The following is a 57,307-nucleotide window of genomic DNA, read 5'->3' on the forward strand; positions in this document are numbered from 1 at the left end:
TCGTGTGATGCGCGTCTCTAGGTGGTCATTGGGCTCAACGGACTCATCGGCGTAGCGTCATACGAGACGTCCGACCGGATCTCCGGCGAGACGCTCGCAACCGCCTGCTCACGCGCGTACTGCGTCGGCGGCTGGCCGACGTGGCGGGTGAACGCGACGCTGAAGGTGCTGGCGGAGCTATAGCCGACCCGCTGCGCAATCTCGGCGACTCGCCCTTCGTTACGGCGCAGCAGATCCTTCGCGAGCGCCATTCGCCAGGTCAGCAGATATTCCATCGGCGCGACGCCGACCGCGCGGCTGAAGCGCTCGAAAAACGTCGAGCGCGACAGCGCCGCCTCCTTCGCGAGCTCCGCGACCGTCCACGCGTGTGTCGGCCGTTCGTGCATCACACGGATCGCGGCCGCGAGGCGGCCATCGGCGAGTCCGCGCGCGAGACCCGGCGACGCGTTCGTTCCCGCCGCGGACCTCAGCGCCTCGATCAGCAGCACTTCCAGCAGTCGTGACAGCACGACCTCGCGCGCGGGCCGCTGTTCGCGCGATTCTTCCCGTACGAGGTCCACGAGCGTGGCCAGCTGCGGTTCACCGCGGACATGCACGAACTGCGGCAGCAGCGACACCAGCAGCGCAGCATCCGGCGAACCGAAGCTGCAGTGGCCCGCCATCATCCGCGAGTCGATCGGATTCTCCGGTGCACCGATCCTGAATTCGCCGTGGCCCAGCGCGACGGGCGTCGACGTCTCGTCATCCGGCGGCGGCACGAGGCTCGATATCGAAACGCCGTACGCGGTGGGAACCAGCACGAAGTCGCCCGACAGCAACTCGATGGGCTCGTGTCCATCGATCGTGACGCGGCATCCGCCGTCGAGAACCACGCAATAGAGCGGCTGGCCGGTATCCGAGCGGCGGATCCGCCACGGGCTCGCGCCGTGAACCAGTTTGGAATACCGCGCGCCCGGCTGCAGCAGCGTTACCACTTCGGCCAATGGATCGATCATTGCCGGACTCCTGCAAATGAAATTCGGATGATTGATTGTAGCAAGTACGGTCGCGGCGATCTATCGTAGGGGCATACACAACCCCCAGGAGTTTCGATGCAAACCGTATTGATCACCGGCTGTTCTTCCGGCTTCGGCCTCGAGATCGCCCGCTATTTTCTTGCCCGCGACTGGAATGTCGTCGCGACGATGCGCACGCCGCGTGCCGACGTGCTGCCGCCTTCGGACCGCCTGCGTGTGCTGGCGCTCGACGTCACGGATCCCGAAAGCATCCGCCACGCGGTCGAGGCTGCGGGCCCGATCGACGTCCTCGTCAACAACGCGGGCTTCGGCGTCGCCGCCCCATCCGAGTTGACCCCGCTCGCGACAGTGCGCGAGGTCTTCGAGACCAACACGTTCGGCACGATCGCGCTGACGCAGGCGGTGCTGCCGCAGTTCCGGCAGCGCAGGGCCGGCGTCGTCGTGAACGTCACGTCGAGCGTGACGCTGAAAGCGCTGCCGCTGATTGCCGCGTATAGCGCGAGCAAGGCGGCCGTGAATGCGTACACCGAATCGACGGCGGTGGAGCTTGCACCGTTCGGCGTGCGGGTGTGCCTCGTGCTGCCGGGCCGTTCGTCGGAAAGCCGCTTCCGCGACAACGCACAGAGACACGGCCTCGAGCACGAGGCCTATGCCGATCTCGTCAAAGAGGTTCTCGCGAGGTTCGCGGATACGTCTTCTCCGGCCACCCACGCGCAGGACGTCGCCGAAGCCGTGTGGCGCGCGGCAACCGACCCGTCGTCGCCGATGCGCATCCCGGCCGGTGCTGATGCCGAAGCATGGATGGCCGAGGCTCACTGACCGGTCGGCACTGCCACCACGTTACAGCCACAGCCATACAACAAGGAGCTTGCCATGCAGGACAAACCCATCGCTCTCGTTACCGGGGCCAATCAGGGAATCGGTCTTCAGATCGCGAAGGATCTCGTTTCACACGGCTTCATCGTGCTGGTCGGGTCGCGCAATCTCGAGCGCGGCGAGGCCGCGGCCAAAGAGGTTGGGCCGGACGCGCACGCGCTTCAGCTCGACGTGACGGATCGGGCTTCGATCGACGCTGCGGCGGAACACATCAGAAAGCAGTTCGGCCGTCTCGATGTGCTCATCAACAACGCGGCGATCTCGAACACGAAGAAGCAGCCCGGTCAGTCCGTCGAGGAGTACGCGAAGACGACCCGCCCGAGCAACGTGTCTTTCGACGAAATGCGCGCGGTGTGGGACACCAACGTGTTCGGCGTCCTCGCCGTCTATCAGGCGATGCTGCCGCTGCTGCGCAAAGCGTCGGGAGCCCGCATCGTCAACGTGTCGAGCGGCGTCGGGTCGCTGACGACGAACTCGGACCCGGACTTCGTTTACCGCGCGATCTTCGGCCCCGTGTACCCGGCATCCAAGACGGCGCTCAATGCGTTGACGGTCGCGATGGCGCTCGAGCTCGAACCGGAAGGGATCAAGGTCAACGCCATCTCGCCGGGCTTCACCAGTACGAACCTCAACGGCTATGCGGGCACGGACACCGTCGAGCAGGGCGCCCGCGAGGCGGTACGCGTCGCGCTGCTAGGCCCGGACAGCCCGACCGGGACGTTCACGCGCTGGGAAAACAGCACGATTCCGTGGTGATGCGGGTTCGATAAATACAGACACGCGGTGCCGCAGGGGTTTCATCTTCTGCGGCACCCATGCAACGGCATGCACCATCGCTCCAGCATCCCGACACCGGGTAGTAAATTGTAAGTTGTACCCGCCCGTCCGGGCGAATTCCTCCGACCATATAGAAGCTTCAAGTTCCTCCAGAGCTGGCCGTAAACGCGCGTAGAGCGTCCCAATAAGTCGCCGCGCAACTATCCGCAAGTCACTCTGACAGGGAAGAACATGAACAAGGGCATATCCATCAAGGCTCGCATCGGGCTGACGATGGGGTTTCTCTCCGCGCTGCTGATCGCGCTCGGTGTACTGGGCCTCGCCGGTTTGAGCAATTCGAACGACGCCTACCGCGACACCTACACCAACCAGATGCCAAGTGCGGTCGACATCGGCAACGCGGAGATGTACGCGGCGCGCGAACGTCTCGTGCTCGACCGCGCCGCGTTCATGATGGGCACGCCCGAGGCCGCGTCGACGCTTGAACGCGCGAAGCTGATGCGCACGACTTCCGACGGCTGGTGGAAAAAATATCTCGCGCTGCCCCGCGCTGCCGACGAAGACCGTCTCGCGCAGGACGTCGCGGCGAAACGCGACGCGCTGCACCAGCTCATGGACAGCTTCGCCGCGACGGTTCTTGCGAACGATCCGGCGAAGCTGGTCGACGGGGCGAAGCGCCTGCAGGTGGGTTATAACGATCTCGCGATCGCCGACGATGCACTGCGCACGATCCAGTTCACCCAGGCGGAGAAGGGCTACGTGGACGCGCAATCCGCTTTCAGCGTGTTCCGCGCGGTGAGCATCGGCGCGCTCGTCGCGGGTCTGCTCGCCGCGTTCTTCTCGTACTGGGCGCTGAGCCGCGCGATCGGCCGGCCGCTTGCCGACGCGCTCGCGCATTTCGATGCGATCGCCGCCGGCGATCTGCGCCGGCCGGTCGTCATCCGGACGCGCGACGAAATGGGCCAGCTGCTCGCGGGCGTCGAGAAGATGCAGCGCAGCCTGATCGCCACCGTGCGCACGGTGCGCGCGGGCAGCGAATCGATCGCGACCGCGACGCGGCAGATTGCCGCAGGCAACATCGACCTGTCGTCGCGCACGGAGGAACAGGCGTCGGCGCTGCAGCAGACCGCGTCGAGCATGGAAGAGCTCACCAGCACCGTGAAGCAGAACGCGGACAACGCGCGCCAGGCGAGCACGCTCGCCGCGAGTGCATCGGAAATCGCGAACCGCGGCAATGCGGTGGTGGGTCAGGTGGTCGGCACGATGGGCGACATCAACCAGAGCTCGGCGAAGATCGCGGACATCATCTCGATCATCGAGGGCATTGCGTTCCAGACCAACATCCTTGCACTGAATGCGGCGGTCGAGGCCGCGCGGGCAGGCGAAGAAGGGCGCGGCTTCGCGGTCGTCGCGGGCGAGGTGCGCAGCCTGGCGCAGCGCTCGTCGGCGGCGGCGAAGGAAATCAAGGAGCTGATCGACACGTCGGTCGAGCGCGTGCAGTCCGGCTCGGCGCTCGTCGACGACGCGGGCCGCACGATGACGGAGATCATCGGAGCCGTGCAGCGCGTGACCGACATCATGGGCGAAATCGCAGCCGCGTCCGGCGAGCAGAGCGGTGGCATCGACCAGGTGGCGCGCGCGGTCACGCAGATGGACGAGGTGACGCAGCAGAACGCCGCGCTCGTCGAAGAGGCCGCGGCGGCCGCGCAGTCCCTCGAAGATCAGGCGGGGAAGCTGCGTCAGGCTGTCGCAGTATTCCAGCTGGATGACACCGGGCAGGCGCACGACCCGCAGCGAGCGGTCGTCCGGACGGCGCCGAAAAAGCCAGTGCGGACCGCGGTCGCGGCACGGCCGGCGGCGCGCAAGCCCGCGGCGTTCGTCGCAGCCGCGAGCGCTCCGGCGTTGGCCACGGCTGGAGCCGGAGCCGACCGCGAATGGGAGACCTTCTAAGTCTGTGTTGACAGCATGCGGCGGCGTCTCGTTCGACGCCGTCGCGTCCGCGCGCACCGACATCGCGCATGGACGGACGTCGCAGCGGAATAATCGGAATGAATCGGCGCCGATCGATCGGCGTGCCGGGACAATAGAGACCGGGCTTGCGAATGGAACGCCAGTCGCAAGCCCGGTCTTTTTTTCGCGGTCTGCCCAGGATGCGGACCCTGGAGCGATCCGGGTTCCGGTACATTGACGGGCGCGGTTGCCGTCGTGCAGCGCCGCATTCCGACCGTCGCCCGCCGCGCGGCAGTCTTTCGCTCCCGCCGCCCGCTCGCTGAAAAGGATCGACATGACGCATCAAGATCTCGCGCTTCGCCTCGTGGAGGCTCGCCGCCAGCACCGGTTGATCGACGGATTGCGTGCGGACGACCTGCCGCCCGACGCGGCCACCGTGTATGCGATCCAGCAGGCGGTGATCGCCGGACTGGACACGTCGACGGGCGCGTGGAAAATCGGCGCGCGATCGCCGGGCGGTGCGGCCGCGGGCGCGCCGATCCCGGCTCCCCTGGTGCTCGCGTCGCCGGCCCGGAGCGCCTATAGCGGCTTCTTTCGGGTGCTGGTCGAACTCGAGATCGCATTCCGCTTCGCCGAACCGATCGCGCCCCGCAGCGAAGCCTATGCGCGCGACGAAGTGCTTGCGCGGGTGGGCACCGTGCTGCCGGCAATCGAGATCGTCGACAGCCGCTTCGCCGAATGGCCGAACGTCGCACCGCTCGCGCAACTGGCCGACGCGCAGAACAACGGCGCGCTCGTCACCGGGCATGCGCTGCCGTATGCCGGCTTCGCGCGGCAGTTCGACTTCGTGTCGCCGGCACTCGAACTGACATTCGACGGCGTCCCGCTCGCCGCTGACACCGTAGGCAACCCGGCCGGCGACCCGCGCGAACTGCTGGTGTGGTTCGTTAACCATTGCGCGGCCATGGGCATCGCCATCGAGCCCGACTGGACGATTACAACCGGCTCTTACGTCGGCGCGCATCCGCTCGACCGGCCCGGCATCGTACATGGCCATATCGACGGTCTTGGCGAAGTCGAAATCGAACTCACCTGAATCGGCGGTTATTGCGGTTATTGCGGTTATTTTTGCGGGCTGCGCACATGCTGTGCATCCGCGCAGCGTCATCGCCGTACACATCCGCCGTACACTCTGTTTACACCTATACCGTTCTCCGAAGCGCCGGCCGATAAGGCAGGCGGATGCACGCGCTCGACCCTGTCCGTCGCGCGGGTATCGACATGTGGGATGCACACGCGCGCGAGGCATTGAACGAAATGCACGACGCACGGACGAACCTCCAGAGTGCGCGGTGCGATGGATGAATCCGCTCGTCTGATTCGTTTTAACGTTGTATGTCGTGTCGACAGGCGAAAGTTGTAACGGCATGCAGCGGTGTCCACGAAAGTGGAGTGTCGTGCGTTCAGGGAGAATGCAGCGAGAGAGCGACGAAGGATGCGACGAAGCGTTGTGAACGTTCGAGCGGAGCAGTGACGAGAAGAGCCCGCGATGCAAAGTGTTACAACGGGCATCGGCAACTCGCCCTCAGGCGTGACGCAGCGCGTTTTACATGCGGCAGCAGTGAATGCCGTCGCTATCGGTGCGCTTTTCAGGCAGCGTGGAGAGAAGATTGTATGTGACCGAATCTTTGTTTCCAAGAGAGGATTGTCACGGGGCCTCGCGAGGTCAGATTTTTCGTAACGTAGTTCGTGAAAAAAAATTTAAAAGGGTTTAGGATGAATTCGAGCGATGTCGTTTCCGAATAGCGCGCCGCGCACGACATCGATCCAGACTTCGGCGAGGAGGTAGCATGGATATCTACAGCAGTTTCGCGACCCGCTTCGAGAAAACGCGAGAAGATGAACTCTCGCTCGAGGAGTATCTCGCGCTCTGCAAAGACAATCCCGCCGCGTACGCCACATCGGGCGAACGCATGTTGACGGCAATCGGGGAACCGGAACAGATCGACACTCGCAACGATCCGCGCACGTCGCGCATCTTCGCGAACAAGGTGATCAAGGTGTATCCCGCGTTCCGTGAGTTCTACGGAATGGAAGAAGTGATCGAGCAGGTCGTGTCGTACTTCCGGCATGCGGCCCAGGGGCTCGAGGAAAAGAAGCAGATTCTCTATCTGCTCGGACCAGTCGGCGGCGGCAAGTCGTCGATCGCCGAGCGTTTGAAGCAGTTGATGGAACGCGTGCCGTTCTATTCAATCAAGGGCTCGCCGGTGAACGAGTCGCCGCTCGGGCTGTTCGATTACGACGAAGACGGTCCCATTCTCGAAGAGCAGTACGGCATACCGCGCCGCTACCTTAAAAGCATCCTGAGCCCGTGGGCGGTGAAGCGTCTGCACGAGTACAACGGCGACATCCGCAAGTTCCGTGTGGTGCGCCGCTTTCCGTCGATCCTCCGGCAGATCGGTATCGCGAAGACCGAACCGGGCGACGAAAACAATCAGGATATTTCCTCGCTGGTCGGCAAGGTCGACATCCGCAAGCTCGAACAGTACGCGCAGGACGATGCGGACGCATACAGCTACTCGGGTGGCCTGTGTCTCGCGAACCAGGGCCTGCTCGAATTCGTCGAAATGTTCAAGGCGCCGATCAAGGTGCTGCATCCGCTGCTCACTGCAACGCAGGAAGGTAACTTCAAGGGCACGGAAGGATTCGGCGCGATCCCGTTCGACGGTGTGATTCTCGCGCACTCGAACGAGTCCGAATGGAAGGCGTTCCGCAACAACCGCAACAACGAAGCGTTGCTCGACCGGATCTTCGTCGTGAAGGTGCCGTACTGCCTGCGCTACTCGGAAGAGATCAAGATTTACGAGAAGCTGATCCGCAACTCGTCGCTCGCGAACGCGGTGTGCGCGCCGGGCACGCTGAAGATGATGGCGCAGATGTCGGTGCTGACGCGCCTGCAGGAGCCGGAGAATTCCAGCCTGTTCTCGAAGATGCAGGTGTACGACGGCGAGAACCTGAAGGACACCGACCCGAAAGCGAAGTCGTATCAGGAGTACCGCGACTTCGCGGGCGTCGACGAAGGGATGACCGGCGTGTCGACGCGCTTCGCGTTCAAGATCATGTCGCGCGTGTTCAACTTCGATTCGACCGAAGTCGCGGCGAATCCGGTGCACCTGATGTACGTGCTCGAACAGCAGATCGAACGCGAGCAGTTCCCGCCGGAAACCGAGCAGAAGTATCTGTCGTTCATCAAGGACGTGCTGGCTTCGCGCTACGCGGAGTTCATCGGCAAGGAAATTCAGACTGCTTATCTGGAGTCGTATTCCGAGTATGGGCAGAACATCTTCGATCGCTATGTCACGTATGCGGACTTCTGGATTCAGGATCAGGAGTTCCGCGACCACGACACCGGCGAGAGCTTCGACCGCGCGGCGCTGAACGCGGAACTGGAGAAGATCGAAAAGCCTGCGGGCATCAGCAACCCGAAGGACTTCCGCAACGAGATCGTCAACTTCGTGCTGCGCGCGCGTGCTGCGAACGCAGGCAAGAACCCGGCGTGGATCAGCTACGAGAAGCTGCGCGTCGTGATCGAAAAGAAGATGTTCTCGAACACGGAAGAACTTTTGCCGGTCATCTCGTTCAATGCGAAAGGCTCGGCGGAAGAGCAGCGCAAGCACGAAGACTTCGTCAACCGGATGGTGGCGAAGGGCTACACGCCGAAGCAGGTGCGGTTGCTGTGCGACTGGTATCTGCGCGTGCGCAAGTCGTCATGACGCACTCATGAGACATGTGGCGCACAGCCCGCGCGGCCTCGCTGCGCGGGCGCCTTGCGAGGCGCAGGCAGGTTGGACATGCGGCTGCATGGGATCGGAGTAAGCGCTATGGGACCTGAGTAAGCGCTGAAGCGCTAGCTCAGGTCGACACGCTAACTGCGATCGACAAGGGAGACTGGATGTGCTTCATCAAATCATCGACCGCAGGCTGGCAGGCAAGAACAAGAGCATTGCAAACCGCGAACGCTTTTTGCGCCGCGTAAAGAATTACATTCGTCGGGCGGTGTCCGAAGCAGTACGCGACCGCAGCATCAAGGACATACAGAACACCCAGAGCATCACGATTCCGCGCAAGGACATCGCGGAGCCGTCGTTCCGCCACGGTCCCGGCGGCAAGCGCGAAATGGTGCACCCGGGCAACTCGGACTACATCCGCGGCGACAAGATTCCGCGTCCGCCGGGCGGCGGGGGCGGAGGAGGCGGGGGCAGCGCGAGCAACGAAGGCGACGGCCAGGACGACTTCGTGTTTGAGCTGAGCCGCGAAGAATTCATGCAGTACTTCTTCGACGACCTCGAACTGCCGCGCCTCGTGAAGACGCATCTGCTCGCGGTGCCGACGTGGAAGAGCATCCGCGCGGGCTGGGCCGCGGAAGGCACGCCGAACAACATCGACGTCGTGCGTTCGCTGCGCAGCGCGCTCGGCCGGCGCATCGCACTCGGCGCGCCGCTCGTCAACGACCTGCACGAACTCGAACAGAAACTCGAAGAGATGAAGGCCGATCCGGCTGATCGTCGCGAGGAAATCAAGCTGCTCGAGGAAGAGATCCATCATCTGCGCGGCCGCATCTGGCGCATCCCGTTCATCGATCCGTTCGATCTGCGCTACGTGAATCGCGTGAAGCAGCCGCAGCCGTCGAGCCAGGCGGTGATGTTCTGCCTGATGGACGTATCGGGTTCGATGGACGAGCAGCGCAAGGATCTCGCGAAGCGCTTTTTCATCCTGCTGTACCTGTTCCTGAAGCGCAACTACGAGCGCATCGAGGTCGTTTTCATTCGCCACCATACGCGCGCCGAAGAGGTCGACGAGGACACGTTCTTCCATTCGACCGAAAGCGGCGGCACGGTGGTGTCGAGCGCGCTCGAGCTGATGCAGAAGGTAATGGATGAGCGCTACTCGCCCAGCGAGTGGAACATTTACGGCGCGCAGGCGTCGGACGGCGACAACTGGACTGACGATTCGCCGAAGTGCCGCAAGATCCTCGCAGATGACATCCTGACGAAGGTGCGCTATTTTGCGTATATTCAGGTGACGCCCGAAGAGCAGAACCTGTGGCTCGAATATGCGCAGCTGGCCGCCACGGCTCCGCAGATGGCGATGAAGAAAGTGGAAACGGCGGCAGATATCTATCCGGTGTTCCGGGAGCTGTTCGAGAAGCAGGTGGCGTCCGCATGACCACAAGGCATTTGCACAACGAGGCACGCGGCTATCAGCCGGAGCGCGGGAAGAAGGGCAAGCTGGAGCGTAAAGCGGAAGCGCCGCACGCCGAGGCGGCCGCCACAGGGCCCACCGGGACGCCCAGCGAAGGGCAAAGGGAAGTCCGTATGAACGTAGCCGACCGACGGCCGTTGCCGTGCCCGTCCGACTGGACCTTCGAACTGATCGAGGAGTACGACACGCATATTGCTCATGTTGCAGAGCAGTATGAACTGGATGTCTACCCGATCCAGCTGGAACTGATCAGCGCCGAGCAGATGATGGACGCGTACGCGTCGGTCGGTATGCCGGTCAACTACCGGCACTGGTCGTTCGGCAAGCATTTCCTTTCCACCGAGAAAAGTTACCGGCGCGGCCAGATGGGGCTCGCGTACGAGATCGTCATCAATTCGAATCCCTGCATCGCGTACCTGATGGAAGAGAACACGATGACGATGCAGGCGCTCGTCATCGCGCATGCGGCCTACGGCCACAACTCGTTCTTCAAGGGCAACTACCTGTTCAAGTTGTGGACCGATGCGCACGCGATCATCGACTACCTGGTCTACGCGAAGAACTACATCGCCGAATGCGAGGAGCGCTTCGGTCTCGACCGCGTCGAGGAGCTGCTCGATTCGTGTCACGCGTTGATGAACTACGGCGTCGATCGCTACAAGCGGCCGCAGAAGCTGTCGCTCGCGAAGGAATCCGCGGCGCGCCGCGAGCGCGAGGCGTATCTGCAGTCGCAGGTGAACGAACTATGGCGCACGCTGCCGGCCACGCACACGCCGCTGCCCGAAGAGATGGAAGAGCGCTATCCGCCCGAGCCGCAGGAAAACCTGCTGTATTTCGCGGAGAAGAATGCGCCGCTGCTCGAGCCGTGGGAACGCGAGGTGATCCGCATCGTTCGCAAGGTCGGACAGTATTTCTATCCGCAGCGGCAGACCCAGGTGATGAACGAAGGCTGGGCAACCTTTTGGCATTACACGTTGCTCAACACGCTGTATAACCAGGGCAAGCTCGAAGACGGCTTCATGATGGAGTTCCTCCATTCGCACAGCAACGTCGTCTACCAGCCGCCGGTCACGAAGCCGTACTACAGCGGGATCAATCCGTATGCGCTCGGTTTTTCGATGATGAGCGACATCCGCCGCATCTGCGAGAACCCGACCGACGAAGACCGCAAGTGGTTTCCCGAACTCGCGGGCAGCCCGTGGCTCCCGGCGATGCATTACGCGATGCGCAACTTCAAGGACGAGAGCTTCGTCGCGCAGTACCTGTCGCCGAACCTGATCCGCGGGATGCGGCTCTTCTCGGTGCTCGACGACGACATGCGCGATGCGCTCGAAGTGTCCGCGATCCACGACGACAGCGGCTACCAGTACGTACGGCAGGCGCTGTCGAGGCAATACGACATGCACCATCGCGAGCCGAACATCCAGGTCTGGTCGGTCAACACGCGCGGCGACCGCAGCCTCACGCTGCGGCACTTCATGAGTGACAACCGGCATCTGTCCGGCGACAGCGAAGAGGTACTGAAGCACATGGCGCGGCTGTGGCAGTTCGACGTGTTTCTCGAAAGCGTCGATGAGAACGGCACGGTCAGAAAGCGTTATGACTGTAAGTACGTGCCGCCGGCCATACGGGCTTGAGCGACGACGCGGTTCGCCCTCATCGACAAGAAAGCCAGCCTTCGGGCTGGCTTTTTTCATGGCCGTCTTCATGGCCGTCCCTCGCCGTAGCTAACCGCCCGGCACCACATCCGGTTATTCCCGCCTATCCGGCAAGATACTGACCCCGCCGAACCTTGCAATTCTGTAAAATTCCGCGCACGCAATGAGATGCACGCCGGAACGGAAGCCGGCGCGTCCGCTAAAACAGCAAAGCGGCATCAGACCGCTGCCTTTCGCCCAGTTCAAGGAACCACGCAAGCATGAACACCCAGACCGACCAGACAGAACTCGATGCACCCAATGCGCCCGACCCCCACGACACCCGCCGACGCATCTTCGCGATCGTCGGCGCCTCCTCGGGCAATCTCGTCGAGTGGTTCGATTTCTACGTGTACTCGTTCTGCGCGCTGTATTTCGCGCCCGCGTTCTTCCCGAGCGGCAATTCGACCACCCAGCTGCTGAACACGGCCGGCGTGTTCGCCGCGGGCTTTCTGATGCGTCCGATCGGCGGCTGGTTCTTCGGCCGGCTCGCCGACAAGCGCGGTCGCCGCACCGCGATGATGGTGTCGGTGTTCATGATGTGCGGCGGCTCGCTCGTGATCGCGGTGCTGCCCACCTACGCGCAGATCGGCGCACTCGCACCGGCGCTGCTGCTCGTCGCGCGGCTGTTCCAGGGGCTGTCGGTTGGCGGCGAGTACGGCACGAGCGCGACCTACATGAGCGAGGTCGCGCTGAAGGGCCGGCGCGGCTTCTTCGCGTCGTTCCAGTACGTGACGCTGATCGGCGGCCAGCTGTGCGCGCTGCTCGTGCTGGTGATCCTGCAGCAGACGTTGAGCACCGAGGAGTTGAGGGCGTGGGGCTGGCGCATACCGTTCGTCGTCGGCGCGGTCGCGGCACTGGTCGCGCTGTACCTGCGCAAGTCGCTCGACGAAACCACCACCGCTGCGACCCGCGCACGCAAGGAAGCGGGCACGCTGCGGGGTCTGTGGCAGCACCGGAAGGCGTTCCTCACCGTGGTCGGCTTCACGGCCGGCGGTTCGCTGATCTTCTACACGTTCACGACCTACATGCAGAAGTACCTGGTCAACACGGCGGGCATGCACGCGAAGACGGCCAGCAACGTGATGACCGGCGCATTGCTCGTCTACATGCTGATGCAGCCGCTGTTCGGCGCGCTGTCGGACCGCATCGGCCGGCGTCGCTCGATGCTGCTGTTCGGTTTCTTTGCGACGATCGGCACGGTCCCGCTGCTGCACACACTGAAGGACGTGACGAACCCGTTCGTCGCGTTCGCGCTGGTGACCGTCGCGCTGGCGATCGTCAGCTTCTATACGTCGATCAGCGGACTCATCAAGGCCGAGATGTTCCCGCCAGAAGTGCGCGCGCTCGGCGTGGGGTTGTCGTACGCGGTCGCGAACGCAGTGTTCGGCGGGTCGGCCGAGTACGTCGCGCTGTGGCTGAAGCAGGCCGGCAGCGAATCGACGTTCTACTGGTACGTTACGGCGCTGTGCGCGATCTCGGGCCTCGTGTCGCTGCGGATGCGTGATCCGTCGAAGGAAGGTTATCTGCGTCACGAGCCGTAAGCGCAACCGGACGTAACCCTCCGCAAACCGGCGGCCGGAATACGTTCCGGCCGCCGTTTGTCTTTTACGGTCTCCGGTTCAGCAGCCGGTTTATCACTACAGCAGATAAACGTATCGGATTTGCTTGGTTGCTCGCAAAGGCGCGCGGAGTTAGATTGACTGTCTGACCGCCGCCGTACGTATGGTGCGCCGCATCGAACCAACCATCGCCTAGAGCACAGCGTGACAACGACCGCTCCCGTTTCTACCCAGTCCACCCAAGCACCGTCCGCGGCTTCAGCTTCAGCTACCGCTGGCGGTGCATCGCGGATCGAGATCCGCGCGTTCGACGGCCCCGTCGGCGCCGAGGTGCTCGGCCTCGACCTGAACCAGCCGCTCGCCGACGACGATTTCGCGCGTATTCACCGCGCGCATCTCGATCACCACGTGCTGGTGTTTCGCGATCAACGCATCACGCCCGAGCAGCAGATCGTGTTTAGCCGCCGCTTCGGTCCGCTGCAGATCCACGTGCTGCATCAATTCCTGCTGCCGGACCATCCGGAAGTGCTGGTCGTGTCGAACATCATGGAGAACGGCAAGCCGATCGGGCTCGGCGATGCCGGTCACTTCTGGCACTCGGATCTGTCGTACAAGGAAAAGCCGAGCCTGGGCTCGCTGCTGCACGCGCAGGAGTTGCCCGCGGAAGGCGGCGACACGCTGTTCGCGAACATGCATCTCGCGTGGGACACGTTGCCGGACCATCTGCGTCGCGCAGTGGCGGGGCTGCATGCCGAGCACACGTATCTCGCGAAATACGCGGAGCTGCAGGAGCGTAGCCCGTGGCGTCCGAACCTGTCGGCCGAACAGATCGCGCAGGTCAAACCGGTCGTGCATCCGGTCGTGCGCACGCATCCGGAAACCGGTCGCAAGGCGCTGTTCGTCAGCGAGCATTTCACGACGCGCATCGTCGATCTGCCGGAAGACGAAAGCGCGGCGCTGCTCGCCGAGCTGTTCGCGCACAGCGTACGCGCCGAACACCTGTACCGCCACGTATGGCGCGAGCACGACATGGTGTTCTGGGACAACCGCTCGCTGATGCACCTGGCCGCCGGTACACCCGACCATCTGCGGCGCCGGTTGAACCGCACGACGATCGAAGGCGACGCGCCGTTCTAGCCTGCTGATTCATTCATCTACGTTTCCGGAGTATCGATGCAGTTCTTGCGCCGTCCGACCGCGCCGCGGTCTTCGTTCGTCCGTCGTTTTGCGGCCTCGCTGGTCGCGTTGTCGATTAGTGCGCTTGCTCTCGTGGCCGTGCTCGGGGTTATCGCACCCACACCCGCAAGGGCCGAAGGCCAGATCCGGGTCGCCGAGCAGTTCGGCGTCGTGTATCTGCTGCTCAACGTCGCGCGTGACCAGCAGCTGATCGAGAAGGAAGGGCGCAAGCAGGGCCTCGACATCAAGGTCGACTGGCTGAAGCTGTCCGGCGGCTCCGCGGTGAACGACGCGCTGCTGTCGGGTTCGGTCGACATCGCGGGTGCGGGCGTCGGTCCGCTGATGACGATCTGGGATCGCACGCATGGCCACCAGAACGTGAAGGGCGTCGCATCGCTCGGCAATCTGCCGTACTACCTCGTGTCGAATAATCCGCGCGTGAAGACGATCGCCGATTTCACCGGCAAGGATCGCATCGCGCTGCCGGCGGTTGGCGTATCGGTGCAGTCGCGTGTGCTGCAGTTCGCGTCGGCGAAACTGTGGGGCGACAAGTCGTTCGACCGGCTCGACCGGCTCTCGCAGGCCATGCCGCATCCAGACGCGGCCGCGGCGATCATCGCGGGCGGCACGGAGATTACCGGTCACTTCGGCAATCCGCCGTTTCAGGAGCAGGAACTCGCGGGCAATCCGAACGCGCACATCGTGCTGAATTCATACGACGTGCTCGGTGGCCCCAGTTCCGCGACCGTGCTCTACGCGACCGAAAAATTCCGCACCGACAACCCGAAGACTTACCGCGCGTTCATCGATGCACTCGCCGACGCGTCGCGTTTCGTCGCGGCGAATCCGGACGCGGCTGCGGACATCTACATCCGCGTGAATCACGCGAAGATCGACCGTGGCTTGCTGCTGAAAATCATCCGCAACCCGGACGTGCAGTTCAAGATCGCGCCGCAGAACACGCTGCCGCTCGCGCAGTTCATGTACCGCGTCGGCGCGATCCGCAACGAGCCGCACAGCTGGAAGGACTATTTTTTCGACGATCCGGCGCTCGCGGGTGGCAGCTAACACCTGACTGTGCGCTTTGCACGGCCCGCTGCCGCAGCGACGAAATCGCATATACCGCAGAGCGCATTGAATATGCAGAATCATTGTTTGTCACGGGTGGCGCGGCGATCGTATGTTGATGCTTTGCATCAACGGAGCCAGCGCCGTCATGGTGGCTAACCCCTCGCACCTCTTTCCGGTCACGCCGGATCCTCACGATTCTCACGACGCGGTCGCCGTGCATAGCGACAAACTGCTGACGGTCGATCGCGTCGACCTCACGTACCGAACAAAAGAACGCATCGTCCGCGCGACGCATCAGGTGAGCTTCGACGTCTACGGCGGCGACCGCTTCGTGCTGCTCGGACCGTCGGGCTGCGGCAAGTCGACCTTGCTCAAGGCGATCGCCGGTTTCGTCGAACCGGGCGCCGGCACGATCTCACTCGATGGTCAGCCCGTGCGCGGCCCCGGTCCCGATCGCATCGTCGTATTCCAGGAGTTCGATCAGTTGCCGCCGTGGAAGACGGTGCTGCAGAACGTCGCGTTTCCGCTGCGTGTTGCGCGCAAGCTGAGCCGCGCCGAGGCACGCGACGAAGCGCTGCATTACCTCGACCGCGTCGGGCTCGCGGCATTCGCGGATGCGTACCCGCACACGCTGTCGGGCGGCATGAAACAGCGCGTCGCGATTGCCCGCGCGCTCGCGATGCAGCCGCGTGTGCTGCTGATGGACGAACCGTTCGCCGCGCTCGATGCGCTGACGCGCCGCAAGATGCAGGAGGAACTGCTCGGCCTGTGGGAAGAGTCGCGTTTCACGCTGTTGTTCGTCACGCATTCGATCGAAGAGGCGCTCGTGGTCGGCAATCGCATCCTGCTGCTGTCACCGCATCCGGGACGCGTGCGCGCCGAAATCAACAGCCATCAGTACACGCATGACAGCTTCGGTCGCGTCGATTTTCAACGCAGCGTCGAGCGGATTCACCATCTGCTGTTCGACGAAATCGAAGCAATCGACGAAACGGAGCCGCAGACATGAGCACGACATTCACGTCCGCGGCCGCTGTGCCGCCGGTGCGCGACGAATACGAGCGGCCGCTCGAGCCGCTCGGCGATCTTGCCGTCGAAGCGCCGCTGCCGCTCGCGCGGCGCATCGCGGGCTACGCGTGGGTACGCAAGACGCTGATCGCGCTCGTGATCGTCGCGGGCTGGGAAATCGCCGCGCGCGCGGTCGGGAACGATCTGCTGCTGCCGACCTTTGGCGCGACGCTGAGCGCGTTCGTGCAGGGCGTGCTGTCCGGCGAACTGCTGCAGAAAACTGCGATCTCGCTGTCGGTGCTGCTGCGCGGCTATCTGCTGGGTGTCGCATGCGCGTTCGTGCTGACGTCGCTCGCGGTGTCGACGCGCATCGGCCGCGATCTGCTGTCGATGCTGACCGCGATGTTCAATCCGCTGCCGTCGATCGCGCTGCTGCCGCTCGCGCTGCTGTGGTTCGGCCTCGGCACCGGCAGCCTGCTGTTCGTGCTCGTGCATTCGGTGCTGTGGCCGCTCGCGTTGAACACGTACTCGGGTTTCCAGTCGGTGCCCGCGACGCTGCGAATGACCGGTCGCAACTATGGCCTGACCGGGCTGCGTCACGTGCTGCTGATTCTCGTGCCGGCCGCGTTGCCGGCGATTCTCGCGGGGCTGAGGGTCGGCTGGGCGTTTGCGTGGCGCACGCTGATCGCGGCCGAACTCGTGTTCGGCGCAAGTTCGGGCAACGGTGGCCTCGGCTGGTACATCTTCCAGAACCGCAACGAACTCTATACGGATCGCGTGTTCGCGGGGCTCGCTGCGGTGATCGTGATCGGGCTGCTGGTCGAGCATCTGGTGTTCGATACGCTCGAACGCGTGACCGTGCGCCGCTGGGGTGTCCAGCACTAGCACCGTGACGTAAGCCGTTACGTGAACCGTCACGCGACGACGAGATCGGTTGCGAGTTCGTGCAGCAGGTCGCGCAACGCTTCGGCCTGCGTCATCCGTGCGCCGCTGCGCAGATGAATGCGCAGTGCGCGGCCGGCCACGCCGTCGACGGGACGCGCGAACCACAATTCGACCGCGAGCCCGAGACCATCGGGACCGCTGTCGGTCACCGGTTCGACGACGCGCGGTGTGAAACAGGCACTCTCGGACATCGCGAATCTCCTTTCATCCATGATGGCATGTGCTGATCGTAGACGCGCACGCACGCGTGTCCAAACGAGAAATCCACGTATGTAAATGAGCGCGGTACGGTGTGCTGCACGAGCAGCCCGCTTAGCAGAAAAGGCGCTTTTTACAGGACCATTTGTTGGTTCGGCGTTCAGGCGGCGGCTGGTATGGTGGCGGCCCGTGCATCGCCACGAGCGGTGTCGACCGGAGTTGGCGCTTTAGCTGTCGACCTGAGTCAGCGCTTTAGCGCTTACTCAGGTCCCATGCAAAGCACTTACTCTGGTCCCACGCAGAGCGCTTACTAGTTGTCGTTGCCACTCGACGCAGATCAGCAACCGGTTGATGGTCTATCCCGCGCAGATTTTTCTGTTCGTCGGCGTCATCTACCTGCTGATGTGCACGGCGCTTGATCGGCTCGCGACTTATGGTTTGACGCGTAGCCGCAGACGCGTTGAGCGGGGCGCGGCGCTATGCGCTGTCGTGCGACCGGAGTGAGTGAAATACGGCGCTATTGAACGTAAAGTGTTTTTTACCATGAGTGGCAGGCGTAGGGAGGCGGCTGCGGTGTAATGCGAGAAATCCCGCCGCTCATGTCGAAGACAATGAAAATTCTCAACGGCGTGCTGTTTGGGCGCCTTCGGCCATGTGCGGTCGCTGGCTAGTGCGACAGCTCAGCCGCTCCAACGTCCTATCGCCTTCGTCAACAGCCGCTCAAAACTCCCGACACGATTAGCTGCATTCGTCACCCTTGCCAAGACTCTTGTGCATAGGGTTGCCGGCGCCGGTCATAGCGGACGCCATCCGACGCAATGCAGACAACAATTCGCTGCACTCTGCTACGTCGCCTTCCTGACATCGTTGCTCGACCGATTTGTCAGGATGGCGCTCGTAATAACGTGAAAGAGATGATCCCCCCGTGGCGCGAATCCGGGCTGGTCGGCGAGCCAGCCGAGCGCCGACATCAGGGCGAACAGGTCGACCCCATCCATATCGGCGCGCGCCGTTCCCTCGGCCTGAGCACGGAGCAGTAGTCGCGCGCCCGCTGAACGCAGCGCTGTGCTCGAAGCGTGAAGCGCTGAGTCCGGGTCCGCGTGCGCGGTCGCAAACAACGCGCAAATGCCGTTGTAGCTACGAACGAATGCCATCCCTTCGCGAAACCAGGACACCAGCGCTTCGTCAGGTGGATTCGACGTTTCGAGTTCGGCTGCCTGCTGTATCAGTTCGTCCACGCTCATACGCAGCAATGCTTCGAACAAGGCTTCTCGCGTCGGGAAATGGCGAAACAGTGTGGCCAACCCGACGTCGGCCCGGCGGGCGATATCTCGCATGGACGCATCGGCGCCATGCTCGGTGACGACGTCACGCGCGACTTCAAGCAGGTGGCTGTAATTCTTTCTGGCGTCGGCTCGCATAAATCGCCTTGACAAACGGATCGGTGATCCGAATATAATGAACCTGTATCTGGATCAGTGATCCACAAGATACCGCACATTCGTGCAAATGGGAACAGCGGCGCAGTACGACACCACGAAAGGAAAAGTCATGGGAAAGCTAGACGGTAAGGTTGCAGTCATCACGGGTGGATCGAGTGGCATGGCGCTGGCGAGCGCCATGCGGTTCGTTGAAGAAGGCGCCTATGTTTTCATCACGGGCCGGAGGCAGGAGGCGATCGACGAGGCTGTCAAGCTGATTGGCCGGAACGTGACCGGCGTGCGCGGCGACGCGGCCAGTCTGGACGACCTCGACCGCCTGTTCGATACAGTCAGGCGGGAAAAGGGCAAGATCGACATCCTGTTCGCGAGCGCAGGCACGGGCGAAGCTGTCCCTCTGGGCGAGATTACCGAGCAGCACTTCGATGCGACCTTCGGTCTGAATACGCGCGGAACGCTGTTTGCGGTTCAGAAGGCGTTGCCGCTGTTCAACAATGGCGGATCGATCTTCATGACCGGGTCAGTTGCTTCGGTGAAGGGTTTTCCTGGTTACGGCGTGTATGCGGCGAGCAAGGCGGCGTTGCGTTCATTCGCACGCACCTGGCTTAACGAACTGAAGGGCAGGAATATCCGGGTGAACGTGCTGAGCCCAGGGCCGATCGCGACACCGATGCAGGACCAGGTTCTCACCGAGGAGGCGAAGCGGATGTTCGAATCCCTGATCCCGCGGGGAAAGATGGGTCGTCCTGAGGAAATTGCGACCGTCGCGCTGTTTCTTGCTTCAGACGATTCGAGCTTCGTGAATGGGGTGGAGTTGTCTGTCGACGGCGGCTTCTCGGCCATCTGAAATCGCGCCGAAAAGCGTGTAGAAGGGCCTGTCAACTTGACGAAGATGGTTCGGGTTGTGTCGATAAATATGGATCCCTGATCAATGCTGAATGGAGAGTTCGCATGAGCTATTCGATTATTGGCTTTGGCGCGGTGGGCCAGGCACTCGCCCGAGCGTTTGCAAGAAAGAACATCGATGTGATCGTCGCCAGCCGGCGCCCTCCCGAGATGTTGATGCAGCAGGCGCGAGCGATCGGCCCCACCGTTTTCCCCAGGACGCTGCAGGATGCAATCGCGTCCGACACGATCTTCCTGGCGGTTCCGTTTTGGGAACATCGCGAAGTCGCGAAGCAGATCACAACCTGGCACGGCAAGACGATCATCGATGCGACAAATGCTTTCGGTGTTCCCGTTGAAGACCTGGAGGGTCAGCCATCGTCCGCAGTTGTCGCCAGGGCGTTTACCGGCGCCCTGTTCGTAAAGGGCTTTAACCATCTGCCCGCTGCCGTTCTGGCCGCTGATCCGGGCGTGAATGGCGGCAGCCGCGTCGTGTTTCTGTCGAGCGATGACGAAAATGCGATGGCACCGGTCGCGGTTCTGGCCGAACAACTCGGTTTCGCGCCGATTGCGCTAGGACCGCTCAAGGATGGCGGCTCGCTCGTCCAGGCCAGGGGCAATACCTGGGGTAAGTTGATCTTCAAGGATCTCGTCAAGTTCAAATAGCAGCGCGTCACGACAAAGTCGCAGCGGCCACGTGCATCGCTAGACGCGTGCTCGTGGCTAGACCGGGATTCTGTTGGTGCTTCTGGGCGAATGCATGATGGCCGCTCGCGGCCAGTTAGTCGCGAGCGGCCGTACTGCAGACGCGATGCGGACGGATGTCCGTTCGGAATAAGGCACCCGTCACGCACGATGACGTCGTCGCGTAGCGGCGGCGACCCTGACCGCAGACCGCAGCACGAGCTTCTTTACGGCCCGCGCAGAGGCCGCAGCATCGCCGCCTACAGCGGCTTGTCGAGTCGCCGCCTCGGCAGGTTGTTCGAAGGCGCGGCCGGTTTGATATCGCTCGCAGGGGGCTTCGATTTCGGTTTCGCCGAGACGGTCGCGCGCGCGAGCATCGCGACGTGATAAGCGAAGCGCGCACTGAAGCCATAGTTGTACGCATACAGATGCGCGAGCGCGATCCGTAGACCAGCCCACGCGCGACCATTCTTCGCATACACCGACACGACGATCGGCACGATCCGCCGCAGCGCGATCCGGCGCGCGGGTTCGAGTTCCAGCGGCAGCTTTAGCTGCGCGACGAACGCATACGCGCTGACCGACGCGGCCGTGGTCGAGCCGCGCGTGTTCGCCGAAATCGACACCTCCGTTTTCCGGTAGTACGACACGTACTCGTGCACGTAACAGACCTGACGCGCGGCGACGCACAGCTCGACGCCGAACGCGTAGTCGCAGCACATTCCGTACTCTTCGTGATACCCGACGCGCTTCACGAGATCCGCGTTCGCGAGCCAGCCGTTGTTCGGGAACATCTGGATCAGCCCGGTGCGGCCCGCGAGCGGCTGGATGCCGGCTGCTTCCTTCACGCGATGGAAGTCGGCGTTGAGCCGGTCGCTGACGGCGATGTCTATGGTGCCGTCGAGTGCGACTTCATACTGGTTGCCGAACGCGACGTCGAGATCCGGATGCGTTTGCCACGGCGCGAGCAACCGTTCGACACCTTCCACCGCGAGGTAGTCGTCGTCGTGAATCAGCAGGATCTTGTCGCCCGTTGCGCGCGCGAAGAGGCTCGCAACGTTACGTGCCTGGCCGAGCGACGGCTCGTTGCGTTGATAGCGGACGCGCGCATCGTGTGCGTAGCGGGTGGCGATCAGGTCCCGCGTGCGATTGTCTTTCGAATCGTCGCCGATCACGACTTCGATGTTCGCGTGCGTCTGCGCCAGACACGAATCGATGCACTGCGCGATCAATTCCGGCCGGTTGTACGTCGGCACGCAGATGGACACCTTGGGCTGGTTCGTCATGGTCTTCATCTCGATCCTGTAGGACGCGACGGATCCACCGGGTGCACCGGGGACTGTCGCAAGGAGAAGGTAGACGAAAAAAAGACAAAAATAATAGGAAAGGAATTCGTAGGACTCGACGAGGCGATGCGGGGTGGGCACGACAGGTCCGGTACGCGGCCACCAGAGCCCGGCAAAAGATTCCGCGGATCGCCGAGCAGCAGAAAAAACTTCGCGATCAAAGGGATCAGCGGCGACGGAGCAGGTAAGTTGCCGTTGCGTCGTAAGCCTGGTGAAGGGCTGCGGAAGGTAAAAAATTCGCGTGGCGAGGGTACTGCATCAGCCGACCGGCGTTCACGGTATAAATGCCCGAATAAAACGGGAATAAACCCGGAATAAACGCGGCGCCGCCGTGTTCGCCCTGTCATGGCAGTTTCCACTACCCATGCGTCATGCGAACCGTTCCACCATTCGATTCCACGATGTTGTCGGAGGTCGATGTGCAGGCCTTCGTCGACGGCAGTCTTGCGCCCGAGCGCGCCGCGCAGGTGCGGCTCTATCTGAGCGCGCGTCCCGACGAGGCGCGTCGCGTCGCGTTCTACGGACAGCTGAACCGGCGGATGCGCGCGTCGTTCGAAGACGGCGCGTCGCCCGGGCCGTCGATGCTCACGGCACATGCCGCATTCGCACAACGCGCGCTGCGCGCCGCCGCCGTGCTCGGCTGGCTGCGCGCGCACGTTCGCGCGATCATCGCGCTCGTGTTGCTGCTGGCTACGATCGCAGGCGCTGCGCTGTGGGCGCTGCGGGTGCCCGCGCCGGTACTCGACGCCGCCGCGCTGATGGTGCTGGAGCACACGATGTCGTCCGATGCTTCCGCGGCCAACGCTGCGGGCCTGTCTCGAGCCGCCCCCAATCTGTCGGACCTCGGCTGGCAGCCGGTCGCGCGGACGTCGGCGCCGGTCGGACCGTGGACGCGCGCAACCGGCTTCGTCTATCGCAACCGCGCAGGGGATCGCGCGGTGCTGTTGACGGTGCGCGACTGGACAGCCGCGTCACAGCCGCAATGGCAGGCGCGGCGGGTCGGTGGGATGCGGTTGCTGGGCTGGACGACCACGCATACGCGCTACCTGCTCGCGGGGCGCGCACAGATGGCGGGCCTGATGCGCGCCGCGGACGAAATGGCACCGCATTGAGCGACGCATTTGCCGATCGCAGTACGAGGCAAGTTCACCGCAAAATATTTTCAGCGCAGCGGGAATAAGCGCGACGGCGTAGTGTTCATACGCTATCGACAGGCGCCAGGCAGGTCCCGGCGGCGTGCGAACTGGAACGGAAGACAGGAAAGGAAAGGACGATGAACGTCCGTGACGGACTGATGGATCACGTGCCGCGTCTGAGACGCTATGCGCGCGCGCTGATCAACAATCGCGAGCTGGCTGACGATCTCGTCCAGGACACGCTCGAGCGCGCGCTGCGCAACGCGGGCCAGTTCCGGCCCGACACCGACCTGCGCGCGTGGCTCTTCACGATCATGCACAACGTGTTCGTCAACCAGGTCCGCAAGGCGAGCACGCGTGCGGTCCATCTATCGGTCGACGACGACGTGCACGAAAGCGAGTTCGCGGTGCCCGGCAACCAGGCGCAGTCGCTCGAGGTCCGCGATCTCGACTACGCGCTGCAGCGCCTGCCCGACGATCAGCGCGAGGTCGTGCTGCTGGTGGGTCTCGAGGAAATGAGCTATGCGGACGTCGCGCTCGCGCTCGGCGTGCCGATCGGCACGGTGATGTCGCGTCTGTCGCGCGGCCGCGAGCGGCTGCGGACCTTGATGGCGGGCGCGCAGCCCGGCGTGAAACTGAAGGTGGTGCGATGAACGAACAACCGGGCGCAGTGAGCGACGAAGAACTGCACGCGTACGTCGACGGATCGCTAGGCGCACACCGCCGCGAGGAAATCGACCGGCTGCTCGAGACCAACGACGAGCTGGCCGCGCGCATCAGCGACTACTTCGCGCTGAACAACATGTTCCATGAACGCTACGACCGCGTGCTCGCCGAACCGGTGCCCGCGCGGCTGCAGATGTCCGCGAAGAAGCGCTGGCGCGACGCGGCGAACTGGCCGCAGTTCGCAGGGATGGCGGCCGCGCTCGTGCTGGGTATCGGCATCGGGGTCGGCACGACGATGGGGACCAGGATGGGTGCGGGTATGGGCGGTCAGTTGCAGACTGCGTATGCGCCCAACGGCGCGCAGAGTCGCGCGGTCAGCGCAGTGGGTACGGAGGGCGAATCGTTCGCGAAGCAGTCGGCGATTGCGCACGTGATGTACGCGCCCGAAGTGTGGCGGCCGGTCGAGCTCGGCGCGGATCGCGAACAGGAACTCGTCACGTGGGTGTCGAGCCGGCTTGGGACCAACGTGCGGCCGCCGATACTTACGCGCACCGGCTTCGATCTGATGGGCGGGCGGATGCTGCCGGGCAACGACGGCCCGGTCGCGCAGTTCATGTATCACGACGCGCGCGGCGAACGGATCACGCTGTGCATCTCGCACCGCAAGACCAGCACCGACATGACCGCGTTCAAGCTGTATCAGGACGGCCCGGTCAACGTGTTCTACTGGATCGATGGTGACTTTGGCTACGCGGTGTCGGGCGGCATCGACCGCAAGGAATTGCTCGAACTCGCGCACGACGTGTACGAGCAGTTGACTGCGAACGGTAGCGGGGCGACGAAGCAGGAATAAGACGACTGTCGCATTTCCAGGGACGCCTGTCTGTGCGATTTCAGTCGCGCAGGCAGGCGTTTTTCGTTGCATCCCATCGACGCGGATGCAGTCGCGATAGATCGATGCATCGAACGAAGTCGCGATGGAATAACTCGCGCATCGTTGCGTTCACCTCGATGACATCGTCGATGTTCTTTCGAGGAGACACAGATCATGCGTTATTTCCCTGCGCAGCTCCGGAGCGCGTGGCGCACGCGCTGCACGGTGCTTGCCGTCGCGTTGAGCGCAATGTTCGCCACGCCAGTGTTTGCCGCCGGCGCGACCCCAACGGCTTCAACCACCGCATCGCCCGAAGCCCCGTTCCTCGCGGAGAACGATGCTGCGATGACGAAGATGATGAACGACATGACCGTGTCGCCGAGCGGCGACGTGGACCGCGATTTCGTCGCGATGATGGTGCCGCACCATCAAGGCGCGATCGATATGGCGCAGGCCGAGCTGCGCTACGGTCACAACGAACAGTTGCGGCGCATCGCGCAGGAGATCGTCGTCGAGCAGCAGCAGGAGATCGTCGCGATGCACGTCGCGCTCGGTCAGCCGTTGCCGCCGTCGGCCCCGGCACCCGATCAGCAGCAGGCCGCGCCATCTTCATCATCCAGCCACGCGATGCACGGCATGTCGATGAGCGCACCGACAACCCCCACCAAGGAATCGCCATGAAACCGTCCTCTCTTTTCGCCGCGACGCTGACGTCGGTCGCGCTCGCCGTGTCGTTTGTCGTCGCTCAATCGGCGTGGGCCGGCCAGGCACCCGCCGCGGCGTCCGCGCCCGACGTGCCCATCAGCCATCGCGACCGCGTGTATGCGGCCGAGCAGTTCTCGAACACGGTGTCGGTCACCGATCCCGCGGACAACACGCTGGTCGGCGTGATCCGCCTGGGCGATCCGTCGCCGGGCAACTTCAGTCCGCTGTACCGCGGCCAGGTGCTGGTGCACGGCATGGGGTTCTCGCCGGACCATCGCACGCTGGCGGTCGTATCGATTGGCTCGAATTCGGTGACCTTCATCGATACCGCGACGAACGCCGTGAAGCACACAACCTACGTCGGCCGCTCGCCGCACGAAGCGTTCTTTACGCCTGACGGCAGCGAAGTGTGGGTCACCGTGCGCGGCGAGAACTACGTCGCGGTGCTCGACGGCAAGACCTTCGAGGAAAAGACGCGCATCACCGTGCCCGCCGGTCCCGGCATGCAGATTTTCTCGCCGGACGGCAAGTACGGCTACGTCTGTTCGTCGTTCAATCCGGAGACCGATGTGATCTCGGTCGCGGATCACCGGATCGTCGGCAAGGTCGTGCAGGCGAGCCCGTTCTGCCCGAATATCGCGGCGACGCCGGATGGTCGTCAGGTGTGGTTCACGCTGAAGGACGTCGGCAAGACCCAGGTGTTCGACGCGCGTCCGCCGTTTGCGCTGCTGAAGACCTTCGACACCGGCCCGATCACGAATCACGTGAACATCGTGCATAACGCGAAGGGCACGTTCGCGTATGTGACGGTCGGCGGGCTGAACGTCGTGAAAGTATTCCGCACCGACGATTTCTCCGAGGTCGCGACGATCCCGGTCGGCAGTCTGCCGCACGGCATCTGGCCGTCGGGCGACGGCACGCGGGTCTACGTCGGGCTCGAAAACGCCGATGGGCTGACCGCGATCGATACGCTGACGAACACCGTGATCGCGACGGTGCCGATTGGCCAGGCGCCGCAGGCCGTAGTCTATGTGCCCGACGCGGTGCCAGAGGGCGACGGCCGGCAGAATACGCAGCCGCTGGGCGTCGCGGGGCAGGCTGCGCATCTGTCGCTCGTACGTGCGGGTGAGCAGGGCGCGACTGCGCCGACCAGCGTCGCATTGTTCGATCAAGGTCTGCTGCAGGTCTTGCAGGCGTCAGCGACCGGACTGCAACCGAAGTCGCCCTACGTGCTCGGTCTCGCCGATACACCGGACGGTTCGGGCTCGATCGAAGCGCTCGCGACATTCATGACGAACCCGGCAGGCTCGGCGATCGTTAATGCGATCGGGCAGATCCGCCAGGTCGTCGCGCCCGGCGATACGACGACGACCGACCACCGGCGTTATCTGGTGATCGCGCCTTCAATGAGCGGCAAGCCGGGTACGCCGGTCCAGGTGCAGAAGCTGTAGAAGAGTGTGTTAGTTGTGCGTGCCGCGCGTTATTCAAACCGCGGCCCCTCGCACCACCACGTCAAGCGAATACAACGAAGCGTTGGCGGTGATGAACAGGCGATTGCGCTGCACGCCGCCAAAGGTCAGATTCGCGACCACTTCGGGAATCAGGATTTTGCCGAGCAGCGTGCCGTCCGGCGCATAGCAATGCACGCCGTCGAGCGCACTGGTCCACACGTTGCCGTGCTCGTCTACGCGCATGCCGTCCGGCACGCCTTGCGCGATCTCGACAAAGACACGGCCATTGCGCAATGTGCCGTCGACTACATCGAAGACACGGATGTGGTGCGGCGCGCCTTTGATATGCGAGGCGGCCGAATCGGCGATATACAGACGGCTCTCGTCGGGTGAAAACGCGAGGCCGTTGGGCTTGACGAAGTCGTCGGCGATCAGCGCGACCTCGCCGGTGCGGGGCGAAACGCAATAGACGTTGCAGCGGCCGATCTCACTGTCGGCGAGACCGCCTTCGTGGTCGCTGATGATGCCGTAGTCGGGGTCGGTGAACCAGACCGAACCATCCGATTTGATCACGACGTCGTTCGGCGAATTGAGCCGCTTGCCCTGCCAGGCCGACGCCAGCACCGTGATGCTGCCATCGTGTTCGGTTCGCGTGACGCGGCGCGTGCCGTGTTCGCACGTTACCAGGCGGCCGTCCCGGTCGCGGGTATTGCCGTTAGAAAAATTCGAATTCGCGCGAAACGTGCTGACGCCCATGCCGGGCACCCAGCGCAGCATGCGGCTGTTCGGAATGTCGCTCCAGACGAGGTAGTCGCCGGCTGGAAAGTAGACCGGGCCTTCCGCCCATAGACAGTCGCCATAGAGTTTGTCGAGCGGTGCGTCCGGTTGCAGCATTGCACGGAAGCGCGCGTCGTGAATTTCGAAATCGGGTGGGTTCATCGTGGGTCTCGTTGGTTGAAGAGGCCGCCGGGATGGATCAGCGCGCGGTCCGGCCGCCGGCTGCGACGACCACGGCGATGATCAGCACGCCGTAGGCGATCGAGCGTATGCCGGCTCCCGCGCCAAGCGCGTTGAGCACGGCATTGGTGAGATACAGGAACATCGACGCGCCCCAGATGCCGGTCACGGTCGCCCGGCCTCCGGTTACCAGCGTGCCGCCGATCACGACCACCGCGATCGAAATCAGCATGTATTCGACGCCCATGTCGAGCGTCGCGCCGCCGGACACAGCCGACAGCAATACACCTGTGAGTGCGGCGATCGCGCCGGACATCAGGTAGACCGCACAGCGCGTTTTTTCGACACCGACACCGGCGAGCCACGCGGCACGCGGATTCTGGCCCACGGCGGAAAGGCCGCGCCCGAATACGCTCAGATGCAGCAGGATCGCGATCGCCACCGACAGCAGCAGCGCGATCAGCGCAAGGTGCGGCACGCCGAGCAGGCGTCCATTGGCGAACGCCTCCAGCGCGGCCGGCGGCGCATTCATGCCGTGGCTTTGCGTAATCGCAACCGACTGCACGATGAAGCTCGACGACAGCGTGGCGATGATCGGCGGAATGCGCAGCGCCCGGATCAACAGATAGTTCGCGAAGCCCACGGCCACACCGGCTGCTATTGCGACAGCGAAGCCCGCGATCACGCCGGCCGCCGCCATCACGTGCATGCCGGTCATGCCGGCGAGGGCGATCACCGACGGCACGGACAGATCGATATTGCCCGGCCCCGACGTGATGACGAGCATCTGTCCGAGACCGACCAGCACCATGAAGACGCCGAACACCAGCGCGGTCAGTACGACATTGCCCGCGATCGACAGCCCGAACACGCTCGCGATCACGACGCCGACGACGATTGCGCCGGCAAACGACCACGCCCACGGCGCGCGCAGGTTGCCCAGGCGTTTGCGGGACGCGGCACTCGACGCGGGGCCCGGTGGCACGCCGGATTGCAGCGGAGAGGACGGATTCATCGGCGGTCTCCCCGGCGTTGCAGCAATACCCGCAGCGACAGGACGACGATCAGGATCGCGCCTTGCATGCCGACCTGCCAGTCGGGTGCGATGTCGAGAAAGGCGAGGAACGATGCGGCGACGGTCAGCGTGATCGCGCCGAGCACGGCACCCCATACCGAGACACGTCCGCCGACGAACTCGCCGCCACCGAGGATCACCGCCGCGATCGACAGCAGCGTGTAGCGGAGCGCGAGATTGGAATCGGCGGAGGTCGTGAGGCCGAGCAGCGAGAGCCCGGCCAGCGTACCGAAGATGCCGGCGATGCCATACAGGATCGCGCGGCTCCTGATCATCGACCAGCCGAAGCGGCTCATCGCGCGCGGGTTACCGCCCGCGGCGCGCACACGCACGCCCGCCGACGAGCGCATCAGCAACAGATGCCCGACCAGCGCGATCGCAACCGACCACACGATGGGCGCGGCAACGAACGGCGTCTGGAACGTCATGAGGCCAGTGAGCCACGCGGGACTCGTGCCGCCGGGCGAGGGCAGCAGCAAGACCGCTAACCCGGTCCAGACGAACGACAGGCCCAGCGTGACGACGATCGACGGTATCTGGCGGAACTCGATCAATGCACCGATTGCCGCGTACAGCAGCACGCAGCCCGCCAGTGCCGCGATGCCGAGCCACGGGTCGCGCACCAGCAGCGTGGCGCCGATGCAGGCGGTGAGACTCACGAACGAACCGATCGACAGATCGAGGTCGTTGACGGTGATCACGGCCAGTTGCGCGAGCGTCGCGAATACGATCGGCACCGCGAGATTGAGCAGCAGCCCCAGACCGAAGTAGCTGAACGTGGCCGGTTGCAGAATGAAGATCGGTACCAGAATCACGATCAGCGAAAACATCGGCAACAGCGAACGCAGGGGGACCTGTCGCAGCATTCCGGATGTCGGCGTCATGCGGCATGCTCCTCGAAACTGGCGGCGAGCAGCGTTTCCTCGTCGCATTCTTCTGCGGCGAGGACGCGGGTGACGCGGCCGGAACGGAATACGTAGGCACGGTCGCAATGCGCGAGTTCGTCGTTTTCCGTGGTGTACCAGATGAAGGTGCGGCCGCGCGCCGCCTCGCCGCGCACGAGCTGATAGATGTCGCGTTTGGTACCGATGTCGACGCCGCGGGTGGGATCGTCCATCAGGATCAGGTCGGCGTCGGACGCAAGCGCGCGGGCAAATAGCACCTTCTGCTGGTTGCCGCCGCTGAGCGACAGAATGCCTGCGTTCATCGCCGTGCCGCGAATGCCGATCTTCGTTTGCCAGTCTGCGGTCAGCTTGCGTGCACCGGTTGCATCGATAAAGAGGCGCTTGCGACGTCCAGGCTGCGCAGTGTTCGTCGTGCCATTCAGCCAGCGCAATACCAGGTTCTCGCTGATCGACCACAACGGGAACACACCGTCGCTCGCACGATCGCCCGCGACGAACGCAACGCGCTCCGCTGCACCACGTCGCGTGGCACTCCGATAGATGTCGAGCAGCGCTTCTGTCTGCCCCTGTCCCGCGAGACCGGCGAAACCGATGATCTCGCCGCGCGCGCTTTCGATCAGCGAGCGTTGTGCGGGAGGGCCGACGTGCCATGTGAAATGCACGGCGTCGCGCGGAGCGCGGCCGGATGTCGATGCCTGGGCGTCGGCCTCGACGTGCTGGCCCATCGCACGAACGATGGCGTCCTGAGTGAGCCCCTCACGTGGCAGCAACGCAGCCGTCATGCCGTCGCGCATCACGAGCACGCGGTCGGCCACGCGTTCGATCTCGCGCAGCATGTGACTGATCAGTATGCAGGTGATACCTTGCTGTGCCGCTGCACGCACGAACGTCAGCAGTTGATCCGCCGTATGGCCGTCAAGGCTCGAGGTCGGTTCATCGAGGATGACGAGTTTGACCGGCGCGCGCACGACCGTGAACGCACGGGCGATCTCGACCATCTGGCGCTGCGTGAGCGTCAGATCCGCGACCAGCTCGGAGCCGTTGAGCCCATGACCGGGAAAGATCGCATCGAGTTGTTCGAGCATCAGTGCCGTCGCTTTTCTGCGCCAGCCGTATCCCTTGAGTTCGGGATGCGGAATGCACATGTTCTCGATCACCGAGAGATTCGCGCAGAGCGACAGCTCCTGAAATACACAGCGGATACCCGCCTCGCGTGCGACGTTGGCGTCGTAGTGCGTGACGGGTCGATCGTCGATCGACAGCGTGCCTTGATCGGACGCGTACACACCGGCTAGCACGGCCATCAGCGTGGACTTGCCCGCGCCGTTGTGCCCGGCAATGCCGACGCATTCACCGCTGCGGAATACGAAGTCGATACCGCTCAGCGCCTTGACCTGTCCGAAGGTCTTGCCGATTCCAGCGAGGCCGATCAGCGCCGTACCCGGACTACTGCCAGAAGATCCTGCTGCATCGACCACGATGTGTCTTCTCCCTCGTCAGGCCAGAACCGGATCACGCCGGTGTAGGTTTCTGTGTCGACGGTGTGCTATTGCGTGTCGACGATCTTCACGACTTCGTCGCGCGTGTATTCCTTGTTGGCGAGCGTGCCGGGCGGCGTTTTCGCGAGCACGGCATCGAGTTCGTCGGCCTTGACTTCGAGCAGCGGCATGCGGATATCGTGCGGCAGTTTCTTGCCCGCGAGCAGTTGCTGCGTGACCCAGAAAGCGAACGTCGACGCACCCGGCGGGATCGTCACGGACATCGTCTGATAGCCGCTCTTGCGTTGCTCGGCCCACCACGCGAGTTCTTCCTGACGGTTGCCCAGAATGATGATCGGCGTGGGACGTCCGGCTTCCGCGAAGGCCTTCGCCGCGCCGAAGCCGTCGCCGCCCTGGGTGACGACCGCATCGATTTTCGGCAGCGTCGGCAGAATGCCTGCCACCTGTTTTTGAGCCACGGTCTGCGTCCAGTCGCCATGCACCGAGCCGACCAGCTTGAAGCCCGGATATTTTTTCAGCTCGTCGACGATGCCCGTATGGATCTGATCGTCGACCGAGACACCTGCGAGGCCGCGGATTTCGAGTAGATTGCCCTTGCCGTTCAGGCGTTTCGCGAGATAGTCGACCTGCATCGAGCCGAGCTTCTGGAAGTCGACGGCGATCCGGTACGCGCAGGGTTCGGTGGCGATGCCGTCGAACGACACCACGGTGACGCCCACGCCACATGCCTGCTTGATGACGCCGTTGAGCGCGGTGGGCGAGGCGGCATCGACGACGATGGCCTTGAAGCCCTGAAGGATCAGGTTCTGCATCTGCTGAACCTGTTCAGTGGCCTGGCTCTCTGCGGTGGTGAAGGTCGGTGCGGCGGCGACGAGCTTTTGTTTGACCGCGGGGTCGGCGACGCTCGACCAGCTCTTCAGCATCATCTGACGCCAGCTGTTGCCGGCGTAGTTGTTGGACAGCGCGATCTTCATCGACGAGGTATTGCCGGTCGCCGTCTGTGCGTCGGCGCGGGTCACGATGCCCGTGCATAAGAGCACGGCGGCAAGTGCAGTGCAGGCAGCCTTTCTGGTCATTCGTTTGTCTCCTGATTACCGGCCAGTTTTCTGGCATTCGAGGGTGCCGCACCGCATGACGAATCGCTTCAAATCTGGATTGGTATGAATTTATTGGTGAATATGATGTTCTCCGGTGAATCGGGTGGCGTCAACGTTGTCGTGAGTGGGACTTTCCCTGGCGTTGCGCGTTTGCCAGGATCGAGGGGGAGTGCAGGCATGCTCGGGTCTTCTCACGCGTCTTCTATTTCATCTGTCTGACACGCGTCTTGCAAAACCTGGTCTATCAGTCGTGCGTGCCGCGCGTTGCCCAGAACGCGCGCTGCACGCGCATCACATCGACCTCGACTTCGGCGACCGGGCCGATCAGCTCGACCGCTTTCTGCCCGTGATCGAACACGTAGCGCGCCGACACGCTCATCGTCGGATTTTCCGCGTGATTGCCGGTTGCTTCGAGCAGCCTCGCTTCGGTCAGGCCGAATACCACGCGGCCGATGTTCGCCCAGTACGCGGTACCCGCGCACATGCAGCAGGGTTCGACGGTCGTATAGAGCGTGCAGCCCCACAGGTACTGCGGCGTGAAGTTCGTCGCCGCGATCCGCGCGAGTACCGCTTCCGCGTGATTGACCGTGTCGACGTTGCCCTGTTCGATCAGCACGGTCTCATGGTCCGGGCCGACGAGGATCGCGCCGAACGGATGATGTCCGAGGAGCGTCGCGCGTTCGGCGACGGCGCTCGCGCGCAGCAGATGCCGGACGATCTGTTCGCGGGTCGGCGTTTGACGCTGCGGCGGTGCAGTCTCCTGTTTTGTTGTCGACGTCATTTCGGCAGTGTCCCGTCGACGCCCTGCACGAACCAGTTCAGCCGCAGCAGATCGGCGTCGGCGAGCGACTTGCCGGCCGCGATCTTCACCGCGCCCGACTGATCGCGGATCGGCCCGGCGAACGGATCGAAGCGGCCGGCGACGATGTCGTCGCGCTTCTGCTGCATCGCCTTCAGCGCGGTCGGCGATACGGCGGCCGTATTGATGTTCGCGAGGTCGATCGCCTTTTCCTTCAAGCCCCACCAGGTCGGCGCGTTGGTCCACGTGCCCGACTGCACCTGCTCGACCAGATGCGAGTAGTAGACCCCCCAGTTGCTCACGCATGCGCCGAGTTGCGCGTTCGGGCCGAACTTCTTCATGTCCGAATCCCAGCCGAACGCGTGAACGTGCTTCTGTTCGGCGGTCTGCATCGTCGCGGTCGAGTCGGTGTTCTGGATCAGCACGTCGGCACCTTCGCCAATCAGCGTTTCGGCCGCCTGCTTCTCCTTGCCCGGATCGAACCAGCTGTTGATCCACAGCACCTTCACCTTCGCATTCGGATTGACCGAGCGCGCGCCCATCGTGAACGCGTCGATGTTGCGGACGACTTCGGGCACCGGCACCGAACCGACGAAGCCGAGTGTGTTGGTCTTCGTCGTATAGCCGCCGATCAGCCCGGCGAGATATGCGCTTTGATACGTGCGGACGTCGTAGGTCGCGAAGTTCGCTGCCTTCTTGTAGCCGGTCGCGTGTTCGAACACGATGTCGGGGAAGTCCTTCGCGACCTTCAGTTCGAAGTCCTGGAAGCCGAAGCTCGACCCGACGATAATCTTGTTCCCCCGGTTCGCGAGATCGCGGAACACGCGTTCCGAATCGGCCGACTCAGGCACGTTCTCGACGCGTGTGACCTTGATCCTGTTGCCGAACTTCGCTTCGATCGCCTTGACGCCCTGTTCGTGCGCATAGGTCCAGCCCGCGTCGCCCGGATTGCCAAGGTAGACGAACGCGATGCCGAGCGGCGCGTCGGTGGCCGCCGATGCAGCGCTGCTGAAGAGCGCTGTGGAGGTGACAAGCGCGGCGGCTGCAATGCGCAGTGGATGACGGGAGGCGCGAGCCGTCTGTGCTTTCATGGACTCTCCGGTAGCGGGTGGAACGAAGGGCGGGGGCAGGTGTGGACCACGGAGCCACGATAAGGCGTGCGGTCAGCGGGCATGGTCGCGAGCCAATTTTCGCGGAAATATTCCGATCCGTTATCGCCCGCATAACAGGGGGCTTATAAAGCGTGGTTCGCAAGACATGGATAACATGACGGTCGCTTCGCCCGACTCGAACCTCATCTCCGCCTGAATTCAGGACCCGCTCTCATGACGACCTCACTGGCACTCGATGCCGACTTCTGCGCCCTGCTCGACGGCAGTTACCGTCGGGTCACCGGCGTCCCGCTGCTCGATCATCCGCACGTGCAGCCCGCGGACGCCGCGCGCTGGCTCTACGAGGATGCGCCGTTCTGCGTCCTCGCGCACAACACCGACGACGATCCGCGCTTCATCTACGCGAACCGTTCCGCGCAGCGTTGCTTCGAATACGACTGGACCGGGATCACCGCACTGCGCTCGCGCTTGTCGGCCGAGCAGCCGGATCGCGAAGAGCGCGCGCGTCTGCTCGACGCGGTGCGTACGCATGGCTTCACACGCGACTATCGCGGGCTGCGCATCGCGAAGTCGGGCCGGCGCTTCTGGATCGAGAACGTGACGGTGTGGAATCTCGTCGATGCGGACGGTGTCTATCGCGGGCAGGCCGCGACGTGGCGCGAATGGAAGGACGTCTGAACGGCATCGCCGCGCAGGGCCAGGCGATCGTGCTCGCGGGTCTATACTAAAGGCACGCGATCACGATACGAGTTCGATCATGTCCAGCGTTGCCACGATGCAGTCCGGCACGTCGCAGGTCGGCAACCTGCTGCAGTTTCTGGCGTGGGTGGCGGAACGACCGCGCACTTATGCCGATACGATGGACGCGTGGCGCACCACGTGTCCGCGGCTGTCCGCATGGGAAGATGCGACCGCCGACGGGCTCGTCGGCATGCAGCGCACGCCCGGCGATACGCTCGCTTCCGCGGTCGTCGTGCTGACGCCGAAGGGCGCTGCGCTGCTCGATGTGCACTGACGTTACGGGTCCACGTCGCCGCGATTAACCGCTGTAATCCACATTAATATTCGCTAAGGACGCGCAAGCATCCCGCCCGCGGGGCTTGCTATAGTCACTTTTACGTGTGGCGCAGCGATGGCGGGCGGCGCATTTGCCATTCCGCTGCTGGCCGCTGCTGCCTGCTGTTGCCACAAGACGCGCCACAGGCCGCCTCCCTCTGGTTGCTCATTCTTCGCCACGACCATGTCCGACACGTCTATCCAGGTGCTGCTCGTCGACGACGACGCCGAATTGCGCGATCTGCTGCGAACGTTTTTTCAGCAACGCGGCATCGAATTCTCAGTGCTGCACGAAGCGACGCATCTGCAGCGCCGGATCGAACGCGAGCGGCCGTCGATCGTCGTGCTCGACCTGATGATGCCGGGTGTCGACGGGCTGACCGCGTTGCGGCAGCTGCGCACCGCCGGCGAAACGATTCCGGTGATCATGCTGACGGCGCGCGCCGAGGGCGTCGATCGCGTGGTCGGGCTCGAACTCGGTGCCGACGACTATCTCGGCAAGCCGTTCATGCCGCAGGAACTGCTCGCGCGCATCCACGCCGTGCTGCGGCGTCACACGCCGGCGCCCCCGACGCGGATGCCGGCGACGAACGAGCCGCTGTCCTTCGGCCGCCACCGGATCGACTTCGCGAAGCGCACGCTCTTTCGCGACGGCAAGCCGTTGAAGCTGACCGGCAGCGAATATGCACTGCTCGACGTGCTGGCCCGGCATCCGGGCGAGACGCTGTCGCGCGCGACGCTGCTCGATCTGCTGCACGGCCCGTATGCGGAACTGACCGAGCGCGGCATCGACGTGCCGATCTGGCGGTTGCGCCGTCTGCTCGAAGTGAACCCGTCGCAGCCGCGGCTGATCCGCACGGTGCGCGGTGTCGGCTACCTGTTCGTGCCCGACGATGAAGGGGATGTCTACGGCTATGCCGAAAACCGGGATGCCGAACAACGCGACGATGAACAATCCGTTTAACACGCTGTTCGGTCGCCTCGCGCTGATGACGGTCAGCCTGATCGTGCTCGTGCACATCACGTCGATATTGCTGGTGGAGCGCGATCGCGAGGGGCTCGCGGTCACTCAGGCCGCGCGTGCGCTGACGCTCGCGAACCAGGTGCAGACGAAGCACCGCGACGCGTCGGCGGCGGTTGCGTCGCTGCTCGGGCTGTCGTTCGTCGATCCGCACGCGGCGCTCGCGACCGGCTGTCCAGCGCCGTGTACCGATACGTACGGGCCGTTCGAACGCGACCTGCGCCGGCGGCTGCCAGCCGGCAGTCATGTCGTCGCCGGCGGCGACACGTTGTGGGTGCAGTTTCCACCGGCCAGCCATGCGAAGGGCGGCGATGCTTCAGGCAACGAGTGGATCGCGCTGCGCAACGTGGTGCTGCCGGTGAGCCGTTATCTCGGCGCATCGACGTTGACGCTCGCGCTGGCGATCATCGTCGCGGTGCTCGGCGCATGGCGGCTGCAACGTCCGCTGCGGCAACTCGCGCATGCGGCACGCGAGTTTCGCGTCGGCCATCGCGCGACCGCGGTACAGGAAAGCGGCCCGCGCGAGGTCCGCGAGCTGATCGGCGATTTCAACGAGATGGTTCACGAACTCGAACTGAGCGAGCAGGAGCGGGCCGTGATGCTGGCCGGTCTCGCACACGACCTGCGTGCGCCGATCACGCGGATGCAGGTGCGCGCCGACCTGCTGCCCGACGAGGCGAACCGTGCGGGCTTCATGCGCGACGCCGAATCGCTGTCGCGCATCGTCACGCAGTTTCTCGACTTCGCGCGCGACGCCGCCGATCCGTCGCCGCGCACGCAGGTCGACCAGCATTGCCGGCGCCACTACGGCGACAGCCTCGCCGATGAAGCGCTCGTCGCGCTTAAGCTGCAGGCGGGCGACGGGTTCAGTCTGCCGCTCGTCGACCTCGACCGCATCCTGTCGAATCTGATCGAGAACGCGTTCACGTACGGCGACGCGCCGGTCGAGATCGCGACGGTGTCTCGTCAGGGCAGCTATACGTTGACCGTGCGCGATCACGGCGCGGGGATTCCACCCGATCAACTCGAGCGCGCGTTGCGCCCGTTCGTGCGGCTCGACGCGGCGCGCGGTGGCGACGCGCATTGTGGGCTGGGTCTTGCGATCGTGCGACGCCTCGCGCGCTACAACGGCGGCAGCTTCGCCGCGGCGAACGTGGCGGGCGGCGGTTTCGCGGTGACGTTGACGTTTGGAGAGGCTGCGCGAAGCGCGTGAGGGGGAGTGGCGTCTGCCGATATGCCGCTGATGGCGCGAGCGGTACGACGATGAACTTCGAGCGACTGCCATCGAAGGACATGCTTAGATGTCAGGCCAGCTGCCGGCTCGCACCACGCGCTTCCTGTGCGAGACGCCGCCAGTTCTTCGCCGCGTACCTATGCGCCTGGCTCAGCGCGACCCAGAGACCAATCAGGCGCAACGTCTTGAGCGGACCGGGACCGGCAGCGTCGAATTCGGTTGTGCGCCGCACGAGCGTCCGATGGTCGTCGAGTGCTTCGAGCGTGAACGTATCGACCAGCTTGCCGACCCACGCACGACACCACACGGTGCTGTTCTGCATCTGGTATTGCAGCAGACGGTTGCGTTCGAGCTGGAGGATGCGTTGATCGATCGTGCCGCGATCGGTCGTGCATTGCCGCGTATTGCCGACCGCGGGAATGCCTTCGAGGACGCGGCAGCTCATCGGTTTCGGAATGCCGAGGCGGAACAGCAGCGGACGCGACGCGTCCATCCGTGCATGCAGGAAATGCGGCCACACGTGCTGTGGCTCGCATTCAAAAATCCACTTGGAGCGGATCTGCATCGTCTGCGCCTCCTGCGTGGGGTCTTGCTTCTATCACGCTGCCCGTTCACCAGTGAGGACTGGCGAACAACGCAGCGCTGATGGCAACTATCGTGAGCTTACTCGCCCAGATATTCCGGCTCGATCTGGATGTTCTTCTCGCCTGCGGCCTTCTTTTCCCAGTAACGCTTGATCCACGATTCGAAGGACTTGCCGGCTGCGGTGTCCTTGCCGGTGAAGCCGAGACTCGCGATTTCCGGATAAGGGATTACCTGCTTCGCCTCTTCGCCCTTCGCGATGATCCGCACGAAGCAGTCCTTGAAGGCAGCACCGTACTGGCGGTCGTACAGATAGCCGGTAACCGACGTACCGTCGCGGCGCGTGACCGTCACGTCGCCGCGATAGTCGAACGCTTTTTCGAGCGCTTCGCGTACTTCGGCTTCAGTGTTGAGCGACGGCGTCCAGCCTTCGAGCTTTTCGTGCACCGTGCCGCTGGCCGTTTCAATCAGATCTGGGTCGACCTGTTCGGCGACTGCGGGCTGCACTGCCGGCTCGACGGCTTCGATCGCCCTGGCAGCCTGAGCCTGTTCCTGACGCACCGGCTTCGGCACGAACACCATCGGCACTTCGCGCGACGGCGTTTTCCAGTCAGCCAGAATCGTGTTTGCTTCCGGATCCTTGTAGCTGTCGAGCAGCATCGCCTTGACGGTCTGGAACAACCCCTTGAACGAACCGAACGTGTAGTTCACGCCGCTCGCTTCGTAGCCCGAGTGGACCATGCAGTTCGCGCACTTCGGATTGCCGCTCTCGGTGCCGTAGTTCGCCCACTCGACGCTTTGCATCAGCTCGGCGAAGGTGTCCGCGTAGCCGTCCTGCAGCAGGTAGCAGGGCTTCTGCCAGCCGAAGATGCTGTACGTCGGCATGCCCCACGGCGTGCAGGTCAGCTGCTTTTTGCCCATCAGGAATTCCATGAAGATCGGCGATGCGTTGAAGCGCCAGGTCTTCTTGCGGTTCGACAGGATCGCGCGGAACAGCTTCTTCGAACGGGCGCGGCCGAGGAAGTGCTGCTGGTCCGGTGCCTTGTCGTACGTGTAGCCCGGCGAGACCATCATGCTCTCGACGCCCACTTCCATCATTTCGTCGAAGTGCAGGCGCACGCTGTTCGGATCGGCGCCGTCGAACAGCGTGGTGTTCGTCGTGACGCGGAAGCCCGCTGCGACCGCTGCGCGCACGCCTTCCATCGCGATGTCGTAGCCGCCTTCGCGGCACACCGCGAAGTCGTGATGCTCGCGCTGGCCGTCGACGTGCACGGAGAACGACAGATATTTGCTCGGCTTGAAGAGATGCAGTTTCTCCGCGAGCAGCAGCGCGTTCGTGCACATGTACACATACTTTTTGCGCGCGACGAGCCCGGCGACGATCTCGGGCATCTGCGGATGCAGCAGCGGTTCGCCGCCCGGAATCGCGACCATCGGCGTTCCGCATTCCTCGACGGCCTTGAAGCATTGCTCGGGCGTCAACTCGGACTTCAGGATGTGCGCCGGGTACTGGATCTTGCCGCAGCCCGCGCACGCGAGATTGCAGCGCATCAGCGGCTCGAGCATCAGGACCAGCGGATAACGCTTCCGGCCCATCAGTTTCTGCTTCAGCACATAGGTGGCGACCGTCCATGCCTGCGAAATTGGAACTGCCATGCTGGGGATTCTCCTCAATAACCTGTTGCGCCGCGGGCTTCAACGCCGGCGGCTTTCACTCGATAGTCTGTGTCGCGCCATGGCGGCAAAACGGCGTGGGGCGGAAGGGCTGGTGCGGCGGGTGGCGGTGTACGGCGGGGTGTGCGTAATGTCGACCGCCTGCCGTGATCCGTTCTTTCGCCGCTTCTGTTGCCGCTTGCTGTGCGACCGCCGTTGCGGGGCGCCCAGTGGGGTCGCCCCCGGCTGACCGCCGAATTGCCGATATGACGCTGGATGGCTTGCCGGATCCAGTTTTCCGACCATCCGGCATGATCTCACAAACCGCGATTCCCGTTCGGTCAGCCGTGCGGCCGGAGCCTTGTGGAGACGGCCGGGCGGGGCGGTTTGTCGCATCGAGCCAACAGCCGGCGACGGATTGGGCCGGGCGCCGCCGCAGAGTACCTGCGTAGCGGACACCCAGGCCGGTGGGTTGGAGTTAACCGGCGGTAAACCCTTGATCGGCAAGGGGCGGAGCGAATCGAGTCGACCGCGGGGGCCGCTGGAGCACGCGCAGCCCCGTGCGGCGTGCTTCGGCGGTTGCGCGTGCGGGACCCGCTCGAGCCCCCATCCGATCCCGTACCCAATTTCGTCGTCTTGACCCCAATCACCTTTCCGATTTATTTCAGATTTTTTTCCCACCCCCCCCGCGTTAACCTTCCCAGAACTTTCAAAGGAGGGCGCTACGGGCGTCCAAAGGGCGCCAGCATGCGTGCGAATCCGTTGAGTTTGTCTGGTTCGGCCCCGTCCGCGAAGTCGCTGAAAATCGACGCGATTCGCTTCATGGCGGCCACGTGGGTCGTTCTCTATCACTTCGGACCGCCCCCGTTCAAGGCGATCCTGACCGGCCATCTCGCGCCGCTCGGCGGAGCGCTATGGTCGTCGCTGGTGGTGCTGTTCGCGGGGCCGGCTGCGGTGATTGTGTTCTTCGTGATCTCCGGCTACTGCATCCACAACGCGTATCACCGGGACGCCGCGCTGCGCCCGATCAATTATTTCGCGTCCCGCTACGTGCGGATCGGCGTGCCGCTCGCGATCGTCGCGCTGGTGTCGCAGCCGGTCGGCGATGCACCGACGCTGCTGCAGTCGGTGCTGTGGTCGTTGTACTGCGAGATCGTCTACTACACGCTGTATCCGTTGGTGCGGATGCGTTTCCACCGGATCGGCGAGATGATCGCCGGCGCGACGCTGCTCGGCGCGGCGATGGTGTGGTTCACGCACCTGCACGGACAGATGGTCTGCGACCATTGCGTGTATCAGAACTACGGTGTTGCGGGCACGGCGCTGCTGTATCTGCCGGGCTGGCTGCTCGGCTGTCTGATCGCGGATGCGCAGCGTGCGGATGCCCGCCGTGCGGCTGCACCGAGCGCTGTCGCCGCGGTGCCGGGCACCGATGCGTTGCGCTCGCTCGCCGCAGGCGACGGTGCGCGTCCGCCATCGGCGTTGACCGCCTGGCTCGTACGGCGCTTGCGTGACGCGTCGCGCTTACTGTCGAACCATCTCGTCATCGCGCGCTGGGCGGTGATCGCCGGGGGCTCGCTGACGTTCGTGCTCGCGTCGACGTCGCATATCAAGCCGGCGTTTCTGCCATCGGTCGGCCCCGACGTCACGCTGACGCTATTCCAGTTTCTCGTCGCCGTGTGGCTCGCGGCCGAGACGTCGACCGCCGCGACATCGACCCCCGGCATGCGCGCGTGGTTGTGGGCACGTATCGGCGCGCTCGGCGCGTGGTCGTACAGCCTGTACCTGTGTCACAAGTTCGCGTCCGCGGTGCTCGACGTGCTCGGCTTCGTGCCCGGCCGTCCGCTCGTCTGGGTGACGACGATGGTCTTCGCGTTCGCGCTCAGCTATGTGTTCTATCTCGCAGTCGAGCGGCCGTCGCACCGGCTCGCGGGACGGCTGCGCAAGTTCGTGTCGAAGGTGCCGGCCAGGTCGACAATGTGAGGGGACCAGGCACGACATCCGGCACGCCTGGTGCCGGATGTCGCGTCATATTTTATCCGTGCCGTCGCTGGTGCCGCAGTGATGCCGCGAGCGGACGCGGCCAGTCCGTCTAGCGCCGCACGACCCCCGGCAGCACGCAGAGCATTTCGTACAGCAGGTTCGCGCCGAGCAGCGACGTGTTGCCGGTCGTGTCGTACTGCGGCGATACCTCGACCAGATCGCAGCCGACCAGCTCGAGCCCCTGGCAGCCGCGGATGATCTCGATCGCCTGAATGGTCGTCAGACCGCCGATCTCCGGCGTGCCGGTGCCCGGCGCCCACGCGGGATCGATACCGTCGATGTCGAAGCTCAGATACACCGGTCCGCCATCGACCTTCTCGCGCACTTCGGCCATCAGCGGTGCGAGCGACTTGTGCCAGCATTCCTCCGCCTGCACGACGCGAAACCCCTGCTGACGGCTCCAGTTGAAATCGTTCGCTGTATAGCCCTGCGCGCGCAGGCCGATCTGCACGACGCGTTCGCAGTCGAGCAATTCCTCTTCGACCGCGCGGCGAAACGTCGTGCCGTGCGCGATCTTCTCGCCGAACATGTGATCGTTGACGTCCGCGTGCGCATCGATGTGCACGAGCCCGACCTTGCCGTGCCGCCGTTTGATCGCGCGCAGGATCGGCAGCGTGATCGTGTGATCGCCGCCGAGCGTCATCGGAACCGTGCCGTGCGCGAGGATCGCGTCGTACGCGACTTCGATGATGCGCACCGCGTCGAGCAGATTGAACGTGTTGATCGGCACGTCGCCGATGTCCGCGACCGATAGCGAATCGAACGGCGCCGCGCCGGTCGCCATGTTGTACGGCCGGATCATCACCGATTCCGCGCGAATCCCGCGCGGCCCGAAGCGCGTGCCCGGTCGCAGCGACGTGCCGATGTCGAGCGGCACGCCGACAAACGCCGCGTCGAGTCCCGCGGCCGATTCGCGATGCGGCAGCCGCAGCATCGTCGCGATACCGCCGAAGCGCGGCATCACGTTGCCGCCGAGCGGTTGAAACAACTCCTTTTCCATGGCGTTCCTCGTGTTCCTTCATGGGTGCGGTATCCATACTGACGCGCCTGGCGTCAGTGGAAAATGGCTGGCGCGAAAAATTTAGTTCAGTTATTTCTAAAGTATCGGCAACAGGGAACATGCGACAAGCATGTGCCGGGATGCCATCGATCAACCTGCAAGGAGACCGCGTTTGAACACTGTCATGCCGGAAGCGCGGCTGCTGCGCATCTTCACGTGTGTCGTGCGTCATCAGGGATTCGCGGCCGCACAGCAGGAACTGAATCTGTCCACGTCGGCGATCAGCACCTACATGAGCCAGCTCGAAGCGCTGGTCGGCGTGGTGCTGTGCCACCGTGGCCGCGGCGGTTTCAACCTGACGGCGAAGGGCGACGAGTTTCATCAGGAGGCGCTGCGGCTGCTCGGTGAAGTGGACGGTTTCGAGCGCTATGCGGCGGGCTTGCGCGGCGAGGTGCGCGGCAGTTTCAGGCTCGGCGTGCTCGATGCGACCGTCACCGATCACGCGCTGCCGCTCGCAGATGTGGTCGGCGCATTCACGCGCGAGCATCCGGCCGTGCACCTGCACCTGAACGTGCAGAGTCCGTATGAGTTGCAGTTGAGCGTGCTCGGCAACCGGCTCGACATGGCGATCGGCGCGTTTTCGATCCGCATGAACGGACTCGTCTATCACGCGCTGCATCGCGAGCAGCACTGGCTCTATTGCAGCAGCCGTCATCCGCTGTTCAGCGAGCGCAGCATTCCGCCCGAGGTGATCAGCCAACAGCGGATGGTCGGTCGCGCGTACTGGAGCCAGACGGAACTCGCGCGCCAGGGATTCAAGCGTAGCGAGGCGACCGTCGACAGCATGGAAGGTCAGTTGATCCTGATCCTGTCGGGCGCGTACATTGGTTTTCTGCCCGAGCATTTCGCGCAGTCGTGGGTCGAGCGCGGCAGCCTGCGCGTGCTGTCGCCGGCCGCGTTCGGCTATCAGGCGTCGTTCTCGCTGGTGGTGCGGCGCGGCCGGTCGAAAGAGCCGCTTGTCGTGAAGTTCCGCGACACGCTGCGGCGGGAGCTTGCCGGCGCGTGAATGGCGCCTGCGTCAAGCGACCACGGCATCGTGTGCGATACCCGCATCGCGCCGCTCGAGTCCGATGAAGCGGCGCACACGGTCGGTGTCGGGCAATGCGTCGATCGCATGCGGCGGTCCGTCGAACTGCACCGTGCCGTTTTCCATGAACACGATACGGTCCGACAGCGACAGCGCAAAATCCATTTCGTGCGTGACGATCAGCATCGTCATGCCTTCGTTCGCAAGATCGCGGATCACGTTCAGCACGTCGCCGACGAGTTCGGGATCGAGCGCGGACGTCGGCTCGTCGAACAGCATCACGGCCGGGTCCATCGCGAGCGCACGGGCGATCGCGACGCGCTGCTGCTGACCGCCGGACAATTGATGCGGGTACTTGTACGCATGCGCAAGCAGACCGACCTTGTCGAGCAGCGTCAGCGCCCGCGCGGTGGTCTCGTCGCGTGTGCCGCGACGGTGATAGCGCGGCGCGAGCGCGACGTTATCGACGATGGTCCGATGCGGAAACAGGTTGAAACTCTGGAACACCATGCCGATGCGGCTTACGCCCGCGCGCACGCGGCGATTGCCCGGCCGGTCCGTGGCGGTGATGAACGCTTCGCCGAACAGCACGATCTCGCCGCGCTCGATCGATTCCAGCGCGTTGATCGTGCGGATCAGCGAGGTCTTGCCCGAGCCGGAAGGCCCGATGATCGACACGACTTCGCCCGGACGCACCGCGAGATCGATGCCCTTCAGCACTTCGTGCTGACCGTAGCGCTTGTGCACGTCTTTCAGCAGCAGCGCATCTGGGGTGCCGCGGCCCGACGGCGGGCGTTGTGTCGCATCCGCGTCGCGAGGGAGGCGCGCGCCGCGCTTGACGGGGATGGCAAGCGAGGCGAGCAGGGCAGCCAGTGCGGCGCTATCGAGCGTCGGCGGTTTGCGCCGGGAGAGATCGAGGCGCCGCTCGAAACCATTCAGCAGCCAGCCGCACACGGTGACGATCAGCACGTAGTAGATCGCGATCGCGGACAGCGTCTCCATCACGAGAAAATTCTGCGAGTAGAGACGCTGACCGACCATCAGCAGTTCGGTCAGCGAAATCACCGAGACGAGCGACGTCAGCTTCACGTTGGTGACGAACTCGTTGATGAGCGTCGGCAACGCGACGCGGAACGCCTGCGGCACGACGATCAGCCGATGCAGCCCGATCGGTCCGAAGCCGAGTGCCGCGCCCGCTTCGTGCTGTCCTTTGGTGACCGCGAGCAGGCCGCCGCGATGAATCTCCGCCATATACGCGGTCTCGGTCAGCACGAGCGCGACGAGCCCCGAGAAAAACGGATGCGACAGCGCGACGCCCGCCGACGGAATCAGCTGCGGCAGGTTATAGACGAACACCACCAGCACCAGCAACGGCACGCTGCGAAAAAACCAGATGTAGATCGACGCGGGCACGGCCAGCCAGCGCCGGCTGGACATCTTCGCCGAGGCGAGCGGAAAGCCCAGCGCGAGGCCGAGCGCCCACGACAGCGTGCTGAGCTCGATCACCGTGACGCTCGCCTGCCAGAAAGCGGGCAGCGCGAACAGCGACAGGAAATAACTGAAATCGAAGTGCATGGGATCTCCCGCGATGCGTCGTCACGCGTGCCAGAGGTGCATCAGGAGGCCTTCGCGACCGGTGGCGCGAGGTTGTACTTCTTGAGCACCGCGTCGTACTCGCCGTTCTTCTTCAACTGGTCGAGCGCGCGGTTCAGCGCGTCGAACAGCGGCTTGTTGTCCTTGCGCACGTAGATGCCGAGCGTCTGCGGATAGATCAGCTGGCTCGAACTCACGACCACCCGCCCCGACGATTTCGCCGCGAGCGCGTGCGCCGCACCGGCGATTTCCATCTGCGCCTGCACGTTGTTCGACAGCAGCGCCTGCAACACCTCGGGTGCCGACGGATATTCGCTGACGACGATCGGCCCCTTGCCGTTCGTCTTGCACCAGGTGTTCGACAGCGTCTGCAACTGCGCGACCCACGTCGTGCCCTGTTCGAGCCCGACGCGCAGCCCGCACAGATCTTCCGCGGACTTCGGACGCAGCGTGCCCGCGGCCGGCACCATGATCGCCGCGCCGGTCTGCGCATACGGGATTGCTTGCGCCTGTGCGACACGCTCGGGTGTCACGTACATGCCGGAAATGATCGCGTCGTAGTGGCGCGCGTTCAGTCCGAGGATCAGGCCGGAAAAGCGCGTATCGACGAAGCTGGTCTGCGCGTTCAGCTGCTTTGCGAGTGCCCGCGAGAGGTCCGGGTCGGAGCCGACGACCTTGTCGCCATCGTACGACTCGAACGGCGGGTAGGTGATCTCCATGCCGACCTTGAGCTGGCCTGGCGTCAGGGTGGCGGAATCGGTCTGCGCGTTGGCGCCGCCGCTGGCGAGCAGCAGGGCAGCGCCAGCGACGAGTGCGGCGAGCACACGTGTCTTGTTGTGCAGAAAGGTCATGGTCGTGCTCCGGACAGAGTAGGGAAGGTAGGTTTCAGACACGAGGCGCGCGGTGTCAGTCCGCGTGGCCGCTTTTCTTCAGATGCCCGAAGCTCGCGGGCTTGCGCGCGCGTGTCGGCAGTGTCGCTTCGCCGCGCTCGATGCGCCGGCGCAGATACTGATACGTCTGCAACGCCTGCCCGTACATGTGTTCGCCGATCGTGATCTCCTCGTAGTGCTCGCCGTCTTTGGCGAACGCGGGGAGTGGCCTGATCTGCGTGTGGTAATCGCACGCATAGAAGAGCGGGAACGAATAGCGTTCTTCGCGCACGCTGCGCACGCGGTGCGCGGTCGCGACGAACGCGCCGGCGGTCATCACTTCGAGCATGTCGCCGATGTTCACGACGAACGTGCCGGGCAACGGCGGCGTGTCGATCCACTGGCCGAGGCCGTTCATCACTTCGAGGCCCGGGGCGTTGGCCTGCAGGATCGTGAAGCACTCGTAGTCGGTGTGCGCGCCGATGCCGGGCGCGTCCTGCGCGGCGCCGTCGAACGGGTAGTGGATCAGGCGCAGCTTCGACGGCGGCCGCGTGACGAGCGGATCGAAGTGATCTTCCGGCAGCCCGAGCGCGAGCGCGAAGCCGCCGAACAACCGGCGCCCGAGCGCGAACACCTGCTCGTAATAGCGCTGGACCGCGGGCTTGAAGCCGTCGAGCGCCGGCCAGTCGTTCGGACCGAGCAACGGCGTGCCGGCCAGCACGAGCGGGTCGTCCGGGCGCAGCTCGAAGCCGACGTCGAACGCTTCCTTGTGGTCGGGCTTGCCTTTCGCGTAGACCTCTTCGCCTTCGGGCACGAAGCCCTTGTGCGTCGCCGACGTGCCGATGTAATGCGTCATCTTTTTGTCGAGCGGCTGCGCGAAATAGTCCTTCGCGGCCGTGCGCAATCCTTCGATCACCTGCTGCTCGATGCCGTGTCCGGAGATGTAGAGGAAGCCGACATCGCGCGCCGCGTCGCCCAGCTGCGCGGCGACGGCTTCGCGGTCCGCGAGCCGGTCGCTGAACAGGCCCGAGATGTCGACGACCGGGATCGACGTGAAGTGATTCGCCGGACCGGCCGGCGCTGTGGCGGAAGCTTGCATCGCGGGAGTCTCCTGTGGTCCTGGGGTTCAGCGTGAGCCCATGATCTGGTTGAAGTGCGCGCGCTCCGCGTGCTCCATCCAGACGTTGAGGGCGGCAAGATCGGCGACCGGTACGTCGGTGAACGGCAGGTGGTGCAGATAGCCGTCGGGGCCGAACTCCGGCGTGAGCGTCGTGTGCGTATAGCCGCGCGCCTGCTGCGAGCGCCATACCGCTTCCCAGTGCCGCTGGTGGAACCCGAGCGCGCCCGCGTACTCCGGCGCGCCGGGATGCGGGACCTGCGGCCCCTGGTCGTAGCCGACCCGCGCCTGGATGTGATGCACACGCTCGACGAACGGTGTGAGATCGTCGGCGGCATCGTCGAGCAGGCGCTCGCAGACCACGACCCAGTGACTGATGTCGGTCGTGAAGCGCAGCGCCGGCAACTGGCGGATCAGATCGAGCGTGACCCACGGGCTGTACAGCGAGCGCGCGCGATGCGTTTCGAAGCTGCAGGTCTGTCCGTGGCGTTGCGCGATGTCGAGCGCCGAGCCGAAGAAATCGACCTGCTGCGCGAGCGGCCAGCGATCGTTGCCGGCGAGCACGTTGACGAAGCGTGGCGCGAGCTCCGACGCCCAGTCGAGCTTGCGGTTCAGGTCGGCGAGATGCATCGCGGGCGTTGCGCGCTGGTCGGGCAGCACGGCGCTGTCGGTGAAGCAGACGGCGATGTAGTCGAGCGCGTGGTCAGCGAGATCCTGCGCGAGCGCGATGCGGCCTTCGACGTCGAGCGGCAGACGCGTCTCGATGCCGGCGACCCCGGCGTCGCGCGCCGCTTCGAACGCGGTGCGGCGGCTGCCGTGATAGCCCCAGAGCGAACGGAAGATGTCGAGCTGCATGTGTCGGCCTCGTGCCCCGCTGTGTCTCTTTATCGCCGGCCGGTTGCCGACGGATCGAGGCCCATGGTGCAGAAGACCGAAAAAGCGAAGAATCCTGGAAACAAAACAATTACTTCAGGATTTTCTGAACTAACGGTGGGGGCGTTAGTTCACGTCATGCGGTCCGCGACTGATGCAGCACCGGCGCGGCGCCGGCTCCATGCCCTGGCGTCAGTTGCCGTCCTTCGCCCACTTCGCCACGTACACCGGCTCGTCGATCTGCGGCGTGTCCGCGATCGCCGGCCGCTGTGCGAGCTCGAACGGCAGCACGCCGGCCCAGACCGGCAGATCAAGATCGTCTTCGTCATCGTTTGGGCCGCCCGCGCGGATCTTGCACGCGAACTCGGTCAGCGGGAGGCGCAGCACGGTCGTCGCCGCGAGTTCCTTCGGATTACCGCGTCGCGCCTCGTGCGAGCGCCCACGCGCGATGTGCTCGACCAGTGCGTCGAGCGATTCCGCCTTGTGCTCGCCGGTTACCGTCTCGCATACGCCGTAGATCACCGCGGTGCGATAGTTCATCGAATGATTGAACGTGGAGCGCGCGAGCACGAGGCCGTCGAGATGCGTGACGGTCACGCATACCTGGACACCGCTCGCTGCCGCCTTCAGCATCTGGCTGCCGTTCGAGCCGTGCAGATACAGGTAGTCGCCCTGACGCCAGCAGGCGGTCGGGATGCAGTGGGTGCCGCGTGCATCGGTGAACGCGACGTGGCAGACGTAGGCCGCATCGACGATCGCGTCGAGCATCGTGCGATCGTAGTCCGCGCGATGCGCTTCGCGACGCACGCGTGCGCGCTCCGACAGGGGGCCGGTTTTTTGATTCACTTCATCCACGAATTGCGCTCCTTTGATGATCCTGCCCGCAGGATAAGCAACCCATGGCGCCGGCACCAGACCCAGCGCCAGCCGATTTCCTGGAACCACGCGATGCGCTCTACCGTGCCTCGTTCAGAAGGTTGCCCGCACGCCGACGCAGTAGCGTGTGCGCTGCCGGTACACGTGGCCGGGGCGCAGCACAGTCCGCGCGGCGTCGGGCATGTGGATCTGGTCGGGAAACGCGCCGGCTTCGAGGCACAGTCCGGCGTGTTGCCCGTACACGATGCCGCGGCGTCCGCGCACGCCTTGCAGATGATTGCCGGTGTAGAACTGCAATCCCCACTGGTCGGTTTCTACGCTTAGCTCGCGGCCGCTGCCTGGGTCGTAGGCGGATGCGACGCGACGGCACGGTGTTTCGTCGGTGCTGCTGGCGTCGGTGTGCGCATCGCGCAGCACGTAGCAGTGATCGAAGCCGCCGGCGCGCGCCAGCTGTGCGTGCGGCCAGTCGAGCCGCGCACCGAGCGGCGCGCTCTGGCGAAAATCAAACGCATTGCCCGCGACGTCCGCGCGACGGCAGGGAATCATCGACGCGTCGACTTCGAAGAACGCGTCCGCGTCGATCGACACGACGTGGCCGCGCACGTCGGCGCCGGCCACGCCCGTCAGATTGAAGTACGGATGACTGGTCAGGTTGAGCGGCGTCGGTGCATCGGCGAGCGCTTCATAGTCGAGTGTCAGCACGCCGTCGTCGTCGAGTGCATAGCGCACCTGCACGGTCGCGTTGCCTGGAAAACCGCCGTCACCCTCCGGCGAGTCGAGCCGCATCAGCAGCGCGCCGTCGTCATCTTGCACGCTCCAGAGCGCGCGATGAAAACCCGCCGCGCCGCCGTGCAGACAGTTGTTGCCCTCGTTGCGGTCGAGTGCGTAACCGATGCCATCGAGTTCGAAATGCGCGCCCGCGATGCGGTTCGCCCAGCGTCCGATCAGGCCGCCCATGTAGGTCGTGGCCGCGTGATAGTCGGCGGGCGTGTCGTGGCCGAGCAGGATGTCGGCGAGCCGTCCCGAGCGGTCGGGCGCGTGCCACGACACGAGCGTCGCGCCGAGGTCGCTGATCGCGACTTTCATCCCGTGCGCGTTGCGCAGCGTAAAAAGGCGGACCGGGTCGCCGCCCGGCAACCGGCCCCACGATTCGGAAGACACCTGGGCTGTGCTGATCATGTCGTCGAGAGAGAAAGAGAGGGCGTGTGTCAGGTCGTTGTTTTATCTGTACCCGTCGCGGTTTCAGTTCCGGCGAGGGAACGCTCCTGATATTCGCGCGGCGTGCAGCCGAGTTCGCGGCGAAACACCGCATACATGTATTGCAGCGACGTGAAGCCGCAGCGGATCGCCACCTCGGCACTCGATACGTCGCGCTTCTCGAGCAGCGCCTTCGCCGCATCGAGCTTGTGACGCAGGATCTCCTGATGCACCGTGCAGTTCAGCTCGCGGCGAAAGTATTCTTCGAGCGACGAGCGCGACACACCGACGTAATCGGCGACCTGTTCGGTACGGATCCCCTGGCACGCGTACTGCCGGATGAAGTGACGTGCGCGCATCACGTAGGGACTCGCGAGCGGCTGATGGCGGCTCGATTCGAGCACGTTGATGCCGACCGGCGGCACGAGAATGCGCCGGCCCGGAAAGCGCGCGCCGCGCAGCATCTGGTGCAGCAAGTGCGCGGCGGTGCGACCCATTTCCTCGGTGCCCTGAATCACCGATGAAAGCGGAATGCGCGTCAGCGTTCGCGTGAGCGGATCGTTGTCGATGCCGATGATGGCGACCTGCTCGGGCACCGCGATGCCCGCGATCAGACACGCCTGCAGCAGATGCCGTGCGCGTGCATCCGTGACCGCGATGATGCCGACCGGCTTCGGCAGACTCGCGAGCCACGCGGTCAACTGCTCGATCGCCTGGTTCCATGAGGGCGCGCTGGTCGACAGGCCGCGGTAGATCTCGGCGTCGATGTCGTTGGCACTGCGGCCGTCGGTTGCGCGTAGATGCGCGAACGCGAGTTCGCGTTGCTGCGCCCAGCGGTTTTCCTGCGCGACCGGCAGGCTGTACAGCGCGAAATGCTCGAGCCCGGCGCCGATCAGATGCGTGTACGCGAGCGAGATGAGCTTCGCGTTGTCGGTGGCGATGTAGGGCAGGTCGGATGGATAGTGCGCTGCATGTTCGAACGACGAGCCCACCGCGACGACCGGCAGCGCGCAGCCGCGCAGCGCGTCGGACACCGCGGGGTCGTCGAAGTCGGCGATGATGCCGTCGCCGTCGAAGCGCTCGATGCCGACGAGCCGGCAGCGAAAATCCTCTTCGAGAAACAGGTCCCACGCGACGCGCGTCGACAGCAGGTACTTGCCGATCCCCGTGATGATCTCGCGGTCGTAGACCTTGTTCGCGTTGAACAGCAGCGCGATCCGGTGCGCGGTCTGGGGTGGCGGGGGCGTCTGGGTTCGGGTCATTGCCGTGGCTGGCCGGGCGGTCCCATGCAAGAGGGTGGCTGTCTGGCACGGCGCATAACGGAGCGCCGTGAGTGGGCAAGCGTGCGGCTATTCTAGTCCGGGAACTCCGCGACGGTATGGACGTGCGGCGAGGGCGGTGAGAAACATCAAGCCGCTTGCGCAATTTCATAATTGCGGGCTCGGTGCGTGAGCGGCAGCATGGCGTCACCTGGCGAAGCGCCCGACGCGATCGCCGAAACGCACTGCAGCGCAACATAAAATGGAGACGTGTATGTCGTACTTCGAGCACATTCCACCGATCGCCTACGAAGGACCGGAATCGGACAACCCGCTGGCCTTTCACCATTACGACAAAACGAAACGGGTACTCGGCAAGACGCTCGAAGCGCATCTGCGGATCGCCGTGTGCTACTGGCATACGTTCGTGTGGCCGGGCGCGGACATCTTCGGTCAAGGCGCGTTTCGCCGTCCGTGGCAGGAACCCGGCGACCCGATGGAGCGCGCGCGGCAAAAGGCCGACGCGGCATTCGACCTGTTCACGAAGCTCGGCACGCCGTTCTACACGTTCCACGATACCGACGCGGCGCCCGAAGGCAGCAGCCTGAAGGAATACAGCGAGAACTTCGCGCGCATCACCGACTACCTCGCGATGAAGCAGCAGGACAGCGGCGTGCGTCTGCTGTGGGGCACGGCGAACCTGTTCTCGCATCCGCGCTACGCGGCGGGCGCGGCGACCAATCCGAACCCCGACGTGTTCGCGTATGCCGCGGCGCAGGTGCGTCATGCGCTCGACGCGACGCAGCGTCTCGGCGGCGAGAACTACGTACTGTGGGGCGGCCGCGAAGGCTACGACACGCTGCTGAATACCGAACTGAAGCGCGAGCGCGAGCAGCTCGCACGTTTCCTGCACATGGTCGCGGACCACGCGCAGCGGATCGGCTTCAAGGGCACGCTGCTGATCGAGCCGAAGCCGCAGGAGCCGACCAAGCATCAATACGACTACGACGTCGCGAGCGTGCACGGTTTTCTCACGCAGTACGGGCTGCAGGACGTGTTCCGCGTGAACATCGAAGCGAATCACGCGACCCTCGCGGGGCACTCGTTTCATCACGAGATCGCGTCGGCGTTCGCGCTCGGTATCTTCGGCAGCGTCGATGCGAATCGCGGGGATCCGCAGAACGGCTGGGACACCGACCAGTTTCCGAATAGCGTCGAGGAATTGACGCTCGCGTTCTATGAGATCCTGCGGCACGGCGGCTTCACGACCGGTGGGATGAATTTCGATGCCAAGGTGCGACGCCAGAGCGTGGATGCAACGGACCTGTTCTACGGCCACATCGGCGCAATCGACAATCTCGCGCTCGCAGTCGAGCGCGCGGCGAAGCTGATCGAGCGCGATCTGCTCGAGCAGTTCCGGCGCGAACGCTACGCGGGCTGGGACACCGCGTTTGGCCGGGCGATTCTCGCGGGCGAACACTCGCTAAGCGCGCTCGCCGACGAGGCACTTTCACGCGGCCTCGATCCGCATCACGCGAGCGGCCAGCAGGAGAGGCTGGAAAGCGTCGTGAACCGGGCGATTTACGGCGGCGCCTGAGCGTCGCCGCGCATTGAGTGAAGCTGGCGAGGAGATCTACTACAACGTAATACAACGCAATATAACGATACCCGGCCGCATGACATGTGCGAGCCGCCCACACCGGTACCCCGGTGATCAGAAAGAGAGGAGTGAGACATGAAATTGGCTACCCGTCGTTCCGTGCTGGGATCGCTCGTCTGTGGAGCGGTGCTGGCCGGGCTGTCGCTTGCGGCGCCGCTTGCGCATGCGAGCAAGGAGCATCCGGAGATTGGCTTCTGCATCGACGATCTGCGTGTCGAGCGGTGGTCGCGCGATCGCGACTATTTCGTCGCCGCGGCGGAAAAACTCGGCGCGAAGGTGTCGGTGCAATCCGCCGACGCGAGCGAGGAACGGCAGATTTCGCAGATCGAAAACCTGATCTCGCGCGGCGTCGACGTGATCGTGATCGTGCCGTTCAACTCGAAGACGCTCGGCAATGTCGTCGCCGAAGCGAAGAAGGCCGGCATCAAGGTCGTGTCGTACGACCGGCTGATTCTCGATGCCGACGTCGACGCGTACATCTCGTTCGACAACGAGAAGGTTGGCGAACTGCAGGCGAAGGGCGTCTACGATGCGCAGCCGAAGGGCAACTACTTCCTGCTCGGCGGCGCACCGACCGACAACAACGCGAAGATGCTGCGCGAAGGCCAGATGAAGGTGCTCAAGCCGGCAATCGACCGTGGCGACATCAAGGTCGTCGGCCAGCAGTGGGTGCCCGAATGGAGCGCATCGACCGCGCTGCGCATCATGGAGGATGCGCTGACCGCGAACAGCAACAAGATCGATGCGGTCGTCGCATCGAACGACGGCACCGCGGGCGGCGCGATCCAGGCGCTCGCCGCGCAGCATATGGCGGGCAAGGTGCCGATCTCGGGTCAGGACGCGGACCTCGCCGCGGTGAAGCGGCTGATCGCCGGCACGCAGACGATGACCGTCTACAAACCCCTCAAGCTGATCGCCGGCGAAGCGGCCAAACTCTCCGTGCAGCTTGCGAGGGGCGAAAAGCCCGCCTATAACGCGCAATACGACAACGGCAAAAAGAAGGTCGACACCATACTGCTGCAGCCTACCCTGCTGACGAAGAGCAACGTCGACGTCGTCGTGAAGGACGGCTTCTATACGCAGGCGCAGCTCGCGGGCCAGTAAGGCGCGACAGGCGCATGAGGGCGGCGGCTGGTCCGCCGCTTTTTTCCTGCAACGGGAACTGCGAATGGCTCACCCCTTGCTTGCGATGCGCGGCATCGTCAAGACGTTTTCCGGCGTGAAAGCGCTGGACGGCATCGATCTGGCCGTGCAGCCCGGCGAATGCGTCGGGCTGTGCGGCGAGAACGGCGCCGGCAAATCGACGCTGATGAAAGTGTTGTCGGGCGTCTATCCGCACGGCACGTGGGATGGTGAAATCCTCTGGGACGGCGCGCCGCTGAAGGCGTCGAGCGTGCGCGACACCGAACGCGCCGGCATCGTCATCATCCATCAGGAGTTGATGCTCGTGCCGGAGCTGTCGGTCGCCGAGAACATCTTTCTCGGCAACGAGATCACGCTGCCAGGCGGCCGGATGAACTACGCGGCGATGTATCGTCGCGCCGACGAATTGCTGCGCGGACTCGGCATTACCGGCATCAACGTCGCGCAGCCCGTGATGAACTACGGTGGTGGCCATCAGCAACTGATCGAGATCGCGAAGGCGCTCGCCAAGGAAGCACGGTTGCTGATTCTCGACGAGCCGTCGTCGTCGTTGACGTCGACGGAAACACGGATCCTGCTCGACATCATCCGCGACCTGAAGCGGCGTGGTGTGGCGTGCGTCTACATCTCGCACAAGCTCGACGAAGTCGAAGCGGTGTGCGACACGGTCAGCGTGATCCGCGACGGCCGGCATGTCGCGACCGAACCGATGCGCGCGCTCACCACCGAGCGGATCATCGCGCTGATGGTCGGCCGCGAGATCGCGAACCTGTTTCCACGCGTCGCGCATACGATCGGCGACGTCGTGTTCGAAGCACAGCACGTGACCGTGTTCGACACGACGAATCCGCGCCGCAAGCGCGTCGACGACGTGTCGTTCAACGTGCGGCGCGGCGAGATCGTGGGAGTGGCAGGCCTCGTCGGCGCGGGGCGCACGGAGCTGATGCAGGCGATCTTCGGCGCGTGGCCCGGCGCGAGCGAGGCGACGTTGTCGCTCGAGGGCCGGCCGCTGCGCATCCGTTCGCCGTTCGACGCGATCCGCGCCGGCGTCGCGATGGTGCCGGAGGACCGCAAGCGGCACGGCATCGTGCCGCAACTGGGCGTCGGCTACAACATCACGCTCGCGGTGCTGAACCGCTTCGCGCGCGGCGGGCGGATCGATTCGAGTGCGGAACTCGACGCGATCCATCTGCAGATGAAGCGCCTGTCGGTGCGCGCGGCGAATCCGATGCTGTCGATCTCGAGCCTGTCTGGCGGCAACCAGCAGAAGGCCGTGCTGACGAAGATGCTGCTGACCGATCCGAAAGTGCTGATCCTCGACGAGCCGACCCGCGGCGTCGACGTCGGCGCGAAGTACGAAATCTACAAGCTGATTTTCGAGCTGGCACAGCGCGGCGTCGCGATCGTGATGGTGTCGTCCGAATTGCCGGAGGTACTCGGTATCAGCGACCGCGTGCTGGTGATCGGCGAGGGTCGCCTGCGCGGCGATTTCGCGAACGACGGTCTCACGCAGGAATCGATTCTCACCGCCGCGCTGCAGTCCGCGCAGCCTTCCACGACATCTTCGTCATCTTCTTCAGCGAGCCCAGCATGACGCCCGACGCGACGACGCACGACGCGAAACCGGCGACGCCGAAAGCTTCCTTCGGCACGGCGCAGGCCCAGCAATTCTTTTCGCGCTACAAGATCCTCGCGCTGCTGATTGCGGTGGCGGCGATCTGGCTGTTCTTCTCATTGCTGACACAGGGCGCGTTCGTCACGCCGCGCAACCTGTCGAACCTGCTGCGACAGATGTCGATCACAGGGATGCTCGCGTGCGGGATGGTGTTCGTGATCATCGCGGGTGAGATCGATCTGTCGGTGGGCTCGCTGCTCGGTCTGCTCGGCGGTGTCGCGGCGATCCTCGACGTGAATCGCCACTGGCCGATCGCGGCGACGGTGCCGGCGGTGCTGGTGCTTGGCGTGCTGGTCGGCATGTTCAACGGCTGGTGGTCGACTTACCGGCGCGTGCCGTCGTTCATCGTCGGGCTCGGCGGCATGCTCGCGTTTCGCGGCGTGCTGCTCGGGCTGACCGGCGGCTCGACCATTGCGCCCGTGTCCGACTCGTTCGTGTTTATCGGCCAGGGATATCTGCCGCGCGTGGCCGGCGATACGCTCGCGGTCGCGCTGTTCGTGCTGCTCGCCGTGCTGACCATCGTGCAGCGACGCAGCCGCCAGCGCTATCAACTGCCGGTCGTGCCGCTGTGGCAGGACATCGTGAAGATCGCCGGCGCAGGCGCGATCCTGCTCGCGTTCGTCGCGACGCTCGACCGCTACGGCGGCATTCCGGTGCCGGTGCTGCTGCTGCTCGCGCTGCTCGGCGTGTTCACCTACATCGCCACGCAGACGGTGTTCGGCCGGCGCATCTACGCGGTGGGCTCGAACCTGGAGGCGACGCGCTTTTCCGGCGTCAACACGAACCGCGTGAAGCTCGCGATTTTCGCGCTGATGGGGCTGATGTGCGCATTCGCGGGGATCGTCAATACCGCGCGACTCGCGGCCGGCTCGCCGTCGGCGGGCACGATGGGCGAACTCGACGCGATCGCCGCGTGCTTCATCGGCGGTACGTCGATGCGCGGCGGTTCGGGCACGGTGCACGGCGCGCTGATCGGCGCGCTCGTAATGGCGAGCCTCGACAACGGGATGTCGATGCTCGACGTCGACGCGTACTGGCAGATGATCGTCAAGGGCGGCATCCTCGTGCTGGCCGTGTGGATCGACGTTGTGTCGCGATCGAACGCGCGTTGACGGTGCGGCGGGGGTAGCGGTTACCCGTTACCCGTTAGTTACCCACTGCCCTGCGCGGGGGGAGCTATGTCGTGTCGTGGTTGTCGCCA

Annotated in this window: 51 protein-coding genes and 1 pseudogene (1 of these 52 cut by a window edge); 30 read left to right on the top strand and 22 right to left on the bottom strand. The window is 64.2% G+C overall.

Annotated features, from left to right (window positions below; translation table 11 throughout):
• Positions 1-17 precede the first annotated feature (17 nt).
• Positions 18-995, bottom strand: coding sequence for an AraC family transcriptional regulator (locus ACREXZ_RS05165; RefSeq protein WP_431762973.1), 978 nt, complete (start codon positions 993-995; stop codon positions 18-20).
• A 96-nt stretch (positions 996-1,091) separates the two neighbouring features.
• Between ACREXZ_RS05165 and ACREXZ_RS05170 the strand changes: the two genes are divergently transcribed.
• The 12 genes from ACREXZ_RS05170 to ACREXZ_RS05225 all read left to right on the top strand — a co-directional run bounded on the left by ACREXZ_RS05170 (position 1,092) and on the right by ACREXZ_RS05225 (position 17,280).
• A complete protein-coding gene (locus ACREXZ_RS05170) occupies positions 1,092-1,835 on the top strand; it encodes an SDR family oxidoreductase (RefSeq protein WP_431762974.1) in 744 nt (247 codons plus the stop codon).
• A gap of 54 nt (positions 1,836-1,889) precedes the next feature.
• Positions 1,890-2,648, top strand: a complete 759-nt coding sequence (locus tag ACREXZ_RS05175) for an SDR family oxidoreductase (RefSeq protein ID WP_431762975.1) — start codon at positions 1,890-1,892, stop codon at positions 2,646-2,648.
• Positions 2,649-2,900: 252 nt separating this feature from the next.
• Positions 2,901-4,619: a methyl-accepting chemotaxis protein gene (locus ACREXZ_RS05180; RefSeq protein WP_431762976.1), complete on the top strand. Its 1,719-nt coding sequence runs from the start codon at positions 2,901-2,903 to the stop codon at positions 4,617-4,619.
• 334 nt (positions 4,620-4,953) lie between these two features.
• Positions 4,954-5,715, top strand: coding sequence for a 2-keto-4-pentenoate hydratase (locus ACREXZ_RS05185; RefSeq protein ID WP_431762977.1), 762 nt, complete (start codon positions 4,954-4,956; stop codon positions 5,713-5,715).
• 754 nt (positions 5,716-6,469) lie between these two features.
• Positions 6,470-8,392 (top strand): PrkA family serine protein kinase, encoded by a 1,923-nt coding sequence (locus tag ACREXZ_RS05190; protein WP_431762978.1) that lies wholly within the window; start codon positions 6,470-6,472, stop codon positions 8,390-8,392.
• 181 nt (positions 8,393-8,573) lie between these two features.
• On the top strand, positions 8,574-9,845 hold the full coding sequence (locus tag ACREXZ_RS05195; RefSeq protein WP_431762979.1) for a YeaH/YhbH family protein: 1,272 nt from the start codon (positions 8,574-8,576) through the stop codon (positions 9,843-9,845).
• Positions 9,842-11,518, top strand: a complete 1,677-nt coding sequence (locus ACREXZ_RS05200) for a SpoVR family protein (protein ID WP_431762980.1) — start codon at positions 9,842-9,844, stop codon at positions 11,516-11,518. The genes ACREXZ_RS05195 and ACREXZ_RS05200 overlap by 4 nt, the downstream gene beginning before the upstream one ends.
• Positions 11,519-11,799: 281 nt before the next feature.
• The gene (locus tag ACREXZ_RS05205; RefSeq protein WP_431762981.1) at positions 11,800-13,122 is read left to right on the top strand and encodes an MFS family transporter; all 1,323 of its coding nucleotides are present in this window, start codon (positions 11,800-11,802) and stop codon (positions 13,120-13,122) included.
• Between the two features lie 309 nt (positions 13,123-13,431).
• Complete coding sequence (locus ACREXZ_RS05210; RefSeq protein WP_431763345.1) at positions 13,432-14,277, top strand: TauD/TfdA dioxygenase family protein; 846 nt, start codon at positions 13,432-13,434, stop codon at positions 14,275-14,277.
• 36 nt (positions 14,278-14,313) lie between these two features.
• Positions 14,314-15,384: an ABC transporter substrate-binding protein gene (locus tag ACREXZ_RS05215; protein WP_431762982.1), complete on the top strand. Its 1,071-nt coding sequence runs from the start codon at positions 14,314-14,316 to the stop codon at positions 15,382-15,384.
• Between the two features lie 148 nt (positions 15,385-15,532).
• Positions 15,533-16,396: an ABC transporter ATP-binding protein gene (locus ACREXZ_RS05220; RefSeq protein WP_431762983.1), complete on the top strand. Its 864-nt coding sequence runs from the start codon at positions 15,533-15,535 to the stop codon at positions 16,394-16,396.
• On the top strand, positions 16,393-17,280 hold the full coding sequence (locus tag ACREXZ_RS05225) for an ABC transporter permease (RefSeq protein ID WP_431762984.1): 888 nt from the start codon (positions 16,393-16,395) through the stop codon (positions 17,278-17,280). The genes ACREXZ_RS05220 and ACREXZ_RS05225 overlap by 4 nt, the downstream gene beginning before the upstream one ends.
• Positions 17,281-17,309: 29 nt before the next feature.
• Here the strand turns inward: ACREXZ_RS05225 and ACREXZ_RS05230 are convergent, their stop codons facing one another.
• Positions 17,310-17,531, bottom strand: coding sequence for a hypothetical protein (locus tag ACREXZ_RS05230; RefSeq protein WP_431762985.1), 222 nt, complete (start codon positions 17,529-17,531; stop codon positions 17,310-17,312).
• Between the two features lie 334 nt (positions 17,532-17,865).
• Here ACREXZ_RS05230 and ACREXZ_RS05235 point away from each other — a divergent pair.
• A pseudogene (locus ACREXZ_RS05235) lies at positions 17,866-18,042 on the top strand (amino acid ABC transporter permease); the annotation flags it as partial.
• Between the two features lie 341 nt (positions 18,043-18,383).
• Here ACREXZ_RS05235 and ACREXZ_RS05240 read toward each other — a convergent pair.
• The gene (locus ACREXZ_RS05240) at positions 18,384-18,959 is read right to left on the bottom strand and encodes a TetR/AcrR family transcriptional regulator (RefSeq protein WP_431762986.1); all 576 of its coding nucleotides are present in this window, start codon (positions 18,957-18,959) and stop codon (positions 18,384-18,386) included.
• Between the two features lie 130 nt (positions 18,960-19,089).
• On the opposite strand from ACREXZ_RS05240, the gene ACREXZ_RS05245 reads away from it, so the two are divergent.
• Positions 19,090-19,824, top strand: a complete 735-nt coding sequence (locus ACREXZ_RS05245) for an SDR family NAD(P)-dependent oxidoreductase (protein ID WP_431762987.1) — start codon at positions 19,090-19,092, stop codon at positions 19,822-19,824.
• Positions 19,825-19,928: 104 nt separating this feature from the next.
• Complete coding sequence (locus ACREXZ_RS05250) at positions 19,929-20,528, top strand: NADPH-dependent F420 reductase (protein WP_431762988.1); 600 nt, start codon at positions 19,929-19,931, stop codon at positions 20,526-20,528.
• 278 nt (positions 20,529-20,806) lie between these two features.
• Here ACREXZ_RS05250 and ACREXZ_RS05255 read toward each other — a convergent pair whose 3' ends face one another.
• On the bottom strand, positions 20,807-21,832 hold the full coding sequence (locus tag ACREXZ_RS05255) for a glycosyltransferase family 2 protein (RefSeq protein ID WP_431763346.1): 1,026 nt from the start codon (positions 21,830-21,832) through the stop codon (positions 20,807-20,809).
• A gap of 431 nt (positions 21,833-22,263) precedes the next feature.
• Between ACREXZ_RS05255 and ACREXZ_RS05260 the strand changes: the two genes are divergently transcribed.
• From ACREXZ_RS05260 to ACREXZ_RS05280, 5 genes are all read left to right on the top strand, one after another.
• Positions 22,264-23,004, top strand: a complete 741-nt coding sequence (locus ACREXZ_RS05260) for an anti-sigma factor family protein (protein WP_431762989.1) — start codon at positions 22,264-22,266, stop codon at positions 23,002-23,004.
• A 161-nt stretch (positions 23,005-23,165) separates the two neighbouring features.
• A complete protein-coding gene (locus ACREXZ_RS05265; RefSeq protein WP_431762990.1) occupies positions 23,166-23,681 on the top strand; it encodes an RNA polymerase sigma factor in 516 nt (171 codons plus the stop codon).
• On the top strand, positions 23,678-24,547 hold the full coding sequence (locus ACREXZ_RS05270; protein ID WP_431762991.1) for an anti-sigma factor family protein: 870 nt from the start codon (positions 23,678-23,680) through the stop codon (positions 24,545-24,547). The genes ACREXZ_RS05265 and ACREXZ_RS05270 overlap by 4 nt, the downstream gene beginning before the upstream one ends.
• Before the next feature lie 195 nt (positions 24,548-24,742).
• Positions 24,743-25,249, top strand: a complete 507-nt coding sequence (locus ACREXZ_RS05275) for a DUF305 domain-containing protein (protein ID WP_431762992.1) — start codon at positions 24,743-24,745, stop codon at positions 25,247-25,249.
• The gene (locus ACREXZ_RS05280) at positions 25,246-26,724 is read left to right on the top strand and encodes a YncE family protein (RefSeq protein WP_431762993.1); all 1,479 of its coding nucleotides are present in this window, start codon (positions 25,246-25,248) and stop codon (positions 26,722-26,724) included. Before ACREXZ_RS05275 ends, ACREXZ_RS05280 begins: the two co-directional genes overlap by 4 nt.
• Before the next feature lie 33 nt (positions 26,725-26,757).
• Here the strand turns inward: ACREXZ_RS05280 and ACREXZ_RS05285 are convergent, their stop codons facing one another.
• The 7 genes from ACREXZ_RS05285 to ACREXZ_RS05315 all read right to left on the bottom strand — a co-directional run bounded on the left by ACREXZ_RS05285 (position 26,758) and on the right by ACREXZ_RS05315 (position 34,147).
• Positions 26,758-27,663, bottom strand: coding sequence for an SMP-30/gluconolactonase/LRE family protein (locus tag ACREXZ_RS05285; RefSeq protein ID WP_431762994.1), 906 nt, complete (start codon positions 27,661-27,663; stop codon positions 26,758-26,760).
• A gap of 37 nt (positions 27,664-27,700) precedes the next feature.
• Positions 27,701-28,696, bottom strand: coding sequence for an ABC transporter permease (locus ACREXZ_RS05290; RefSeq protein ID WP_431762995.1), 996 nt, complete (start codon positions 28,694-28,696; stop codon positions 27,701-27,703).
• Positions 28,693-29,640: an ABC transporter permease gene (locus ACREXZ_RS05295; RefSeq protein WP_431762996.1), complete on the bottom strand. Its 948-nt coding sequence runs from the start codon at positions 29,638-29,640 to the stop codon at positions 28,693-28,695. Before ACREXZ_RS05295 ends, ACREXZ_RS05290 begins: the two co-directional genes overlap by 4 nt.
• On the bottom strand, positions 29,637-31,139 hold the full coding sequence (locus ACREXZ_RS05300) for a sugar ABC transporter ATP-binding protein (protein ID WP_431762997.1): 1,503 nt from the start codon (positions 31,137-31,139) through the stop codon (positions 29,637-29,639). Before ACREXZ_RS05300 ends, ACREXZ_RS05295 begins: the two co-directional genes overlap by 4 nt.
• A gap of 68 nt (positions 31,140-31,207) precedes the next feature.
• Entirely contained in the window at positions 31,208-32,236 is a 1,029-nt protein-coding gene (locus ACREXZ_RS05305) for an ABC transporter substrate-binding protein (RefSeq protein WP_431762998.1), read from the bottom strand.
• Between the two features lie 265 nt (positions 32,237-32,501).
• Positions 32,502-33,038: a nucleoside deaminase gene (locus ACREXZ_RS05310; RefSeq protein WP_431762999.1), complete on the bottom strand. Its 537-nt coding sequence runs from the start codon at positions 33,036-33,038 to the stop codon at positions 32,502-32,504.
• Complete coding sequence (locus ACREXZ_RS05315; RefSeq protein WP_431763000.1) at positions 33,035-34,147, bottom strand: BMP family ABC transporter substrate-binding protein; 1,113 nt, start codon at positions 34,145-34,147, stop codon at positions 33,035-33,037. Before ACREXZ_RS05315 ends, ACREXZ_RS05310 begins: the two co-directional genes overlap by 4 nt.
• A 234-nt stretch (positions 34,148-34,381) precedes the next feature.
• Here ACREXZ_RS05315 and ACREXZ_RS05320 point away from each other — a divergent pair, with 234 nt between their 5' ends.
• The 4 genes from ACREXZ_RS05320 to ACREXZ_RS05335 all read left to right on the top strand — a co-directional run bounded on the left by ACREXZ_RS05320 (position 34,382) and on the right by ACREXZ_RS05335 (position 37,458).
• Positions 34,382-34,846 (top strand): MEKHLA domain-containing protein, encoded by a 465-nt coding sequence (locus ACREXZ_RS05320; protein WP_431763001.1) that lies wholly within the window; start codon positions 34,382-34,384, stop codon positions 34,844-34,846.
• A gap of 79 nt (positions 34,847-34,925) precedes the next feature.
• Complete coding sequence (locus ACREXZ_RS05325) at positions 34,926-35,183, top strand: hypothetical protein (RefSeq protein ID WP_431763002.1); 258 nt, start codon at positions 34,926-34,928, stop codon at positions 35,181-35,183.
• 225 nt (positions 35,184-35,408) lie between these two features.
• A complete protein-coding gene (locus tag ACREXZ_RS05330) occupies positions 35,409-36,188 on the top strand; it encodes a response regulator (protein ID WP_431763003.1) in 780 nt (259 codons plus the stop codon).
• Positions 36,172-37,458, top strand: a complete 1,287-nt coding sequence (locus ACREXZ_RS05335) for an ATP-binding protein (protein WP_431763347.1) — start codon at positions 36,172-36,174, stop codon at positions 37,456-37,458. Before ACREXZ_RS05330 ends, ACREXZ_RS05335 begins: the two co-directional genes overlap by 17 nt.
• A 91-nt stretch (positions 37,459-37,549) precedes the next feature.
• Here the strand turns inward: ACREXZ_RS05335 and ACREXZ_RS05340 are convergent, their stop codons facing one another.
• Together ACREXZ_RS05340 and hpnH are read right to left on the bottom strand one after the other, a co-directional pair.
• Positions 37,550-38,044, bottom strand: a complete 495-nt coding sequence (locus ACREXZ_RS05340; protein WP_431763004.1) for a hypothetical protein — start codon at positions 38,042-38,044, stop codon at positions 37,550-37,552.
• Positions 38,045-38,142: 98 nt separating this feature from the next.
• Positions 38,143-39,717, bottom strand: coding sequence for an adenosyl-hopene transferase HpnH (hpnH, locus tag ACREXZ_RS05345; RefSeq protein WP_431763005.1), 1,575 nt, complete (start codon positions 39,715-39,717; stop codon positions 38,143-38,145).
• A gap of 744 nt (positions 39,718-40,461) precedes the next feature.
• Here hpnH and ACREXZ_RS05350 point away from each other — a divergent pair.
• Entirely contained in the window at positions 40,462-41,697 is a 1,236-nt protein-coding gene (locus tag ACREXZ_RS05350) for an acyltransferase family protein (protein ID WP_431763006.1), read from the top strand.
• A gap of 109 nt (positions 41,698-41,806) precedes the next feature.
• Here the strand turns inward: ACREXZ_RS05350 and speB are convergent, their stop codons facing one another.
• Positions 41,807-42,757, bottom strand: a complete 951-nt coding sequence (gene speB / locus ACREXZ_RS05355) for an agmatinase (protein ID WP_431763007.1) — start codon at positions 42,755-42,757, stop codon at positions 41,807-41,809.
• A gap of 172 nt (positions 42,758-42,929) precedes the next feature.
• Between speB and ACREXZ_RS05360 the strand changes: the two genes are divergently transcribed.
• Positions 42,930-43,823 (top strand): LysR family transcriptional regulator, encoded by an 894-nt coding sequence (locus ACREXZ_RS05360; protein WP_431763008.1) that lies wholly within the window; start codon positions 42,930-42,932, stop codon positions 43,821-43,823.
• Between the two features lie 12 nt (positions 43,824-43,835).
• Here the strand turns inward: ACREXZ_RS05360 and ACREXZ_RS05365 are convergent, their stop codons facing one another.
• The 7 genes from ACREXZ_RS05365 to ACREXZ_RS05395 all read right to left on the bottom strand — a co-directional run bounded on the left by ACREXZ_RS05365 (position 43,836) and on the right by ACREXZ_RS05395 (position 51,631).
• Positions 43,836-45,419, bottom strand: coding sequence for an amino acid ABC transporter permease/ATP-binding protein (locus ACREXZ_RS05365; RefSeq protein ID WP_431763009.1), 1,584 nt, complete (start codon positions 45,417-45,419; stop codon positions 43,836-43,838).
• 41 nt (positions 45,420-45,460) lie between these two features.
• A complete protein-coding gene (locus tag ACREXZ_RS05370; protein WP_431763010.1) occupies positions 45,461-46,288 on the bottom strand; it encodes a transporter substrate-binding domain-containing protein in 828 nt (275 codons plus the stop codon).
• A 55-nt stretch (positions 46,289-46,343) separates the two neighbouring features.
• Positions 46,344-47,405, bottom strand: a complete 1,062-nt coding sequence (locus ACREXZ_RS05375) for an isopenicillin N synthase family dioxygenase (protein ID WP_431763011.1) — start codon at positions 47,403-47,405, stop codon at positions 46,344-46,346.
• 27 nt (positions 47,406-47,432) lie between these two features.
• On the bottom strand, positions 47,433-48,278 hold the full coding sequence (locus ACREXZ_RS05380) for a sugar phosphate isomerase/epimerase family protein (protein WP_431763012.1): 846 nt from the start codon (positions 48,276-48,278) through the stop codon (positions 47,433-47,435).
• Between the two features lie 210 nt (positions 48,279-48,488).
• Complete coding sequence (locus ACREXZ_RS05385; RefSeq protein ID WP_431763013.1) at positions 48,489-49,151, bottom strand: pyridoxamine 5'-phosphate oxidase family protein; 663 nt, start codon at positions 49,149-49,151, stop codon at positions 48,489-48,491.
• Between the two features lie 114 nt (positions 49,152-49,265).
• Complete coding sequence (locus ACREXZ_RS05390) at positions 49,266-50,351, bottom strand: aldose epimerase family protein (protein WP_431763014.1); 1,086 nt, start codon at positions 50,349-50,351, stop codon at positions 49,266-49,268.
• Positions 50,352-50,380: 29 nt separating this feature from the next.
• Positions 50,381-51,631 (bottom strand): XylR family transcriptional regulator, encoded by a 1,251-nt coding sequence (locus ACREXZ_RS05395; protein WP_431763015.1) that lies wholly within the window; start codon positions 51,629-51,631, stop codon positions 50,381-50,383.
• Between the two features lie 271 nt (positions 51,632-51,902).
• Between ACREXZ_RS05395 and xylA the strand changes: the two genes are divergently transcribed.
• From xylA to ACREXZ_RS05415, 4 genes are all read left to right on the top strand, one after another.
• A complete protein-coding gene (gene xylA, locus ACREXZ_RS05400) occupies positions 51,903-53,225 on the top strand; it encodes a xylose isomerase (RefSeq protein WP_431763016.1) in 1,323 nt (440 codons plus the stop codon).
• A 138-nt stretch (positions 53,226-53,363) separates the two neighbouring features.
• Positions 53,364-54,392, top strand: a complete 1,029-nt coding sequence (xylF, locus tag ACREXZ_RS05405; RefSeq protein ID WP_431763017.1) for a D-xylose ABC transporter substrate-binding protein — start codon at positions 53,364-53,366, stop codon at positions 54,390-54,392.
• A 64-nt stretch (positions 54,393-54,456) separates the two neighbouring features.
• Positions 54,457-56,025, top strand: a complete 1,569-nt coding sequence (xylG, locus tag ACREXZ_RS05410; protein WP_431763018.1) for a D-xylose ABC transporter ATP-binding protein — start codon at positions 54,457-54,459, stop codon at positions 56,023-56,025.
• A complete protein-coding gene (locus ACREXZ_RS05415) occupies positions 56,022-57,218 on the top strand; it encodes a sugar ABC transporter permease (protein WP_431763019.1) in 1,197 nt (398 codons plus the stop codon). The genes xylG and ACREXZ_RS05415 overlap by 4 nt, the downstream gene beginning before the upstream one ends.
• A 64-nt stretch (positions 57,219-57,282) precedes the next feature.
• On the opposite strand, the gene ACREXZ_RS05420 is transcribed toward ACREXZ_RS05415, so the two are convergent.
• Positions 57,283-57,307: the 3' end of a response regulator transcription factor gene (locus ACREXZ_RS05420; protein WP_431763020.1), read on the bottom strand. The gene runs 719 nt beyond the window's last position; 25 of the gene's 744 nt are visible here — the last part of the coding sequence; the start codon falls outside the window, past its right edge — the gene reads right to left on this strand; the stop codon is at positions 57,283-57,285.

Origin of the sequence: Paraburkholderia sp., assembly GCF_050742655.1 — a bacterium.
In the GTDB taxonomy this organism is placed as follows: domain Bacteria; phylum Pseudomonadota; class Gammaproteobacteria; order Burkholderiales; family Burkholderiaceae; genus Paraburkholderia.

Excerpts from the sequence above, each read along its gene's own strand:
- ACREXZ_RS05180 (WP_431762976.1), top strand. The coding sequence starts at position 2,901 with ATGAACAAGGGCATATCCATCAAGGCTCGCATCGGGCTGACGATGGGG.
- ACREXZ_RS05185 (WP_431762977.1), top strand. The coding sequence starts at position 4,954 with ATGACGCATCAAGATCTCGCGCTTCGCCTCGTGGAGGCTCGCCGCCAG.
- ACREXZ_RS05215 (WP_431762982.1), top strand. The coding sequence starts at position 14,314 with ATGCAGTTCTTGCGCCGTCCGACCGCGCCGCGGTCTTCGTTCGTCCGT.
- ACREXZ_RS05175 (WP_431762975.1), top strand. The coding sequence starts at position 1,890 with ATGCAGGACAAACCCATCGCTCTCGTTACCGGGGCCAATCAGGGAATC.
- ACREXZ_RS05375 (WP_431763011.1), bottom strand. The coding sequence starts at position 47,405 with ATGCAAGCTTCCGCCACAGCGCCGGCCGGTCCGGCGAATCACTTCACG.
- ACREXZ_RS05260 (WP_431762989.1), top strand. The coding sequence starts at position 22,264 with ATGCGAACCGTTCCACCATTCGATTCCACGATGTTGTCGGAGGTCGAT.
- ACREXZ_RS05245 (WP_431762987.1), top strand. The coding sequence starts at position 19,090 with ATGGGAAAGCTAGACGGTAAGGTTGCAGTCATCACGGGTGGATCGAGT.
- hpnH (WP_431763005.1), bottom strand. The coding sequence starts at position 39,717 with ATGGCAGTTCCAATTTCGCAGGCATGGACGGTCGCCACCTATGTGCTG.
- ACREXZ_RS05390 (WP_431763014.1), bottom strand. The coding sequence starts at position 50,351 with ATGATCAGCACAGCCCAGGTGTCTTCCGAATCGTGGGGCCGGTTGCCG.
- ACREXZ_RS05415 (WP_431763019.1), top strand. The coding sequence starts at position 56,022 with ATGACGCCCGACGCGACGACGCACGACGCGAAACCGGCGACGCCGAAA.
- xylA (WP_431763016.1), top strand. The coding sequence starts at position 51,903 with ATGTCGTACTTCGAGCACATTCCACCGATCGCCTACGAAGGACCGGAA.
- ACREXZ_RS05240 (WP_431762986.1), bottom strand. The coding sequence starts at position 18,959 with ATGCGAGCCGACGCCAGAAAGAATTACAGCCACCTGCTTGAAGTCGCG.
- ACREXZ_RS05335 (WP_431763347.1), top strand. The coding sequence starts at position 36,172 with ATGAACAATCCGTTTAACACGCTGTTCGGTCGCCTCGCGCTGATGACG.
- ACREXZ_RS05325 (WP_431763002.1), top strand. The coding sequence starts at position 34,926 with ATGTCCAGCGTTGCCACGATGCAGTCCGGCACGTCGCAGGTCGGCAAC.
- ACREXZ_RS05310 (WP_431762999.1), bottom strand. The coding sequence starts at position 33,038 with ATGACGTCGACAACAAAACAGGAGACTGCACCGCCGCAGCGTCAAACG.
- ACREXZ_RS05255 (WP_431763346.1), bottom strand. The coding sequence starts at position 21,832 with ATGACGAACCAGCCCAAGGTGTCCATCTGCGTGCCGACGTACAACCGG.
- ACREXZ_RS05330 (WP_431763003.1), top strand. The coding sequence starts at position 35,409 with ATGTCCGACACGTCTATCCAGGTGCTGCTCGTCGACGACGACGCCGAA.
- ACREXZ_RS05280 (WP_431762993.1), top strand. The coding sequence starts at position 25,246 with ATGAAACCGTCCTCTCTTTTCGCCGCGACGCTGACGTCGGTCGCGCTC.
- ACREXZ_RS05290 (WP_431762995.1), bottom strand. The coding sequence starts at position 28,696 with ATGAATCCGTCCTCTCCGCTGCAATCCGGCGTGCCACCGGGCCCCGCG.
- ACREXZ_RS05340 (WP_431763004.1), bottom strand. The coding sequence starts at position 38,044 with ATGCAGATCCGCTCCAAGTGGATTTTTGAATGCGAGCCACAGCACGTG.
- ACREXZ_RS05305 (WP_431762998.1), bottom strand. The coding sequence starts at position 32,236 with ATGACCAGAAAGGCTGCCTGCACTGCACTTGCCGCCGTGCTCTTATGC.
- speB (WP_431763007.1), bottom strand. The coding sequence starts at position 42,757 with ATGGAAAAGGAGTTGTTTCAACCGCTCGGCGGCAACGTGATGCCGCGC.
- ACREXZ_RS05315 (WP_431763000.1), bottom strand. The coding sequence starts at position 34,147 with ATGAAAGCACAGACGGCTCGCGCCTCCCGTCATCCACTGCGCATTGCA.
- ACREXZ_RS05165 (WP_431762973.1), bottom strand. The coding sequence starts at position 995 with ATGATCGATCCATTGGCCGAAGTGGTAACGCTGCTGCAGCCGGGCGCG.
- ACREXZ_RS05230 (WP_431762985.1), bottom strand. The coding sequence starts at position 17,531 with ATGTCCGAGAGTGCCTGTTTCACACCGCGCGTCGTCGAACCGGTGACC.
- ACREXZ_RS05265 (WP_431762990.1), top strand. The coding sequence starts at position 23,166 with ATGAACGTCCGTGACGGACTGATGGATCACGTGCCGCGTCTGAGACGC.
- ACREXZ_RS05225 (WP_431762984.1), top strand. The coding sequence starts at position 16,393 with ATGAGCACGACATTCACGTCCGCGGCCGCTGTGCCGCCGGTGCGCGAC.
- ACREXZ_RS05250 (WP_431762988.1), top strand. The coding sequence starts at position 19,929 with ATGAGCTATTCGATTATTGGCTTTGGCGCGGTGGGCCAGGCACTCGCC.
- ACREXZ_RS05295 (WP_431762996.1), bottom strand. The coding sequence starts at position 29,640 with ATGACGCCGACATCCGGAATGCTGCGACAGGTCCCCCTGCGTTCGCTG.
- ACREXZ_RS05205 (WP_431762981.1), top strand. The coding sequence starts at position 11,800 with ATGAACACCCAGACCGACCAGACAGAACTCGATGCACCCAATGCGCCC.
- ACREXZ_RS05285 (WP_431762994.1), bottom strand. The coding sequence starts at position 27,663 with ATGAACCCACCCGATTTCGAAATTCACGACGCGCGCTTCCGTGCAATG.
- ACREXZ_RS05350 (WP_431763006.1), top strand. The coding sequence starts at position 40,462 with ATGCGTGCGAATCCGTTGAGTTTGTCTGGTTCGGCCCCGTCCGCGAAG.
- ACREXZ_RS05270 (WP_431762991.1), top strand. The coding sequence starts at position 23,678 with ATGAACGAACAACCGGGCGCAGTGAGCGACGAAGAACTGCACGCGTAC.
- xylF (WP_431763017.1), top strand. The coding sequence starts at position 53,364 with ATGAAATTGGCTACCCGTCGTTCCGTGCTGGGATCGCTCGTCTGTGGA.
- ACREXZ_RS05320 (WP_431763001.1), top strand. The coding sequence starts at position 34,382 with ATGACGACCTCACTGGCACTCGATGCCGACTTCTGCGCCCTGCTCGAC.
- ACREXZ_RS05395 (WP_431763015.1), bottom strand. The coding sequence starts at position 51,631 with ATGACCCGAACCCAGACGCCCCCGCCACCCCAGACCGCGCACCGGATC.
- ACREXZ_RS05380 (WP_431763012.1), bottom strand. The coding sequence starts at position 48,278 with ATGCAGCTCGACATCTTCCGTTCGCTCTGGGGCTATCACGGCAGCCGC.
- ACREXZ_RS05190 (WP_431762978.1), top strand. The coding sequence starts at position 6,470 with ATGGATATCTACAGCAGTTTCGCGACCCGCTTCGAGAAAACGCGAGAA.
- ACREXZ_RS05220 (WP_431762983.1), top strand. The coding sequence starts at position 15,533 with ATGGTGGCTAACCCCTCGCACCTCTTTCCGGTCACGCCGGATCCTCAC.
- ACREXZ_RS05275 (WP_431762992.1), top strand. The coding sequence starts at position 24,743 with ATGCGTTATTTCCCTGCGCAGCTCCGGAGCGCGTGGCGCACGCGCTGC.
- ACREXZ_RS05200 (WP_431762980.1), top strand. The coding sequence starts at position 9,842 with ATGACCACAAGGCATTTGCACAACGAGGCACGCGGCTATCAGCCGGAG.
- ACREXZ_RS05370 (WP_431763010.1), bottom strand. The coding sequence starts at position 46,288 with ATGACCTTTCTGCACAACAAGACACGTGTGCTCGCCGCACTCGTCGCT.
- ACREXZ_RS05170 (WP_431762974.1), top strand. The coding sequence starts at position 1,092 with ATGCAAACCGTATTGATCACCGGCTGTTCTTCCGGCTTCGGCCTCGAG.
- xylG (WP_431763018.1), top strand. The coding sequence starts at position 54,457 with ATGGCTCACCCCTTGCTTGCGATGCGCGGCATCGTCAAGACGTTTTCC.
- ACREXZ_RS05365 (WP_431763009.1), bottom strand. The coding sequence starts at position 45,419 with ATGCACTTCGATTTCAGTTATTTCCTGTCGCTGTTCGCGCTGCCCGCT.